The sequence below is a fragment of the Curtobacterium sp. MCJR17_043 genome (assembly GCF_003224315.2).
GTDB lineage: Bacteria > Actinomycetota > Actinomycetes > Actinomycetales > Microbacteriaceae > Curtobacterium.
Genome location: NZ_CP126259.1, coordinates 908985 through 965023 on the forward strand (window position 1 = coordinate 908985; position 56039 = coordinate 965023).

The 56039-nt window shown below is 72.3% G+C and carries 55 protein-coding genes and 7 pseudogenes (2 of these 62 cut by a window edge); 30 read left to right on the forward strand and 32 right to left on the reverse strand.

Annotated features, from left to right (window positions below):
- Positions 1-527: the start of a hypothetical protein gene (locus tag DEJ15_RS04805; protein WP_284175715.1), read on the reverse strand. The gene continues 1135 nt to the left of window position 1, outside the view; 527 of the gene's 1662 nt are visible here — the first part of the coding sequence; it begins with the start codon at positions 525-527; the stop codon falls past the left edge of the window.
- Between the two features lie 312 nt (positions 528-839).
- Here DEJ15_RS04805 and pyrE point away from each other — a divergent pair.
- The 3 genes and pseudogenes from pyrE (at position 840) to DEJ15_RS04820 (ending at position 4001) form a co-directional block, all read left to right on the forward strand.
- A pseudogene (gene pyrE / locus DEJ15_RS04810) lies at positions 840-1392 on the forward strand (orotate phosphoribosyltransferase).
- Between the two features lie 338 nt (positions 1393-1730).
- Entirely contained in the window at positions 1731-3290 is a 1560-nt protein-coding gene (locus DEJ15_RS04815; RefSeq protein ID WP_284175716.1) for a hypothetical protein, read from the forward strand.
- Positions 3291-3356: 66 nt separating this feature from the next.
- Complete coding sequence (locus DEJ15_RS04820) at positions 3357-4001, forward strand: HEAT repeat domain-containing protein (protein WP_110823424.1); 645 nt, start codon at positions 3357-3359, stop codon at positions 3999-4001.
- Between the two features lie 153 nt (positions 4002-4154).
- Here DEJ15_RS04820 and DEJ15_RS04825 read toward each other — a convergent pair whose 3' ends face one another.
- Positions 4155-4424: a FeoA family protein gene (locus tag DEJ15_RS04825; RefSeq protein ID WP_349814812.1), complete on the reverse strand. Its 270-nt coding sequence runs from the start codon at positions 4422-4424 to the stop codon at positions 4155-4157.
- A 76-nt stretch (positions 4425-4500) separates the two neighbouring features.
- Positions 4501-4998, reverse strand: a pseudogene (locus DEJ15_RS04830) (metal-dependent transcriptional regulator); the annotation flags it as partial.
- Here DEJ15_RS04830 and DEJ15_RS04835 point away from each other — a divergent pair.
- Complete coding sequence (locus tag DEJ15_RS04835) at positions 4886-5800, forward strand: CPBP family intramembrane glutamic endopeptidase (RefSeq protein ID WP_181420213.1); 915 nt, start codon at positions 4886-4888, stop codon at positions 5798-5800. The pseudogene DEJ15_RS04830 and the gene DEJ15_RS04835 overlap by 113 nt on opposite strands.
- A 5-nt stretch (positions 5801-5805) precedes the next feature.
- Here DEJ15_RS04835 and DEJ15_RS04840 read toward each other — a convergent pair whose 3' ends face one another.
- Positions 5806-6603 (reverse strand): HAD-IIA family hydrolase, encoded by a 798-nt coding sequence (locus DEJ15_RS04840; protein WP_110823427.1) that lies wholly within the window; start codon positions 6601-6603, stop codon positions 5806-5808.
- 98 nt (positions 6604-6701) lie between these two features.
- Between DEJ15_RS04840 and DEJ15_RS04845 the strand changes: the two genes are divergently transcribed.
- Both DEJ15_RS04845 and DEJ15_RS04850 read left to right on the forward strand, forming a co-directional pair.
- Positions 6702-7379 carry a TetR/AcrR family transcriptional regulator gene (locus DEJ15_RS04845; RefSeq protein WP_181419428.1) on the forward strand — a complete coding sequence of 226 codons (678 nt, stop codon included), beginning with the start codon at positions 6702-6704 and terminating at the stop codon, positions 7377-7379.
- Between the two features lie 70 nt (positions 7380-7449).
- Positions 7450-8098, forward strand: a pseudogene (locus tag DEJ15_RS04850) (TrmH family RNA methyltransferase).
- Positions 8099-8754: 656 nt separating this feature from the next.
- Here DEJ15_RS04850 and DEJ15_RS04855 read toward each other — a convergent pair.
- From DEJ15_RS04855 to DEJ15_RS04880, 6 genes are all read right to left on the reverse strand, one after another.
- Positions 8755-8973, reverse strand: a complete 219-nt coding sequence (locus DEJ15_RS04855) for a hypothetical protein (RefSeq protein WP_111060102.1) — start codon at positions 8971-8973, stop codon at positions 8755-8757.
- Between the two features lies 1 nt (position 8974).
- On the reverse strand, positions 8975-9454 hold the full coding sequence (locus DEJ15_RS04860) for a hypothetical protein (protein ID WP_284175718.1): 480 nt from the start codon (positions 9452-9454) through the stop codon (positions 8975-8977).
- Between the two features lie 384 nt (positions 9455-9838).
- The gene (locus DEJ15_RS04865; protein ID WP_284175719.1) at positions 9839-10942 is read right to left on the reverse strand and encodes a LacI family DNA-binding transcriptional regulator; all 1104 of its coding nucleotides are present in this window, start codon (positions 10940-10942) and stop codon (positions 9839-9841) included.
- Between the two features lie 946 nt (positions 10943-11888).
- The gene (locus DEJ15_RS04870) at positions 11889-14708 is read right to left on the reverse strand and encodes a YhgE/Pip family protein (protein ID WP_349814813.1); all 2820 of its coding nucleotides are present in this window, start codon (positions 14706-14708) and stop codon (positions 11889-11891) included.
- Complete coding sequence (locus DEJ15_RS04875) at positions 14705-14977, reverse strand: hypothetical protein (RefSeq protein WP_284175720.1); 273 nt, start codon at positions 14975-14977, stop codon at positions 14705-14707. Before DEJ15_RS04875 ends, DEJ15_RS04870 begins: the two co-directional genes overlap by 4 nt.
- A complete protein-coding gene (locus tag DEJ15_RS04880) occupies positions 14907-15353 on the reverse strand; it encodes a TetR/AcrR family transcriptional regulator (RefSeq protein WP_284175721.1) in 447 nt (148 codons plus the stop codon). The genes DEJ15_RS04875 and DEJ15_RS04880 overlap by 71 nt, the downstream gene beginning before the upstream one ends.
- 148 nt (positions 15354-15501) lie before the next feature.
- On the opposite strand from DEJ15_RS04880, the gene DEJ15_RS04885 reads away from it, so the two are divergent.
- From DEJ15_RS04885 to DEJ15_RS04895, 3 genes are all read left to right on the forward strand, one after another.
- On the forward strand, positions 15502-18753 hold the full coding sequence (locus tag DEJ15_RS04885) for a S8 family serine peptidase (RefSeq protein ID WP_284175722.1): 3252 nt from the start codon (positions 15502-15504) through the stop codon (positions 18751-18753).
- Complete coding sequence (locus DEJ15_RS04890; RefSeq protein WP_284175723.1) at positions 18692-19177, forward strand: hypothetical protein; 486 nt, start codon at positions 18692-18694, stop codon at positions 19175-19177. Before DEJ15_RS04885 ends, DEJ15_RS04890 begins: the two co-directional genes overlap by 62 nt.
- 138 nt (positions 19178-19315) lie before the next feature.
- Positions 19316-19483, forward strand: a complete 168-nt coding sequence (locus DEJ15_RS04895; protein WP_181419427.1) for a hypothetical protein — start codon at positions 19316-19318, stop codon at positions 19481-19483.
- A gap of 118 nt (positions 19484-19601) precedes the next feature.
- Here the strand turns inward: DEJ15_RS04895 and DEJ15_RS04900 are convergent, their stop codons facing one another.
- Positions 19602-19775: an Rv0909 family putative TA system antitoxin gene (locus DEJ15_RS04900; protein ID WP_110823435.1), complete on the reverse strand. Its 174-nt coding sequence runs from the start codon at positions 19773-19775 to the stop codon at positions 19602-19604.
- A gap of 116 nt (positions 19776-19891) precedes the next feature.
- Positions 19892-20050, reverse strand: coding sequence for a hypothetical protein (locus DEJ15_RS04905; protein WP_181419426.1), 159 nt, complete (start codon positions 20048-20050; stop codon positions 19892-19894).
- 184 nt (positions 20051-20234) lie between these two features.
- On the opposite strand from DEJ15_RS04905, the pseudogene DEJ15_RS04910 reads away from it, so the two are divergent.
- The 3 genes and pseudogenes from DEJ15_RS04910 (at position 20235) to DEJ15_RS04920 (ending at position 22637) form a co-directional block, all read left to right on the forward strand.
- Positions 20235-21528, forward strand: a pseudogene (locus DEJ15_RS04910) (adenylosuccinate synthase).
- Positions 21529-21530: 2 nt separating this feature from the next.
- Positions 21531-22196, forward strand: a complete 666-nt coding sequence (locus DEJ15_RS04915) for an arsenate reductase/protein-tyrosine-phosphatase family protein (RefSeq protein ID WP_284175724.1) — start codon at positions 21531-21533, stop codon at positions 22194-22196.
- A 96-nt stretch (positions 22197-22292) separates the two neighbouring features.
- Positions 22293-22637: a hypothetical protein gene (locus DEJ15_RS04920; RefSeq protein WP_110823438.1), complete on the forward strand. Its 345-nt coding sequence runs from the start codon at positions 22293-22295 to the stop codon at positions 22635-22637.
- Between the two features lie 72 nt (positions 22638-22709).
- Here the strand turns inward: DEJ15_RS04920 and DEJ15_RS04925 are convergent, their stop codons facing one another.
- Positions 22710-23687, reverse strand: a complete 978-nt coding sequence (locus DEJ15_RS04925; RefSeq protein ID WP_110823439.1) for a nuclease-related domain-containing protein — start codon at positions 23685-23687, stop codon at positions 22710-22712.
- A 302-nt stretch (positions 23688-23989) separates the two neighbouring features.
- Between DEJ15_RS04925 and DEJ15_RS04930 the strand changes: the two genes are divergently transcribed.
- The gene (locus tag DEJ15_RS04930; RefSeq protein ID WP_284175725.1) at positions 23990-24211 is read left to right on the forward strand and encodes a hypothetical protein; all 222 of its coding nucleotides are present in this window, start codon (positions 23990-23992) and stop codon (positions 24209-24211) included.
- A gap of 27 nt (positions 24212-24238) precedes the next feature.
- Here the strand turns inward: DEJ15_RS04930 and pip are convergent.
- The 4 genes and pseudogenes from pip to DEJ15_RS04950 all read right to left on the reverse strand — a co-directional run bounded on the left by pip (position 24239) and on the right by DEJ15_RS04950 (position 27063).
- Positions 24239-25211 (reverse strand): annotated as a pseudogene (gene pip / locus DEJ15_RS04935) (prolyl aminopeptidase).
- 84 nt (positions 25212-25295) lie between these two features.
- Positions 25296-25571: a hypothetical protein gene (locus DEJ15_RS04940; protein WP_110823442.1), complete on the reverse strand. Its 276-nt coding sequence runs from the start codon at positions 25569-25571 to the stop codon at positions 25296-25298.
- Positions 25572-25589: 18 nt separating this feature from the next.
- Positions 25590-26180, reverse strand: coding sequence for an immunity protein CdiI family protein (locus DEJ15_RS04945; protein WP_284175726.1), 591 nt, complete (start codon positions 26178-26180; stop codon positions 25590-25592).
- The gene (locus tag DEJ15_RS04950) at positions 26074-27063 is read right to left on the reverse strand and encodes an SDR family NAD(P)-dependent oxidoreductase (RefSeq protein ID WP_284175727.1); all 990 of its coding nucleotides are present in this window, start codon (positions 27061-27063) and stop codon (positions 26074-26076) included. Before DEJ15_RS04950 ends, DEJ15_RS04945 begins: the two co-directional genes overlap by 107 nt.
- A gap of 110 nt (positions 27064-27173) precedes the next feature.
- Here DEJ15_RS04950 and DEJ15_RS17790 point away from each other — a divergent pair, with 110 nt between their 5' ends.
- Both DEJ15_RS17790 and DEJ15_RS04955 read left to right on the forward strand, forming a co-directional pair.
- A complete protein-coding gene (locus tag DEJ15_RS17790; RefSeq protein ID WP_502866150.1) occupies positions 27174-27422 on the forward strand; it encodes a helix-turn-helix domain-containing protein in 249 nt (82 codons plus the stop codon).
- 52 nt (positions 27423-27474) lie between these two features.
- On the forward strand, positions 27475-28035 hold the full coding sequence (locus tag DEJ15_RS04955) for an MmyB family transcriptional regulator (RefSeq protein ID WP_284175728.1): 561 nt from the start codon (positions 27475-27477) through the stop codon (positions 28033-28035).
- A 185-nt stretch (positions 28036-28220) separates the two neighbouring features.
- On the opposite strand, the gene DEJ15_RS04960 is transcribed toward DEJ15_RS04955, so the two are convergent.
- From DEJ15_RS04960 to DEJ15_RS04985, 5 genes are all read right to left on the reverse strand, one after another.
- Entirely contained in the window at positions 28221-29315 is a 1095-nt protein-coding gene (locus DEJ15_RS04960) for a LamG-like jellyroll fold domain-containing protein (RefSeq protein WP_502866187.1), read from the reverse strand.
- A gap of 40 nt (positions 29316-29355) precedes the next feature.
- Positions 29356-30594, reverse strand: a complete 1239-nt coding sequence (locus tag DEJ15_RS04970; RefSeq protein ID WP_284175731.1) for a metallophosphoesterase family protein — start codon at positions 30592-30594, stop codon at positions 29356-29358.
- A gap of 910 nt (positions 30595-31504) precedes the next feature.
- A complete protein-coding gene (locus tag DEJ15_RS04975; protein WP_220032673.1) occupies positions 31505-32041 on the reverse strand; it encodes an AAA family ATPase in 537 nt (178 codons plus the stop codon).
- A gap of 149 nt (positions 32042-32190) precedes the next feature.
- Positions 32191-32631, reverse strand: coding sequence for a GNAT family N-acetyltransferase (locus DEJ15_RS04980; RefSeq protein ID WP_284175732.1), 441 nt, complete (start codon positions 32629-32631; stop codon positions 32191-32193).
- Between the two features lie 66 nt (positions 32632-32697).
- Positions 32698-32955: a hypothetical protein gene (locus tag DEJ15_RS04985; RefSeq protein ID WP_146232792.1), complete on the reverse strand. Its 258-nt coding sequence runs from the start codon at positions 32953-32955 to the stop codon at positions 32698-32700.
- Positions 32956-33041: 86 nt separating this feature from the next.
- Between DEJ15_RS04985 and DEJ15_RS04990 the strand changes: the two genes are divergently transcribed.
- From DEJ15_RS04990 to DEJ15_RS05000, 3 genes are all read left to right on the forward strand, one after another.
- Positions 33042-33626: a P-loop nucleotide/nucleoside kinase family protein gene (locus DEJ15_RS04990; protein ID WP_110823447.1), complete on the forward strand. Its 585-nt coding sequence runs from the start codon at positions 33042-33044 to the stop codon at positions 33624-33626.
- Positions 33626-34063: a GNAT family N-acetyltransferase gene (locus tag DEJ15_RS04995; RefSeq protein ID WP_110823448.1), complete on the forward strand. Its 438-nt coding sequence runs from the start codon at positions 33626-33628 to the stop codon at positions 34061-34063. Before DEJ15_RS04990 ends, DEJ15_RS04995 begins: the two co-directional genes overlap by 1 nt.
- A gap of 111 nt (positions 34064-34174) precedes the next feature.
- Positions 34175-34708, forward strand: a complete 534-nt coding sequence (locus tag DEJ15_RS05000; RefSeq protein ID WP_110823449.1) for a hypothetical protein — start codon at positions 34175-34177, stop codon at positions 34706-34708.
- Between the two features lie 356 nt (positions 34709-35064).
- Here the strand turns inward: DEJ15_RS05000 and DEJ15_RS05005 are convergent, their stop codons facing one another.
- Positions 35065-35478, reverse strand: coding sequence for a hypothetical protein (locus DEJ15_RS05005; RefSeq protein ID WP_110823451.1), 414 nt, complete (start codon positions 35476-35478; stop codon positions 35065-35067).
- A gap of 172 nt (positions 35479-35650) precedes the next feature.
- Between DEJ15_RS05005 and DEJ15_RS05010 the strand changes: the two are divergent.
- The 5 genes and pseudogenes from DEJ15_RS05010 (at position 35651) to DEJ15_RS05030 (ending at position 41392) form a co-directional block, all read left to right on the forward strand.
- Positions 35651-36140: pseudogene (locus DEJ15_RS05010) on the forward strand (SRPBCC family protein).
- Between the two features lie 257 nt (positions 36141-36397).
- Entirely contained in the window at positions 36398-37210 is an 813-nt protein-coding gene (locus tag DEJ15_RS05015) for a CPBP family intramembrane glutamic endopeptidase (protein ID WP_284176295.1), read from the forward strand.
- Positions 37211-37681: 471 nt separating this feature from the next.
- Entirely contained in the window at positions 37682-38518 is an 837-nt protein-coding gene (locus DEJ15_RS05020) for a sensor histidine kinase (protein ID WP_284175733.1), read from the forward strand.
- Between the two features lie 61 nt (positions 38519-38579).
- On the forward strand, positions 38580-39254 hold the full coding sequence (locus tag DEJ15_RS05025) for a response regulator (RefSeq protein ID WP_110823455.1): 675 nt from the start codon (positions 38580-38582) through the stop codon (positions 39252-39254).
- 107 nt (positions 39255-39361) lie between these two features.
- Entirely contained in the window at positions 39362-41392 is a 2031-nt protein-coding gene (locus DEJ15_RS05030) for a potassium transporter Kup (RefSeq protein WP_110823456.1), read from the forward strand.
- 18 nt (positions 41393-41410) lie between these two features.
- Here DEJ15_RS05030 and DEJ15_RS05035 read toward each other — a convergent pair whose 3' ends face one another.
- Complete coding sequence (locus tag DEJ15_RS05035) at positions 41411-41806, reverse strand: hypothetical protein (protein ID WP_284175734.1); 396 nt, start codon at positions 41804-41806, stop codon at positions 41411-41413.
- Positions 41807-42024: 218 nt separating this feature from the next.
- On the opposite strand from DEJ15_RS05035, the gene DEJ15_RS05040 reads away from it, so the two are divergent.
- The 4 genes from DEJ15_RS05040 to DEJ15_RS05055 all read left to right on the forward strand — a co-directional run bounded on the left by DEJ15_RS05040 (position 42025) and on the right by DEJ15_RS05055 (position 45641).
- A complete protein-coding gene (locus tag DEJ15_RS05040) occupies positions 42025-42855 on the forward strand; it encodes a hypothetical protein (RefSeq protein WP_284175735.1) in 831 nt (276 codons plus the stop codon).
- A gap of 225 nt (positions 42856-43080) precedes the next feature.
- On the forward strand, positions 43081-44793 hold the full coding sequence (locus DEJ15_RS05045) for a hypothetical protein (RefSeq protein WP_284175736.1): 1713 nt from the start codon (positions 43081-43083) through the stop codon (positions 44791-44793).
- A complete protein-coding gene (locus DEJ15_RS05050; protein WP_284175737.1) occupies positions 44771-45034 on the forward strand; it encodes an SdrD B-like domain-containing protein in 264 nt (87 codons plus the stop codon). Before DEJ15_RS05045 ends, DEJ15_RS05050 begins: the two co-directional genes overlap by 23 nt.
- On the forward strand, positions 45012-45641 hold the full coding sequence (locus DEJ15_RS05055; RefSeq protein ID WP_284175738.1) for an SdrD B-like domain-containing protein: 630 nt from the start codon (positions 45012-45014) through the stop codon (positions 45639-45641). Before DEJ15_RS05050 ends, DEJ15_RS05055 begins: the two co-directional genes overlap by 23 nt.
- Before the next feature lie 143 nt (positions 45642-45784).
- Here DEJ15_RS05055 and DEJ15_RS05060 read toward each other — a convergent pair whose 3' ends face one another.
- Positions 45785-46144 carry a hypothetical protein gene (locus tag DEJ15_RS05060; protein WP_110823458.1) on the reverse strand — a complete coding sequence of 120 codons (360 nt, stop codon included), beginning with the start codon at positions 46142-46144 and terminating at the stop codon, positions 45785-45787.
- A 224-nt stretch (positions 46145-46368) separates the two neighbouring features.
- Here DEJ15_RS05060 and DEJ15_RS17795 point away from each other — a divergent pair, with 224 nt between their 5' ends.
- A complete protein-coding gene (locus DEJ15_RS17795; RefSeq protein ID WP_349814814.1) occupies positions 46369-48366 on the forward strand; it encodes a response regulator in 1998 nt (665 codons plus the stop codon).
- 275 nt (positions 48367-48641) lie between these two features.
- Here DEJ15_RS17795 and DEJ15_RS05075 read toward each other — a convergent pair whose 3' ends face one another.
- From DEJ15_RS05075 to DEJ15_RS05095, 6 genes and pseudogenes are all read right to left on the reverse strand, one after another.
- Positions 48642-49847, reverse strand: a complete 1206-nt coding sequence (locus tag DEJ15_RS05075; protein WP_284175739.1) for a PP2C family protein-serine/threonine phosphatase — start codon at positions 49845-49847, stop codon at positions 48642-48644.
- Positions 49848-50365: 518 nt separating this feature from the next.
- Complete coding sequence (locus DEJ15_RS05080) at positions 50366-50737, reverse strand: hypothetical protein (protein ID WP_284175740.1); 372 nt, start codon at positions 50735-50737, stop codon at positions 50366-50368.
- Positions 50628-51368 (reverse strand): DUF5110 domain-containing protein, encoded by a 741-nt coding sequence (locus tag DEJ15_RS17800; protein WP_349814942.1) that lies wholly within the window; start codon positions 51366-51368, stop codon positions 50628-50630. Before DEJ15_RS17800 ends, DEJ15_RS05080 begins: the two co-directional genes overlap by 110 nt.
- Positions 51369-51426: 58 nt before the next feature.
- Positions 51427-52932: pseudogene (locus DEJ15_RS05085) on the reverse strand (TIM-barrel domain-containing protein); the annotation flags it as partial.
- Between the two features lie 125 nt (positions 52933-53057).
- The gene (locus DEJ15_RS05090) at positions 53058-53657 is read right to left on the reverse strand and encodes a CBM35 domain-containing protein (protein ID WP_284175743.1); all 600 of its coding nucleotides are present in this window, start codon (positions 53655-53657) and stop codon (positions 53058-53060) included.
- A 112-nt stretch (positions 53658-53769) separates the two neighbouring features.
- Positions 53770-53979, reverse strand: a complete 210-nt coding sequence (locus tag DEJ15_RS05095) for a hypothetical protein (protein WP_284175744.1) — start codon at positions 53977-53979, stop codon at positions 53770-53772.
- 318 nt (positions 53980-54297) lie between these two features.
- Here DEJ15_RS05095 and DEJ15_RS05100 point away from each other — a divergent pair, with 318 nt between their 5' ends.
- Together DEJ15_RS05100 and DEJ15_RS05105 are read left to right on the forward strand one after the other, a co-directional pair.
- Entirely contained in the window at positions 54298-54897 is a 600-nt protein-coding gene (locus DEJ15_RS05100) for a hypothetical protein (RefSeq protein WP_284175746.1), read from the forward strand.
- Positions 54846-55322, forward strand: coding sequence for a hypothetical protein (locus tag DEJ15_RS05105; RefSeq protein WP_284175747.1), 477 nt, complete (start codon positions 54846-54848; stop codon positions 55320-55322). Before DEJ15_RS05100 ends, DEJ15_RS05105 begins: the two co-directional genes overlap by 52 nt.
- 103 nt (positions 55323-55425) lie before the next feature.
- On the opposite strand, the gene DEJ15_RS05110 is transcribed toward DEJ15_RS05105, so the two are convergent.
- Positions 55426-56039 carry the 3' portion of a CPBP family intramembrane glutamic endopeptidase gene (locus tag DEJ15_RS05110; RefSeq protein WP_110823463.1) on the reverse strand. The gene runs 109 nt beyond the window's last position, so the window shows 614 of its 723 coding nt (coding positions 110-723); the start codon falls outside the window, past its right edge — the gene reads right to left on this strand; the stop codon is at positions 55426-55428.

The window sequence follows — 56039 nt, forward strand, 5'->3', positions numbered from 1 at the left end:
ACGGCCCCGTAGTAGTAGGTCGTCGTGAGCAGCAGGGAGGCGAGTTCGAGGGACGTCGCGGTCGCCGAGGACTCGGTCAGGACGAGCATCGTCACGAGCACGACGGCGAGGACCGACACCGCGATCCGGGCCGGGCGGGCGGCAGCGGGCATGAGCTCGTTCGCGGCCGCACGGACGAGCGCGTACACGGCGAGCAGCACCAGGACGCCGTTCAGCGCCAGGGCCTGCTGCGGTGTCGCGGTCACGGCGGAGACGGCCAGGTAGACCGGCAGCTCCGGGAAGAAGAACAGCGCCGGGGACATCGCCCACTCGAACGGCTGCCCGAGCGCGATCGACCGCGCCACGAGCGGCAGCAGCACGGAGTCGCCGTCGTACCAGAGCAGGGCGACCCGCTCCGTCGCGAGGACGTGGCGGAGCGCGACGACCGCCAGGGCCAGGGCGAGCAGGGCCCCCCACGGCCTCGTGCCCGACCGCCCGCGCGACTGCGGAGCGGGGGCGGTGAGTGCCGGCCTCGAGCGGCCGTGCACCGTCCCGCGGTCGGACGAGGGGCATGACCGGAGCGTACCTGCGACCGCGTTCCGGAAGCCGGGCGGAGGGCTCCAGGGAGCGCGGACCGCCGGTCACCGCTGATCTCGGGTGCCGTCCCGGAAGCCGGGCGGAGCGCTCCAGGGAGCGCGGACCGCCGGTCACCGCTGATCTCGGGTGCCGTCCCGGGAGCCGGGCGGAGGGCTCCAGGGAGCGCGGACCGCCGGTCACCGCTGATCTCGGGTGCCGTCCCGGGAGCCGGGCGGAGGGCTCCAGGGAGCGCGGACCGCCGGTCACCGCTAATCTTGGGCACCGTGACCCACGCGCGCGAGCAGTTGATCGAGCACATCAAGGCCGATGCGGTCTTCCACGGCGACTTCACCCTGACCAGCGGGAAGCAGGCGTCGTACTACATCGACCTCCGCAAGGTGAGCCTCGACCACCGCGTCGCTCCCCTCATCGGTCAGGTGATGGCCGACCTCATCGCTGACGTCCCTGACGTCGATGCCGTCGGCGGCCTGACGATGGGTGCCGACCCGATCGCCAGCGCGGTCCTGCACCAGGCCGCTGCCCGCGGGGGGTTCCTACGACGCCTTCGTCGTGCGCAAGGAACCGAAGGACCACGGTCGAGGCCGCCAGGTCGAGGGGCCGGACGTCCGTGGCAAGCGTGTGGTCGTCCTCGAGGACACCTCCACCACCGGCGGATCGCCGCTCAAGGCGGCCGAGGCCCTCGAGCGCGAGGGCGCCGTGATCGCCGCCGTCGCCGTCGTCGTCGACCGGGACACCGGCGCGAAGGAGCGGATCGAGGCGGCGGGCTACCCGTACCTCGCTGCGATCGGGCTGGCCGACCTGGGGCTGTCCGCGTGACCGAGGAGCGTCCGGACGACGCGCGCGAGCCCGACGGCCCCGTCACCCCCCGATTCCGGGGACGACGGCCGGGAGGCCCGCCGTGCGCCCGCCCCGGACGCTCCGTTCTCGGGCCTCCGCAGCGCCGCGGACATCTTCGGCGCCCCGCTGACGGAGGAGGAGTGGCCCTCCCGGCGTGAGCGCCGTGAGGCCGAGCGTGCCGCCCGCCAGGCCGGTCGGCCGGAACCCGAGCCGTTCACCGCCCCGGCGTCCGTGCCGGTCGCCCCCCGCGTCGGCACCTGCCCCCCGCGTCGGCACCGGCGCCCGAGCTGGACCCCGGCGCGACCCAGGCGATCTCGATGCCCGAGGAGCTCGCGCTGCCCGGTGGCGTCGCCGGTCGGGTCCCGCCGCCCGCGGCCGTGCCGCCGGTGTCGAACGCCCCCGACCCGCGCGCGATCGTCCTGCCCACGGCCCGCTCCGACCGGGAAGCCCGCGCGGCCGAGGCCCGGGCGATCGAGGACGAGCGTCGCCGCACCGACCCGGACGGCCTCGGACGGTCGGACGTGGACTGGCTCGGACGGGTGCGGCCCGGCGCCGTGCCGTCGGCCGACCCGTCGTCGCCGGGCGTGACGCCCGTGCCGCCGGCCCTCGCCGGTGGTCCGGACGCGCAGCCGCTCGGCGTCGAGGACGTCCTGCCCGCGACCGACGAACCGCCGACCTTCACCGAGCTCCTCCGGCTGCACGACGACGTGGACGGGGCCCCGCAGGCCGACCGCCCCTTCGACTGGTCGGTCCTCGGCGAGGAGACCGGCGAGGTGCAGACCACGCTGACCCAGGACGCCTTCGACACCAACCTCGTCGCCGCCGGGTCGTGGGCCACCGGGACGACCGTTCCCGACGCTGCCTCCCACGCCGAGCCCGATCCGATCGACCCCGATCCGGTCGACGACGACCGGGCCGGCGAGCGGACGACGCCGTCGGGCGGGTCGAGCTGGTCGCTCAGCGACGAGGCCGCCCGGACCGGCGAGGTGTTCCCCGGTGACGTGACGGACGACGACAGCACGATGGCGATGCCCCTCGACCGCCACGGCGTCGACGACCACGGCGCGGGGTCCCGCGACGGTGGCCACGACGACGGCGACCTCGACGACGACCTGGACGACCCCGCCGGGACGGCTCCCACGGCCGCCTTCGCCCCGCGCTCGGCGGCTCCTGCCGTGCCGCCGTCGGTCCTCCCGTCCGTCGTGCCGCCGTCCTCCGCCACCCCGTGGTGGGAGGCGGAGGAGGACGAGTCGCCGCGGGTCGTGCCGGCGGACCACGTCCCCCCCCGCTGGTCGAACCGGGCCCGCGCACCGCACGCCGCGCACCGGAACCGCGCACACCCTCGGACGACCGCGCGGCCGGAGCCGACGGGACGACCGGCTCGGACCGCGTGCACGACCGGGACCCCGCCCCCCGAGCGGGACGGCGCCCCGTGGCGCCTCGCGCCCGAGGACATCGACCAGTCCGAGTGGCAGGGTCGCGAGACGAGTGACACCGGCGTCATCAAGGACCTGTTCGGCACCGAGGCGATCCAGCAGCTCCGTGACGCGGACGCCGCCCGTACCGAGGACACGAGCACCCGGATGATGCCCGCCGTCGCGGCGACGCCCCCGTCCGGCCAGGCGGAGTCCCGGACGACGGACGCCGACCGTGCCAACTTCATCAACGAGGGGTTCGCCCGTCTGCAGAGCGAGGGACGGCGCGGCAAGCAGCTCCTGGTCTACGGCTCCGTCGCGATCATCGTCGTGCTCCTGCTCCTCGTCCTGGTCATCACCGCCTGGATCCGTGGGAACAGCCTCGAGGAGCAGCCGGCGTCGCCGTCGAGCAGCCCCGCCGGCGCGCTGGCGGTGCACCCGCCGACGAGCGCACTCGACTGACACGCCGACCGGCGGACCGACCGCGCCGAGCCGACACCCAGGCGTGGGGAGTGGAGTGGGACGGCCATGCCGACGCTCGCTTCGACCCTGACCGATCCCCGACCCGCCGTCCGTCTCCGGGCGGTGATGGCCGCCGGGACGACCCCGACCGTGGACGAACTCGACGTCCTCGTCGCGCAGTGCGCGGTCGAGCCGGACCTGCAGGTGCGGGAGATGCTCACGTGGGCGTTGGTGCGCCTCCCGGCCGCGGTGGTCGTCCCGCGGCTGCTCCCGGAACTCGAGCGCCCCGAGGCGCAGGCCCGGAGCCAAGCGCTGCACACGCTCTCGAAGATCCGCGACGGCTCCGTGTACCCGCAGGTCGCGGAGCGGCTGTCCGACCTCGACCCGGGTGTCGCCAGGACCGCGTGGCGTGCTGCCGTCCTGCTCGCGCCCGAGTCCGAGCGGCCGGAGCTCGCGAAGACGCTCGCCGTGCAACTCGGCCACGGTGACGAGGAGACCCGGCTGGCGCTGAGCCGGGCGATCGCCGGGCTCGGGTCCGAGGTCGCCGGGCCGGTCCTCGCCGTCGCGGCGGAGCACCGGAACGCCGCGGTGCGGGAGCACGCGGCCGAGACGGTCCGGCTGCTCGAGGACCCGGACGCGGGGTCGGCGCTGGCGCTCGCGCGGGCGCGCCGTGAGGTCGCCCTCGGCCGGACGCGTTCCGCGAAGGGCTGACCGCCGGCGGCGGCAGTGCTGGCGGGGCAGCGCTGGGGGGTTCCATGACCCGCCGTGGCCCTGCCCCCCGCGGTTCCGGCATTCGCGCATCTCGGGCGCGGAGATGCGCGGATTCCGGAACCTCGGGGTGGGGGGGTCGGGCGCGGCGTGCCGTCAGTGCGGCGCGTCGGGCGTCAGCCAGATGGCGGTCGCCGCGGCGGCCGGGAGGTCCACCAGCGCCTCCGCCCCGCCGGCGTCACGGCGCGCGACCGCCACCACCCCCGCGTAGTCGCGCACCTGTTCCACGCGGAGGTGCGTGCCGAGCCCGACCCCGAGTTCGTCGAAGTACCGCAGCAGCGCCGGGTCGTCGTCCGACACCCGGCCGACGGTCCCGCAGACGCCGGGGTCGACGGTCCCGAGCAGCGCGCCGGGCGTGTCCGGCACGACCCCCCTCGGCGCTCGGGATCGGGTCGCCGTGCGGGTCGTGCGTCGGGTGGCCGAGGTCGGCGTCCACCCGGTCGAGGAACGTCTCCGACACGGCGTGCTCGAGCGCCTCCGCCTCGGTGTGCACCTCGTCCCAGGAGTACCCGAGCCGTTCGACCAGGAACGTCTCGATGAGGCGGTGCCGACGGACCATCGCCACCGCGGCCTGCCGACCGAGCGGGGTGAGCACGACGCCGCGGTACGGGGTGTGCTCGATGAGGCCGTCGCGGTCGAGCTTCCGGAGGTTGCCCGACACGGTCGACGCCGAGACGTGCAGGGCCGCCGCGATGTCCCGGGTGGCGAGGCCGTCGTCGCCGCGCTCGCCGGCCTTCCAGACGAGCTTGACGTAGTCCTCGGCCATCGTGCTGAGCGAGGGCAGGCGCATGCGCCAATGGTACGGCTGCTCCTGGTACAACCGGGAGGTGACCTCCGTCCAGCCTCCCGCCGTCCGACGTCGCCGTCGCGGGTGGTGGCCGGTCCCGCCGTCGCTGCTGGTCGGGCTCGCCCCGCTGGTCGTGTTCGCCGTGGTGAGCATCGTGCGCTCGCGCCCGAGCGACGACTACCCGGCGCTCGGCCGCACGGTCGACAGCGTGGTGCGCGACCTCGTCGTCCCCGAGGCGGTCGTCGCGGGCATCCTGGCGCTGGTCGTCACCGCGCTCGGGTGGTGGCGGATCGCGACGGTCGACCCGGCGCGGGGCGGACCGCGGTGGACGATGGTGGCGCCGCTCCTCGTCCTGGCGGTGTGCCTCGGTCGGCTCCCGCTCCTCGACTGGGGTGGGAAGAGCCTGCGGTACTTCCTGCTCCTCGCGCTCGGGGTCCTGCTGGTCGGTGTCGTCGAGGAGCTGATGACCCGCGGCGTGCTGCTCGTCGGACTCCGCCGACGCCTGCCCGAGATCGGGGTGTGGGCGCTCTCGTGCGTGCTGTTCGGGCTGCTCCACTTCCTGAACGTCCTGTCCGGCGCCCCGGTGGCCACGACCGTCCTGCAGGTGGTGTTCGCCACCTCGTTCGGGTCGGTGCTGTACCTGGCCCGGCGCCTGAGCGGCAACCTGCTGGCCCCGGTGCTGCTGCACGCCTTCTGGGACTTCGGCGCGATCGGCGTCAGCGCCTCCGCGCCGGGGTCGGTCGACGTCCTGCTCGTCGGACTGCTCGGCCTCGCCACGATCGCGGTGCTGCTGCTCGGCGTCGTCGCCGGCGGGCTCGTCGCGTGGCGGGACGACCGGGGCCGGCGCCTGCGCCGCCGGTGGCGGACCGTACCGCCCCTGGGAGCCGCCGCGGTGCGCGGTCCGGACACGGGCCTCCCGGCCGGAGCGGACGCCCCGGTCGAACTGGCCGGCTGACCGGTCTAGATCTCCACCTCGTACGGCTCGGTGTGCAGGAGCTCGTGCACGCCGGAGATGACCTCGCTCGGGCGGAACGGGTACTTGTCGATCTCGGCCTGGTCGCTGATGCCCGTCATGACGAGCACGGTGTGGAGGCCCGCCTCGATGCCGGCCTGCACGTCGGTGTCCATCCGGTCGCCGATCATGCCGGTGTTCTCGGAGTGCGCGCCGATCCGGTTCATCGCCGAGCGGAACATCATCGGGTTCGGCTTGCCCACCACGTAGGGCTGCTTGCCGGTGGCCTTCTCGATCATCGCGGCGATCGCGCCCGTGGCCGGCAGGACGCCCTCGGCGCTCGGGCCCGTGGCGTCCGGGTTCGTCACGATGAAGCGCGCCCCGTCGCGGATCAGGCGGACGGCCTTCGTGATCGCCTCGAACGAGTAGTTCCGGGTCTCGCCGACGACGACGTAGTCCGGTGCCGTCTCGGTCATGATGAACCCGGCCTCGTGCAGGGCGGTCGTCATGCCGGCCTCGCCGATGACGAACGCCGAGCCCTCCGGCATCTGCGACGCGCAGAAGTCCGCGGTCGCCAGGGCTGAGGTCCAGATCCGCTCCTCGGGGACGTGCAGCCCGGACTGGCGGAGTCGCGCGCTGAGGTCACGCGGCGTGAAGATCGAGTTGTTCGTCAGGACGAGGAACTCGGTGCCCTGGTCCTGCCACTGCCGGATCAACTCCGGGGCGCCGGGGAGCGCCTGGTTCTCATGGACGAGCACGCCGTCCATGTCCGTCAGCCAGCACTCGACCTCGTCGCGGGATGCCATGCGGCCAGCGTAGTGGGCGGACCCGGTCGGAATCCCGAAGTGCCCTAGGCTTTCAGGGCGCGTTCCCGTACGCGTACCGGAAGCGTCAGGAGGAAGCCGTGCTCGTCGACCAGGACCCCCGTCCCAGCCCGGACGGCCCCGCAGCAGCACCTCGCCGCCGAGGCCGACCGAACGTGGTCTCACGCGACCAGGTCATCGACGCCGCCACCGTCATCGCGAACGAGGACGGCCTGGACCGCCTGTCCTTCCGAGCGCTCGGTGCGGCCCTCGGCGTCGCCCCGATGACCGTGCACCGGACGATCGGCGGCCTCAACGACCTGCACGCCGAACTCGTCCGTCGGACGGTCGACGAGTTCACTGCCACGTTCGTCTGGCCCGAGGACTGGCGCGCCGTGGTCCGGGTCTTCGCCACCACCTTCCGCGACCTGCTCGTCCGACACCCGCTCGTCCTCGAGTCGCACAGCAGCCGGGCGCCGCTCGCCTCGTCGGAGTCGGACGCCGTCGTCGCGACCGTCGTCGGAGCCCTCCGCTCCGCAGGGCTCTCCGAGACCGAGGCGATGTACGCGTTCTTCGTCGTCTACGACTTCGTCGTGGGCCACACCGCCGTGCAGGTCGGGCGCGGCGACTCCGAGGCCGGGCGGCCCGAGCGGCACCGGCTGGTCGGGGAGGTCCTCGGCGAGCACTCGTACGAGGCGCGCTTCGCGCTCGGGCTCGACGTGCTGCTCGGCGGCATCGAGGCGCGGGTCGCGGACGCCGGGGTGCAGGCCGCGGGCTGAGCGTCGGACGGGAGGCGCGGTGCGCGCGCCGTACGCTGGTCACGTGACCCAGGGCCTCCCGTCCGGCGACCTGCCGGAGCCGTCTCCGGCGCTCCCACCCACCCACGAGGCGACGACGCACGGGGTCGGGCCGCACCCACGGCCGTGGCCCGAGGGGCCGCAGTACGACCCGGAGCTGCTCGAACACGGGGACACCCGCAACGTCGTCGACCGCTTCCGGTACTGGTCGATGGCGGCGATCGTCGCCGACCTCGACACCCGCCGGCACGCCTTCGACGTGGCGATCGAGAACTGGCAGCACGACCTGAACATCGGCTCCATCGTGCGCAGCGCCAACGCCTTCCTGGCCGGGACCGTGCACATCATCGGTCGACGCCGCTGGAACCGCCGCGGGGCGATGGTCACCGACCGGTACCAGCACGTGCGGCACCACGAGGACGTCGCCGCGTTCCTCCGGGTCATGCGGGACGAGGGACGGCCGGTCATCGCGATCGACAACACCCCGGGGGGCGGACCGCATCGAGACCGCCGACGTGCCCGAGCGCTGCGTGTTCCTGTTCGGGCAGGAAGGGCCGGGGCTCACGGACGAGGCGGTCGCGGGCGCCGACGGGCACCTCGAGATCACGCAGTTCGGGTCGACGCGGAGCATCAACGCCTCGGCGGCTGCGGCGATCGTCATGCACAGCTGGGTCGTCCGGCACGCGGTGCTGCCGGGCTGAGGCGGGCGGGCGGGCCCGTCCCGTCGAGGCGGGCGCGCCCCGTCGAGGTTCCAGAATTCGCGCATCTCGACGTGCGAGAGCGGCGCATTGCGGAACCTGGGCGGGAGGCGCGCGGCATGTCGTGCGACCTCGGCGCGGGCCCGGCGGGCACGGGCCCGCGGGCGCGAGCCCGCGTGGTCCGCGGTCTCGAGGTCGCGCGACTCGCCGTGGCCGTTCCGTCGAGGTCGCACGAACCGCGCTTTGCGACGTGCGGGAGCGGCGGAGTGCGCGACCTGGACGGGAGGCGCGCGGCGTGTCGTGCGACCTCGGCGCGGGCCCGGTGCATGCGGGCCGGCGGGAGCGAGCCGACGCGGTCGGAGCGGTCTCGAGGTCGTGCGACTCACCGTGGCCGTCCCGTCGAGGTCGCACGAACTGCGCATCGCGACGTGCGAGAGCGGCGCATTGCGGAACCTGGGCGGGAGGCGCGCGGCATGTCGTGCGACCCCGCGCGGCCCCGGTGGGCGCGAGTCGGACGAGCCCGAGCCCGAGCCCGAGCCCGAGCCCGAGCCCGAGCCCGAGCCGGGCGGCCCGGGCACGCACTTCACGCGCGACCCGGACCGACCGCGGGCGGGATGACGACACCGAGCGGGAGCCCGGCGCCGTCACCCCCCGGGGGGTCAGGCCCGGCGGCGGCGCACCGCGGCGAAGGCGGCGAGGGCGCCACCGAGGAGCATCGCGACCAGCGCGCCGACGCCCACGCCGAGGCCGACGGGCGAGCCGGTGAACGCGAGTTCGCCGGTGCCGTTCGAGCCCGGACCGGTGCCCGGTGCGCCGGCGGCCGTGGTGCTCGTACCGGTCGGGGTCGTGCCGGGGAGCACGGTGCCGTTTGGCGTCACGTCAACGGTCGGGGTCGCGGGTGCACTCGGCGCAGGGGTGTTCGTCACCACGGCCGGGGTGGCCGGGGCGTTCGGCGTCGGGGTGTCCGTCGGCGTCGGCGTCGCGGGCGTGGTCGGGACCGCGGGCGTGCTCGGGGTGCCCGTCGGAGGGGCCGTCGGGGTCGCGGGGGGTCGTCGGTGCCGGCGTGCTCGGCGTCGGCGTCGGCGTCCCGGTCGGGGTGGGGACCGGAGGTGCGACCGTGAGGCACGCGTCGGTCGACTCGCCGGCGAACGTCTTGTCGAAGGCGTGGTCGCCGTCGCCGGACGTCACCGAGACGGACCAGGTGTGCTTGCGGGTCGTGTCGAGCGGGAACGTCGTGTCGAACGCGCTCGGCCCGAAGGTCGTGGTGCCGTGGTCGGTGTCGTCGAGGACGACGTCGACCGTCGAGTTCGCCGGGTAGTTCGCGAGCGCGACGTGCAGCTGCGTGCAGGATGCCGACACCTCGGGGGGTGTGTGCCGAGGCGACTCCGGTCACCGCGACGGCTGCGATGCCGCCGACGATGATCGAGGCCGCGGCGCCGCCGATGGTGCGGGTAAGGATGCGTGCCATGTTCTGTTCTCCAGGGATTCGGGTACTCCGAGGAGGGCCACCCGGGCAGGCGAGGCAGCATCGATCAGGACACCGTGGGCAGGGACCCACGGCGAGGGCACGGGCAGGGTGACCTGTGCGTCCGACACGAGAGGGTGCTCGTGCCGCCGGAGAGGATGCAGACGTCGGGATGAACTCGGGTGTTCCGTCCACGTGACCCCTCGGGTAGGGGTCGATCGAAGCCTAGTTCCGCTCAGGTACCAGCGCTGTCAGGATGTCCCGAAAGCGGGGATGGATCACCGACGCCCGCCTCGGGTGCACACTGTCGTCGCGGGTGCGTTCAGCGTGGGGCGGTCGTGCGGCGGGCGACGAGCCGTGGCTCGACCAGGACCTCGGTGGGGGGTCAGCCCCGGGTCCGCGATGCGTTCGAGCAGCCGCACCCCGGCGCCGCGGCCGATGTCGATGCTGCGGTCGTCGATGCTCGTCAGGCCGACGTACCGGGATGCCGCGATCGGGGTGTCGTCGTACCCGATCACCGAGATGTCCTCGGGCACGCGGAGACCTCGGTCGGCGATGGCGGACATCGCGCCCAGGGCGGTCACGTCGTTCGCGGCGAACACCGCGGTCACCTCGGGGTTCTCGTCGAGGAGGCGGTGTGTCCCGGTGAAGCCGGTCTCCTCGGTGACGTCGGCGGCCAGGACCACGGCCACCCCGGTCACGCCGGATGGCCCGGTCGCGTCGGACGGCCCGGGCACGCCGTCCGACGCCGACCCGCCAGCCCGTGCACCCGCCGCGTCGATGGCGGCTCGCCACCCCTCGAGCCGGGCGTCACTCGCCGCCGAGTGCCCACCGACGAAGCCGAGCCGCACGTGCCCGAGGTCGATGAGGTGCTCGGCCGCCATGCGCCCGCCGGCGAGGTCGTCGTTCGCAACGGTGTCCGCGCGGGCGAGCGCTGCCCGACCGCCCGCGACGACGACGGGCGTGCTCGCCGGGATCGCGAGGTCGGTGTCGGGCTCCCCGGCGATGACGAGTCCCTCGACCCGCATGGACAGGAAGCCCTCGACAGGGGAGACGTCGAGCCCGGTGTTCAGGAAGCGGTCGGCGACGACGAGTCGATGGCCCTGGTCCTGCAGCGCCTCGCGGAGGCCGGTCAGCAGGTCGACGAACCACTGGTTGCGGAAGTCATCGAGCACGACCCCGATCGTCCGGGAGCGGGTGCCGGCGAGCGACACCGCGGCGGTCGACGGCCGGTAGTCCAGCTCCTGGATCGCCGCGAGGACGGCCGCCCGACGCTGCTCGCTCACCCGCGGGGAGCGCTGCAACACGAGGGACACGAGCGACTTCGACACCCCCGCACGCGCGGCGACGTCGTAGATCGTCGCGGGCTTGGTGTTCCCCATCGTCATCCTCGACCTCCGGCTGCGCACCCGCCGGATGCGTCCTCCCGATCGTAGCGCTGTCGCGCTCCACGCCCTGCCGGGCGGCGCAGGGGCCGGAAGGCCCGGGTCGGTCCGGCCGTGCCTCCCGCCCGCCGTGGCGACCGCACCCGGGCCGGACCCAACAGCAACCAGTCCGCACCGCGGGAGTCCGTGGTGCGGACCGGTTCTCGTCGTGCGTGTCCGGTCCGCGCCGCCCTGCCAGCCGGGAGGCTCGGGGCGGGCTGGACCCGCGCCTCCTAGCCGCCGTCGCGGCCGGTCCCGTGGTCAGACACAATAGGAACCGGTCCACACCGCCGGGTTCCGTGGTTCGAACCGGTCTTTGTTGTGCGGGTCCGGCCCGCGCCTGGCCAGGCCGCGCACGAAACGGAAGCCCCGGGCGGGCAGCCCCCCGCGCCTCCTAACCGCCGTCGGGACCGGCCCCCCCAACTGACGCAACAGGAACCGGTTCGCACCGCGGAAGTCCGTGGTGCCAACCGGATCTGGTCGTGCGGGTCCGGTCCGTGCCCTCCTGCCGGGCGGGAGGCCCGGGGCGGGCTGCCCGCGCCGCCCCGCGCCTCCTGGCCGCGGTCGCGGCCGGTCCCGTGGTCAGACACAACAGGAACCGGTCCGCCCTGCGGGAGTCCGTGGTGCGGACCGGTTCTCGTCGTGCGGGTCCGGTTCGCGCCCTCCTGCGGGGCGGGAGGCCCGGGGCGGGCTGGCCGCGCCGCCCTGCCGGGCGGGAGGCCCGGGGCGGACTGGCCGCGCGCCTCCCGGCCGCCGTCGGGACCGCCCTCAACCGACGCAAGAGGAACCGGTCCGCGCCACGGGAGTCCGTGGTGCGGACCGGTTCTTGTTGTGCGGGTCCGGTCCGCGCTGGCGCGCCCGCCGCCCCCCCGCGCCCGCCGCCGCGGCGCGTGCGCCCCGCCGCCTACCCGATCAAGCTCGGCCGCAGGTCGCGCAGCGTCCGCGTCCGCGTCTGCCGCGCCGTGACGAGGTACGACACCAGCAGCGCGCCGAGCAACCAGCAGAGCAGCACGCCGGCGTCGCTCCACGCCGTGCCGAGCGAGCCACCGTACATCGTCTGCCGGATGGCGTCGACGGAGTAGGTCATCGGCAGGGCGAAGTGCAGCGCGGCGAGCGGCCCGGGCAGGGTCTGCCACGGGAACGTGCCGCCCGCGGTGACGAGCTGGATGAGCATGAGCACCAGGCCGAGGAACTGCCCGACCGACCCGAGCAGCACGTTGAGCGTCATGATGATCGCCGCGAAGGTCGCCGACGCCAGGACCATGACGCCGACCGTCCCGCCGGCGTGCACGACGTCGAGGTCGAGGGCGTACCGGACGATCAGGAAGAGCGCGGCCATCTGCACGACGCCGAGGAGCGCCGGGGTGAGCCAGCCGCCGAACACGACGCGCAGGGGTCGGCGGACGGCGGTGATGGCGCGCTTCGAGATCGGCTTGAGGATGAGGAACAGCGCGTACATGCCGATCCACGCGGCGAGCGAGATGAAGAACGGCGCGAGGCCGGCTCCGTAGTTCGAGGCCGCGGCGATGTTGTCGTCGCCGACCTTGACCGGGTCCGAGATGACGGAGGCCTGCGCGTTCCGCGACGACGCGGTCGATGCGGGGATCTTCGTCCGCCCCTTGTCCAGCTGCGACGCCAGTTCCGACGAGCCGGACTCGAGCGCGTGCACGCCGCTGGCGAGCGACTGCGCACCGTCGTCCGCCGAGGCCGCACCGGTGGCGAGCTGCGACGCTCCAGAGGACAGCTGCGGGGCGGCGTCGGCCAGCCGGTGCGTGCCCGCGGCCACCTGTGCCGCGCCGGTCGACAGCGTCGAGGCGCCGTCCGCGGCGGTGGCGATGCCGGACGACAGCTGCGGGGCGGCGTCGGCCAGTGCTGCCGCGCCGTCTGACACCTGGCGGGCACCGGCGCTGAGCGTGTCGATCTGCTGCGTCGTCGCACCGAGCTGCTGTTTCGCGTCCGCTCCGGCGCTGTTCGCCCGGTCGACGGCCGAGGTGACGGTGGCGGTCAGGGCCTGCTGCTGCTCCGGCGTCAGGGTGACGCCCTCGGGCAGGTTCGCGGTGATGTCCTGCAGGACGGCGTCCGCGTCGACGGGCTGGATCGCCTGCACGGTCGTGTTCGCCTCGTCGACGCGGGCGGCGAGTTCGGCGTTGCCGGCCGCGACCTGCGCGGCACCGTCGGCGAGCTGCCGCGTCTGGTCCGGCAGCGCGGCGGTCTGCTGCTGCGCCGACCGGAGGCCCGTGGCCAGGGACGCCGCCCCGGTCGCGACCTGCTGCGCGCCCGAGTCGAGCTGCGCCGTCTGTGACGGCAGTGCAGCCGTGCTGGCCGCCAGGGTCCCGGCGCCGGAGGCCAGTTCCGCGGTGCCGTCCTCGAGCCTGTCCGCCCCGTTCGCGGCCTTCGTCGCGCCGGATGCGAGCTCGCCGGCACCGTCGACCGCGTCCCCGAGGCTGTCCCGCACGTCCGCGAGCCCGACGAGCAGGGTGGTCGCCGCTTCCTTCCCGACGCGTTCGGCGACGGCCGTCCGCATGGTCTTGCCGGCCTGCTCCGCGATGGTGGAGGCGAGGTAGGAGTTCGTGTCGGCCGTGGTCATGACGAGTTCGGCGCGCTCCGGGTGGTCGGACTGCGCGGAGGCCAGGGACGCGGAGAAGTCGTGCGGGATCGTGACGACGAAGTCGTACGTGCCGTCGCGCACGCCGGAGCGGGCGTCGGCCGCGGTGGTCTCGGTCCAGTCGAAGTCGTGGCTGTCGACGGCCTCCTTCGCGACGTCCTTCCCGTAGTCGACGCGCTCGCCGTCGAGGGTGGCCCCGGCGTCCTGGTCGACGATCGCGGCCGGGATCTGGTCGAGCTTGGCGTAGGGGTCGCGGTTGGCCCAGAGGTAGGCGCCGCCGTACAGCAGCGGGACGCACATGAGGGCGATGAACGCCAGGCGGGCGAGCGGGGTGGCGGTCAGGCGCGCGAGTTCGGCGCGGACGAGCGAGGGGATGGTCACGAGCGGGTCTCCAGGGGAGCGGGTGCGTCGGTGGTGTCGGTGGGTTCGGTCGGGAGGCCCGTCGAGGCGTCCTCGGTCCGGGTCGCGTCCTCGGGACCCTCGGTGGTGGTGTCCGCCGCGTCGCCGCGGTCGGTGATGGTGTCGAGCAGGGCGGTTGCCGTCTCCGCCGCGGCCTTGGACGTGACGAGCACGACGGTCACCCCGCGGCGCGCGACGTCCCGGACGACGGCGAACCAGTCGGCGACCGCACCGCCGTGCCGCTCGGGCGAGGTGATGACGAGTCCGGTGACGTCGGGCCGCAGGAGCGCGAGCTCGGCGAGCAGTCGGACGCGGGCGTCGGTCGGGACCCGCTGCACGGGGGGTGTCGGACCAGTGCGTCATCCCGAGCTCCTCGAGCACCGTGGCGACGTCCGCGCGGGAGGGCCGTCGGCCGGCGAACGCGAGCTCCTCGTGCACGATCTGCTTGAGGGTCATCACCGGGAACGGCTCGGCGACGCCGGGGGTGTCGACGAGGGCGAACGCGCGACGGACGGCCGCGGGGTCGTCGTGTCCGTCGAGGAGCACTTGCCCGGTGTCGGGCTTCATCCGCCCTCCGGCGACGAGCGAGGCGAGCACGGGTGCCTGTTCGGTCTCGACCGCGACGACGCCCGGGTGGCCGGGGCCGGCGACGGCGCTGACCACGGGGAGCTCGGCTCCGGGTCCGGTGCCGATGCCGACGGCGGCGAGTTCGAGCGTCATGCGTGGTCCTCCGGGACGGGCGTGTGGGTGGGGAGTGCGAGCAGTGCCGTGCGCCAGTCGATGCCCGCCATGCCGAGGGCGGAGACCACGACCATGCGGCGGCCGGCGTCGTCGGACGTGCCGGACCGTGCGGCCTCATCGAGGACGGCCAGGCAGGCACCCTCGACGAGTCGACCGAGCGTCTCGGCGTCGACGTCGTCACGCAGCGTGCCGTCCGCGATGCCGAGGGCGCACGCGTCCCGGACCTGCGCACGCAGTGGGGCGAACACGGTGGCGACGGTCTCGACCAGGGGGGCCGCGGACGGCGATGACCGCCATCGACCGGACGTGCGAGACCTCGGTCCAGAGGGCCACGGCGATCGCGGCCAGACGGGAGGCCGGGGGCAGCCCGGCGAAGGCGGCTCGGCTCGGCATCGCGGCGAGGATGCGCTCGGCTCCGCCCGTCACGACCTCGCGCACGAGGTCGTCCCGGGAGGGGAAGTGTCCGTAGACCGCACGCCGGGACAGTCCGGCGTGCGCGGCGATCGCCTCGAGTGACGCGTCCGGATCGGCCTGCAGGAGCGTCCGCGCGGCCTGGACGAGGGCGGCGCGGTTCTCGGTCGCGTCCCGTCGTGGCGCGCGTGTGGGCCGATCGGTGGTGGTCATGCACTCAGCGTAATAACGTGCACACGCCTGTGCAACTTCGAGTGACCACAGGGTCTGTCCCCTGAACTGCCGACTCCCCGTCCTGAGAAGGACCACATAGCTTCATCGGAACTTCACCCGAACGTCGGACTCATCAGGAGTGTGCTGCGTGCCCCGAGCGACACCGCCCAACAACCCCTCTCGTCGGTACCGCGCTCCGCGGCTGCTGACCTCGATCGTCGCGGTGGCGGCACTGGCCTGCGGCGGACTCGCCGTGGGTGGTGCGGCCTCGGCGGCACCGGCCTCCGTCCCCGCTGCGGCCGACCTCAAGCTCTCCGCGCCGTTGCGGAACGCGAAGCCCACGAAGACCGTCAGCGCGTTCGTCCGCACCACCGGTGCCGGCGCACTCGAGGTCGACGCCGCGGCGAAGGGCGGCGACCTCACCCGGTCGAAGCGGCCCTCCTCCGCAGCGCAGAGCCGTGTGGAGACCATCGAGTCGACCGTCGCGAAGGTGCGGGCAGCAGTGAAGGCCGCGGACCCGGAGGCCACCGAGCTGTACGCGACCGAGTACACGGTCCCGGGCATCGCCGTCGTCGCGGACGTCGCCGCCCTGGCCGAGATCGCGGAGCGCTCCGACGTCGAGAGCATCGTGGCGCTGACGCCGAAGAAGGTCGTCGAGCCGACGGTCAACGAGGACGCCGGTGCAGCCCCGTCCGGCGTCGACCCCGACGCCGTCCGTCCCGGTGCGGAGGGCGTCAGCCCGAAGAACGCCGCGAGCGACCTGTACACCCGGGCCTACGACGCCTGGACCGCGACCGGTCACACCGGCGAGGGCGTCAACATCGCCGTGCTCGACACCGGCCTCGACTACACGCAGGCCGACTTCGGCGGACCCGGCACGACCGCGGCCTACCAGGACGCCCTCGCCAGCACGGGTGCGCCGGCCTCCAGCTGGTACGACCCGTCGAAGTTCCTCGGCGGCTACGACTTCGCGGGTCCCACGTACAACGCGGACCCGAGCACCGCGGCCTACCAGCCCGTCCCGCAGCCGGACGCGAACCCGATCGACGGCAAGGGCGGCGACCACGGCACGCACGTCGCCGGTACTGCAGCCGGGTACGGCCTCGACGCCGACAAGACCACCTTCCGCGGCGACTACTCCTCGCTGACGCAGCAGCAGGTGCAGGACATGTGGGTGGGTCCGGGCAGCGCGCCCGAGGCCGGCCTCTACGCCCTCAAGGTCTTCGGTGACGGCGGCGGCTCGACCGACTTGACCGGTGCCGCGCTCGACTGGGTGGGCCAGGCGCTCACCGAGGGCAAGGACATCAACGTCATCAACCTGTCGCTCGGGTCGGACTACGGCGCGACCGACGACCCGGACAACGCGAAGATCGACGCCCTGACCGACCGCGGCGTGCTGCCGGTGATCGCGTCCGGCAACGCCGACGACTTCACCGACGTGGGCGGCGCACCGGGCACCGCCGAAGGGGCCCTCACGGTCGCAGCGGCCGCCGCCGGGCAGAGCCTGTACGACGGCGTCCAGGTGACCGAACCGGCCGACCTCGCGAAGACGTACCGGTCGCAGTACTCCTCGAGCTACCAGGGCACGCTCCCCGTCGAGGGTGACGTGTTCGTCCCGACGGTCGACGTCGACGGGTGCTCGCCCTTCACGGGTGACGAGGCCGCTGCGCTGAAGGGCAAGGTGGCGTGGCTGAAGTGGACCGACGGCGCGCTCGAGTGCGGCTCGAAGGTCCGGTTCGACAACGTCCAGGCCGCCGGTGGTGTCGGCGTGCTCCTCGCCGGCACGATCGACATCTTCGACTCGGGCATCGCGGGCAACGCGACCATCCCGGGTGCCGAGCTGACCGCGGACAGTGCTGCGAGCCTCCAGGCCGCTGCGAAGGCGGGCACCCTGCACGTGCGCTTCGCCCAGGAGCTCAAGGGCTTCGACATCGCCCGCGGGCAGGAGACCACCAACACCCTCGCGCCGTTCACCAGCCGTGGCGTCCACGGTTCGGTCGACGACATCGTCAAGCCGGACATCGCCGGCCCGGGCGTCAACGTCATCTCCGCCGCGAACGGCACCGGTGACGGTCGCATGTCGATGAGCGGGACCTCGATGGCCACGCCGCACGTCGCCGGTGTCGCCGCCCTGACGTTCGAGGCCCACCCGGGCTGGAGCGCGCCGGAGGTGAAGGCGGCGCTGATGAACACCGCGACCTCCGACGTCCAGCAGAGCGCGACCGACGACCAGCTGGCCACGCTGCTCCGACAGGGCACCGGCCGCGTCGACGCCCTGCAGGCGGTCCAGGACACCACCACGGTCCGCAGCCAGGAGAACGACGACCTCGTCACGGCGTCCTTCGGGGTCGTCGAGGTGAGCGGCCCGACGACCGCGAAGCGCAGCCTGCTGGTGCGCAACACGGCCGACGTCGCACACACCTACTCGGTGGCCTACGAGTCCCGGATCGCGAAGTCCGGCGTCGCCTTCTCGCTCAGCGCGACGACGGTCACCGTCCCGGCGAACGGCACCGCCACGGTCACCCTGACCATGACGGTCGCCGACCCGACGCTGCTGCGCAAGACGATCGACCCGACGCAGGAGCAGACCCAGCAGGGCTACCCGCGTGAGTTCGTCTCGGCGGCCACCGGCCTGGTGACCTTCACGCCGGCCGCGGCCGACGTGACGCCGCTCCGCCTCGGTGTGTACGCCGCGCCGAAGCCGGTCAGCGCCGTGCACGGTGACGACGTCACCTTCACGGGTACGTCGAAGTCGAGCACCATCGCGCTCAGCGGGACCGGCCTCGCCCAGGGCACCGGTGCATCGCGGTACTCGGCCCTCGCGGCACCGTTCGTCCTCGGTGCCACCGACCCGAAGGAGGCCTTCCCGGCCGGTTCGGCGCAGCAGTCCCTCGCGGCCGCTGACGTCCGGGCCTTCGGCGCCAGCTCGACGGCCGTCGGCCTGGCGGACAAGTCGCAGGGCGTCGTGTCCTTCGGTGTCCAGACACAGGGTCCGGACGCCAACCCGGGTGCCGTCACCAACGTCGAGGTCCTCATCGACACGAACCGGGACGGCGAGCCGGACTTCCTGACCTACGACGCGAAGTCCTCGGTGGTCGACGCGACGTTCGTCACGACGGTGGACCTCAACGACCCGAAGCAGAAGACGGTCGACACCTGGCCGCTCAACGTCGACGAGACGCAGGACACGAACACGTTCGACTCCGCCGTCAAGGTGCTCCCCCGTGTCGCTCTCGGCGCTCGGGTACACCGCGACGTCGACGAAGGCCGCGTTCGACTACCAGGTCGTCACCGAGTCGGCGTACGCGCCGGGTGCGGCGACCACCGGGTCCTCGGTCGTGGACGAGACGAAGACGGTCACCTTCGACGCCTTCGCACCGGCGCTGTCCTTCACCCGTGACGGTGTCTCGACGCCGCTGTTCGCCGACGACTACGCCATCCGGGTCAACCGCCCGGCGTCGACCACGAACGCGAAGGTCCTCCTGCTGCACCTGCACAACGCGGTCGGGGACCAGGCCGAGGTGCTGACTGCGAACGCCGTGCAGCCGACGCTCGCACTGCGGTCGGGCAGCAAGGCCAGCGTCGGTGGATCGTGGAAGGTCGGACGGACCATCACCGCGAAGCCGGGTGAGTGGAACGCCAGCGGCGTCACCTTCACGTACCAGTGGTCGCGGGGCGGCACGGCCATCCCGGGTGCGACCAAGGCGACCTACACGACGACGACGAAGGACGTCGGGCAGCGCCTGACGGTCACCGTCACGGCGAAGAAGTCCGGGTACACGAGCGGGACGACGACCGCACTGTCCGGGCGCATCTACAAGTAGCGCGCGGTAGCACGAGGACGGAGCGGGTGGCCCACGGGCTGCCCGCTCCGTTCGTCGTCCGTCCGCATCCCCGCGCGAGCAGTGCGCGTACGGGACAGGTAGTTAGACGAACTAGGTAGTTGGTGGGAGTGTTGGTGCATGCGAACGAACACCCTGGTGCAGCTCCGACAGAACCCCATGGAGTGGCGTCGACGTGGGCTCACCCCGCCGGACGTCATCCGGGCGATGGTCGAGGAGCGGCTGGCCGAGCCGGGCCACACCCAGCCGATCGGCGACCCGTCCTACGCGGACTTCTTCCGGGGCTGACGCCCCGACTGCTGCGGGGCGCCTGACGCACCGCGGAACAGACGGGAGGCCCGGTACCAGCTGGTACCGGGCCTCCCGTCGTGCTCGGCGCGGGTGCGCCGTCGGTGACGTGACCGGCTCAGTTGCCGATCTTGCCGTCTGCGGCGTTCTCCGCCTTGTCGATCTGGTCGCCGTGGCTCCCGCCGGTGGCCTTGTCGGCTGCGCCGGCGGCCTTGTCGAGGCCGGCGTCGGTCGCCTTCTCGCCCTTGTCGCTGTTCGCGAAGTCCTTGGCCTTGTCGCTGAGGTCGCTCATGGTGTTCCTTCCGTTCGTCGGATCACTGACCGGTCCACCGTGCTCCGGTGGCCATCCGTCCGCGTTCAGGCGTCGTCACCGATCAGGCGTCATCGCCGGTCAGGCGTCATCGCCCGTCAGGCGTCGGGGCGCTCCTCGGCGGCCTCGCGCCCGCGGTCGGTCTCGGGCATGACGTCCTGCGGCGCACCCTCGACGGAACCGATGCCGCCGTCGGTGAGGTCCTCGGCCTGCTGGCTGTCGAGCAGGCGGCTCATGTCGTCGATCGGGTCGCTCATGGTGGTTCCTCTCGTCGGTGTGGATCCTGCATCGGATCGTGTCCGTCCAAGCGTGCTCCGTGCCCGGGGCGTCCTCCACAGGGACCGTCCGGCCGGTGACGCGGAGGTGACCAGCCGATAGACTCGGGTGGACCACCGGCCCGGACGGCCGTGTGCGGTCCTCCGCCAACGTGAGGAGAACCAGATGCCCGCAGCAGTCATCATCGGCGCCCAGTGGGGCGACGAGGGCAAGGGGAAGGCCACCGACCTCCTCGGTTCCCGCATCGACTACGTCGTCAAGTTCAACGGCGGCAACAACGCCGGGCACACGGTCGTCGTCGGCGGCGAGAAGTACGCGCTGCACCTGCTGCCCTCCGGCATCCTCACCCCGGGCGTCACCCCGATCATCGGCAACGGCGTCGTCGTCGACATCGAGGTCCTGTTCCAGGAGCTCGACGCGCTGAAGGCCCGCGGGGTCGACGTGTCGAAGCTCCGCGTCTCCGCGAACGCCCACGTCATCACGCACTACCACCGCACCATCGACAAGGTGACCGAGCGCTTCCTCGGCAAGCGCCAGATCGGCACCACCGGTCGCGGCATCGGCCCGACGTACGCGGACAAGATCAACCGCGTCGGCATCCGCATCCAGGACATCTTCGACGAGAACATCCTGCGGCAGAAGGTGGAAGCCGCCCTCGACCAGAAGAACCACCTGCTCGTCAAGGTCTTCAACCGGCGCGCGATCGACGCGGAAGAGGTCGTCGAGTCGCTGCTGTCCTACGCGGACCGCCTCCGGCCGATGGTCGCCGACACCGCGCTCGAGATCCACCGGGCGCTCGAGCGCGGCGAGACCGTCCTGTTCGAGGCCGGTCAGGCCACCATGCTCGACGTCGACCACGGCACGTACCCGTTCGTGACGTCGTCCTCCGCCACCGCCGGCGGTGCCGCGACCGGTTCCGGCATCGGCCCGGGCAAGCTCGAGCGCATCATCGGGATCGTCAAGGCGTACACGACCCGTGTCGGCGCCGGCCCGTTCCCGACCGAGCTGTTCGACGAGTCGGGGGGAGTTCCTCCGCGCGAACGGCTTCGAGTTCGGCACGACGACCGGGCGCCCGCGGCGCTGCGGCTGGTACGACGCCCCGATCGCCCGCTACACGGCCCGCATCAACGGCGTGACGGACTTCGTGCTCACGAAGCTCGACGTCCTGACCGGTCTCGAGACCATCCCGGTGTGCGTCGCCTACGAGGTCGACGGTGTGCGCGTGGACGAGGTCCCGGTGTCCCAGTCCGACTTCCACCACGCGAAGCCCGTCTACGAGGAGTTCCCCGGCTGGTCCGAGGACATCACGGGCGCGCGCTCGTTCGAGGACCTGCCGAAGAACGCCCAGGACTACGTGCTCGCGGTCGAGGCGATGTCCGGTGCCCGGATCTCGGCGATCGGCGTCGGACCCGGTCGTGACGCGATCGTCGTCCGGCACGACCTGCTCGGCCAGGGCTGAGCGTGCGGATCCTCTTCGTCTGCAGCGGCAACATCTGCCGCTCACCGCTCGGCGCCCAGGTGCTGCAGGCGCGTCTCGGGCCGGCCGCGTCGGTGCACGTCGTCGAGTCGGCCGGCACCATCGCGGACGACGGCGCCGTCATGGACGGTGCGGCTGCGGCCCAGTCGGTGCGCCTCGGTGGCGTCACCGAGGCGCACCGGTCCCGCTACCTGACCGAGCAGATCGCCGCGTCCGCCGACCTCGTGCTCACCGCCGAGCGCTCGCACCGGTCCGCGGTCGTGCAGCTCGCACCCCGTGCGGCGAAGCGGGCGTTCACGATCAAGCAGTTCGCTCGGGTGCTCGACGGCCTCGAGCCGGGGGGACCTCGCCGACGTGCACTCGCCGGAGGCCCTGGTCGAACGGGTCGCGCGCCTCCGCGGTGCCGTCCCGCCGCCGTCCGACCCGGCGGACGACGACGTCGACGACCCCTACCGTCGCTCGGAGGCCACGCACGTGCGGGTCGCCGACGAGATCGACGCCGCTCTGGCCACGATCGCCGACGCCCTCCGCGCCGTCTCCTGAGGCCGGATCGTCCGGAACGCGAGTACCCCGTTGCACCCCGTTGTACCCCGATCGGCGGATGGCGAAGCCCGTCGTTCCGGGGATCACGGATGAACATCCGGGGCTGAACCCGTGAATCGGCGGGCTCCGCTGTCGATCGGCACGCTCGGTGTCGTAGCGTTCAGGTACCGCAGCACGTACCCCGAACACGACAGGAGAGCGCGATGAACACGACCATCAACCGGACCGCCGCCGGGACCGACGTCACCCTCGACACCGACACCGTCGACATCGTCGCCGTCCTCGAGGCACAGGCCGCCACCAGCGCCCGTGCCGCGCGGGCCAAGCTCACCTGGACGCTCGAGGGCGACGACGAGTGGATCGCCAACTACGGCGGCTACTTCGGCGGCTACTTCGGCGGCTCCGTCGACAAGCGCGATGGCCGCTACGTCGCCTCGGACACCTTCGGCCTGGTCGTCGGCGACTTCGCATCGCTCGAGGACGCGCAGACCGCCCTCGCCGGTCACCTGCACGTCATGCTCCCGTCGGTCATCCGCCCGGTCGCGTAGCAGCCTCCCGCCGTACGACGACGCCCCGCTGGTACAGACCAGCGGGCGTCGTCGCGTCCGGAGGGGGGCGCGTCAGTCCGGCAGGCGGTAGTTCCCGACCGTGATCGCGTGGGCACCCTGCCCGGCGAGGACCCGCACGACCGCGTCGGCACGGGTGCGGTTCGGCACCGAGTCCTTCGCCGCCCAAGCCGCGAGCGCGGCCTGCAGCTCGTGGTCGTTCGTCACGACGCTCGTGGTGACGGTGCCGCTCCGGTCCTCCGCCTGCACGAAGGCAGTGGCCGACGGCGACGAGTAGAACACGCACGTGTCGAACCAGGTGCGGGAGACGCCGGTCCGCTCGTCGACGAAGCGGGCGAGGCGACGGGCCTGCTGTCGGACCTGTTGCGCGGGTGACGCGCCCTTCGCCTGCACCCGGACGCGCCACCAGTTCTCGGCCTCCTCCTCGGCGTTGAGCACCTTCCGGCTCTGCACCTGGACGGCGAACGGCGGGACGAGGGACGACTCGTCGACCAGGTTCCGGAACGCCGGGTGCACCTCGCTCGGTCGTCGCCCGTCGAACACGATGCCGCTCCACCGCTTGCTCTCGATCACCAGACCGCGCCCGGAGTCGGACACCAGCACGTGGTCGACCTGCGCGACGAACTTCCGCCACGACCCCTGCTCGGTCTCCCCGACGGGCACGAACACGACGTTCGTCATGAGCACGCCGTTGACGCCGGCGGCCCGGCAGGCGCGGAGGATCGCCTGTTCGGACGCCTCCTCCCACTTCATGCCGCGGCGCAGGAGCGCCCGGCTCTCCTCGGCCTCCGATGCGGCGTCACGTCGGCGGGCCTCCGCGGCCTCCACCTGTGCGGCGCGGTCCGCCTCGATGCGGGCGGTCTCGTCGCGGTGCTCCGCCTCGCGCTGCGCGAGTTCGTCCCGCCGCGCACGGTCGGCGGCGTCGAGCTCGGAGCGGGTGGAGGCTTGGTGTCGCCGCAGGAGGATCACCAGGACGACCACCACGACGGCGAGCCCCCCGGCGACCGACCACGGCACGAGGTCGCTGGTCATGGACCAACCACACCACGCCGGCAGGCCGGGAGGCGCGTCCTGCGTCGGCGCGTCCTCGGCACCTCCGCCGTCGCTACGGTGGGGGGCATGACGGAGCGGGGTTCGGCGTGGGGGGTTCTGGCTGTGGGTGGTCGGCGGCATCGTCGTCTGCATCGCGGCCGTGGTCCTGCTCGGAGCGTGGTTCCGCATCGCCCCCCGCAGCGACCGCCGGTTGGGCGGTGTTCGCCGTGAACAGCTTCCCGCAGCGACAGCGCCTCGATCCGCGTTCGCCGAGACTGTGGAGTGTCTCTGCCATCGGACTGTTGCTCGCCGTCGGGCTGGCGTTGTTGCTCGGCGCCGTCGGACTCGGCAGCGACGACGAGCGGACGGACAGTCCCGTACCGGGTGCGGTGCTCGGCGGCGTCCTGGTCGCGGCGGGCGCGCTCGGTTTCCTCCTGTTCTGGCTCCGCCAGCGCCGCACGGCCGTCGACGCCGAGGTCGAGCGGTACCGCGCGGCGGAGCGGACGCCCGACGCCTCGGCCTGAGCGTCAGCCCGCCGACCCGTTCCCCGCCTACCGGGTCGCGTCGGCGAAGCGGTCAGTGCTCTCGATCAACGCGTCGAGGATCCCCGGCTCGTCGAACGCGTGGCCGGCGTCGTCGATCATCCGGAACTCCGCCGACGGCAGCGCCCGGTGCAGGTCCCATGCGGTGACGGCCGGCGTGCACATGTCGTAGCGCCCCTGCACGATCACGGTCGGGATGCCCTCGAGCCGGCCGGCGTCACGGATGAGCTGCGCGTCCTCGAACCAGCCGTCGTGCGTGAAGTAGTGGTTCTCGATCCGGGCGAACGCCAGCGCGGTCGTCGGGTCCGCGTACCGGGCGACGAGGTCGGGCCGGGGCAGGAGGGTGATCGACGCCGCCTCCCAGCTCGCCCACGCCACCGCGGCCGGACCGTGCACGGCGGGGTCCGGGTCGGCCAGCAGTCGCTCGTACGCGCGGACGAGTCCGCCGGGCTGCCGCTCCTCGACCGGGACGGGAGCGAGGTACTGCTCCCACAGGTCGGGGAGGACGTTCGCGGCCCCGCCCTCGTAGAACCAGTCGATCTCGCTCGTCCGCAGCGTGAAGATGCCCCGGATGACGAGTTCGGTGACCCGCTCCGGGTGCGTCTCCGCGTAGGCGAGCGCGAGGGCAGACCCCCCACGAGCCGCCGAACACCTGCCACGCGTCGATCGCCAGGTGCTCGCGCAGCCGTTCGATGTCCTCGACGAGGGTCCACGTCGTGTTCGCGGACAGGTCCGTCGCCGGGTCGCCGGCGTGCGGCAGGCTCCGGCCGCAGTTGCGCTGGTCGAACAGCACGATCCGGTAGCGCGCGGGGTCGAAGAGCCGACGGTGCTCGGGCGAGCAGCCGGCACCGGGCCCGCCGTGCAGGAACACGACCGGCTTGCCGTCGGGTGACCCGCACTCCTCCCAGTACACCTGCTGGCCGTCACCGACGTCGAGCAGGCCGGATCGGTTCGGTTCGAGCGGCGGGTAGAGCTGGCGCACGGGGGGTCCTTCCGGCGGAGGGGTGACGGTCGCTGCCACCGTACCGCCGGGCTGTGGTGCGGGCCTCCGCGAGGAGGCGTGCCGTCACCGGAGGCGATCGTTCGACGAGGCGGACGAGCCGGGTCCGCGTCGACGACGGACGACGGCGACGAGGACGCCGACCACGAGCGCGGCCAGGCTGATCGCGGACACCCACAGGCCGGCCTGCAGGCCGCCGAGTATGACGTCCGGCGTGGCGCCGGGCTCGACGCCGGCGTCCTCCTGCATCCGGTAGTCGACACCGCTCGCGACGAGGAACGCGATCATCATGAGCGCGCCGACGCCGGCACCGATCGCTGCCGTCACGATGACCTTCCGCATCTGCTCGATCCTCCTGGGTCAGTCGAACTCGTCGTGCCAGTAGGGCGCCGGGACGCCTCCGGTGAAGACGACCTGTGCGCGCGTCCGGACGTCCGACTGCATGCGTCCTGCCGTTCGGAGTCCGAGGGCACGCGTCTCGGCGTCACCGAACGGCATCGCGACGCGTTCGGTGACGGCGCGCCACGAGACGATCGCCTTCGCCGTTCCCTCGCGGAGGCCAGCGGCCCGCGCTGACATGACCTCGCCGCTCCCGTCGTGGAGGAGAAGGACGTCGGTCCCGGGCTGGTTGCCCGTGAGCACGATGGCCGTCCCCGCTTCGGTCACCATGTCGATGCCGGCACCGGCTCCGCACCAGACGTGCGCGTCGTCACCGAGTTCGAGTTGGACGCGACTCGCCAGAGCGAAGGCGTCGGTGCGATGGGCGTCACGGACCTCTGCAAACGGCCAGGCGAAGTCCGGTTCACCGAGGGAGTCGAAGACGTCGTTCCACGCTCGGAGGTCGTCACGCAGCGAGCGGCTCAGGCCGAGATCCTCGGCGTCGGCGACACCGACGAGCTCGTGCGACCCCTGGTACCAGAGCGGGGAGTCGTCGACCATGTACTCGGCCATGACGAGGACGATGACCTTCACCACGGGCCCAGGGTACGCCGCCGCCTCGACGCGGCCGTCCGGCCGGTCCTGCTCCCGCCGGCGGGAGCAGGACTGGCCAGGTCACTACCAGGGCAAGGTGCCGTCGCGGTCGGTGACGGTCCCGGTGGGGGGTGTCCGCGCCGAGGGTCGCGATCCGGACCGCTGCGTCGGCACCGTCCGCGACGCTGTGGCCGAGGTGACCGGTGAACTCGGTGGCGGTCTGCCCCGGGTCCACCGCGTTGAAGCGCACGTCACGGGTCGTCTTGGCGTACTGCATGGTCAGCATGGTGACTGCCGTCTTGGAGGAGCCGTAGGCCGCGAGCGGGTACTGCGATTCGACACGTTCCGGGTCGTGGATCATCGTGAACGACCCGAGGCCGCTCGTCACGTTGATGACCGACGGCTCCGTGGACCTACGGAGGACCGGGAGGAACGCGTTCGTCACGCGGACGACGCCGAAGACGTTCGTCTCGTAGACGGCACGCAGCTGGTCGACGGTCATGTCCTCGGGCGCGTTGACGTCCCCGAGGATGCCGGCGTTGTTGATCAGGACGTCGAGGTGACCCGCCTGATCCCGGACCGTCGCAGCCGCCGCCACGACGGATGCGTCGTCCGTGACGTCGAGCTGCACGAACGACGCGCCGAGCTCGTCGGCGGCCGGGCGGCCACGATCGGCACTGCGCGCGCCGATCCACACGGTGTGTCCAGCGGCGATCAACCGGCGTGCGGTCTCGTAGCCGATGCCTTTGTTGCCGCCGGTGATGAGGGTGGTCGTCATGGTTCTCCTGTCGGTGTCTGCTCGCCTCGGTGCGAGGGGCAGGAACGGGCGGAGGAGCGTGATGCCGGTCGAGGTCGCGGTCATCGTTCGGTCCTCTCGTGTTGGTGCGGGGACCAGCGTGCGACTCCGCGAGGACCCGAGCCAGGGACAGACGTTCCCAGGCTGTCCGCGCCCGAGGCGCAGAGGATGGACGGGTGTCCGGAGACCAGGGAAGAGCGCTCGGGGATCTCCTCCGAGCGTGGCGGGGACGGCTGAGCCCCGCGGCCGTCGGGATGGAGTCCTCCGGTCGACGCCGGACGGCCGGCCTCCGCCGAGAAGAACTCGCGCAGCTCGCCGGCGTCAGCGTCGATTACGTCACGCGACTCGAACAGGGTCGCTCCCGCACCCCCCTCAGCCCAGGTCGTCCAGTCCCTCGCCCGCGCGCTCCAGCTCGACCGCGGTGAGACCGACCTCTTCCACCGCGCGGCAGGACTGGCACCGCCCCGGAGGGATGCCATGTCCCGGCACATCCCACCCGGTGTGCACCGCCTGCTCGTCCGCATGGCCGATCTGCCGATGGCGGTGTTCGCGGCGGACTGGACGCTGGTGCACTCCACGCCGCTCTGGCGGGCGTTGTTCGGAGCCCCGTCGGTGCTGCGTGACCCCGAGCAGAACCTGGTCGTGCAGACCTTCCTGGACGGGAGCGTCGCCGAGATCGCGACAGCGCACGGCGGCCCGGACGCCTTCGAGCGTGCTCTCGTCGCGGACCTCCGGCGCACGGCCGGGACCCTCGGGGAGGACGCCGACTTCCAGGCGTTCATCCGTCGACTCCGGGACGGGAGCGAACGCTTCGCTGCGTACTGGGACGAAGGCCGTGCGGCGGCGCACCGGTCGCTCGTGAAGACGGTCCACAACCGGATCGTCGGTGACGTCACCCTCGACTGCGACGTCGTCACCGTTCCCGACTCCGACATCAAGCTGGTCGTCTACTCCACGGCGGAGGAGGGCCCCGACGCCGACAAGCTCGACTTCCTGCGCGTCGGAGCCGTCCGAGCAGCGGACGTCGTCGACCGATGACCGACGTGTGACCGGGGCTCATCATCGGATCGTGAACAGACGACGGACGGGTCGTGTCCTGAGCAGCCCGCCCCGTGGTCACCTCCGACGCGACGGACGGGAGGCTCCCCACCGGTCGTGTCCGGCCCCGCCGCTCGCGCGTGGGGCCGTGCCGGCCGGGGGGAGAGCCTCCCGTCGGTTCGTCGCTACTGCTCCGTCGGCGCGACGCGGGGCAGCGCACCCAGCCGTCGGCGGACGAGGACCGCGGTCCCCGCGGCGAGCAGCAGGAGCGCCGTCACGCCGAGCAGGCCGAGGCCGTGGGCGCCCGTGAAGGCGAGGTCGCCCTCCGGAGCGGCTTCGCCGCCGGCGCCCGGACCGTCATCCCCGGGCAGGAGGGCGCCCGGTGCGGGCGTCACCGCTCCGTCGTCACCCGGGCCGTCATCGCCCGGGCCGTCGCCGTCGTCGTCACCGCCGTCGCCGGGAGCCGGCGACGCGGGGTCGGTCGGGGTCGGGCTCGGCGTCGGGGTCGGGTCGACGTCGTCCGGTAGGGCGACCGCGAACGCGACCGCTGCTCCGCTGCGGGTGCCGATCGACTGGACGGCCTCGGCCGAACCGGTCGCCGCGGCACGGACGAGTGCGGCGGTGCGGGCGGTGTCGTCCCCGGCGACGTCGACCGACCAGGTCCCGTCCTCGGCGACCTCGGTGCTGCCGTCGACCGCGCCGGAGAGCGTGACCGTGGCACCCGGGTGGCCGGAGCCCGTGATCGTCGTCGGGACGACCTCGGTGCCCGGCTCGTCGACGGTGAGCGCGTCGAGGTCGGCGCGGGCGGTCAGCCACGACTCAGCGGTGATCGGGTGGTCGACCACGCGGGTCTCGCCGATGCAGCCGTTCCAGCCGTTCGTGGCGGCATCGTCGACCCAGTCGCTGCCGAACAGCCACGGCATGCCGTCCTGCACGGTCTGACCGCCGGTGTCGGTGGCGTTGCGGAGCACCGGGGCGCCGTCGATGTACATCGTGGTGGTGCGGGCGTCGACGTCGTTCACGAGGGCGACGTGCAGCCAGCGGCCGGGGATGATCTCGCCCGACCAGGCCGTGCGGTCACCCTTCGACGGGTCGGCGGTCACCTCGGTCCACTGGAACTCCTTGAGGTTCGAGATGCCGAGTGCTGCGGGCGAGGCCGTCCAGTCCCAGCGGGTCTGCGGGACGCCGATCTGTGAGCGGTTGCCGCTGCGGACGATCGCCTTCGACCAGGAGTTCGCGCCGTCGGTCCACGAGGGGTCGACCTCCAGGAACGTCTCGATCGTGTAGCCCTCCGGGAAGGTGGCCCGGTCGACGGCCGTGTCACCGGGGGGAGGTGAGCGCGCTGAAGCGCTTCGCGGCCTTGTCGGCGTTCGCGAAGCAGAGACCGGCGCCGTCCGAGGAGAGCGGGTGCGACTCGTCGGTGACGGTCACGTCGCCGTCCTGCGCGGTCGGGGAGCCGGACTCGGCGTGGGTCATGCGGGTGAGGTCGGCGTCCCCGACGACGTCGTCCACCGTGGCGCCGGGGGCGAGGGTGCCGGTCTCCTGCTCGCCGGGACGCCACCAGGCCAGGGTGCCGTCGACGATCGTGTGGTCGGCGCGGCCGCCCGGGAGCTCGGTCGTGACGGAAGGCGCTCCCTCGAAGCCGTCGAGGAGCATCTGCCGTGCGCGTTCGATGAGCGGCGGCTCGTCCGCGGTCCCTGCGCGGAAGTCCGGCGCGAAGCCCGCGAACCGGGTCCGGAAGTCCACCGGCACGCTGTAGCGCTGGTTGGCGGCGTCGAGCAGCGGCTGGTCGTAGGACGTCAGCGTCTCGGACGGCTTCCACGTCACCCACGGCGACGCGGTCTGCATCGCGAGCGTGCCGTTCGTCAGGTCGAACTCCATCAGGCCGAGGTAGCCGTTGCCGCCCTCGTAGTCCATCTGGTGGTCGATGAGGACCTGGGTGACGGCGTGCCCGGCGTCGTTCGTGCGCTCTTTCCACGTGGAGCCGTGGAAGTGCCCGTTCAGCGTGAGGAACACCTGGTCGTTCGGGGCGATGAGCTGCTTCCACAGGCGCTCGCCGTAGGCCGTGTCGACCGCGGTCAGGCCGTCGGTCGCGATGTTGATGACCTCGTGCGAGGTGAGGATCGTCGGCAGCGTCGGGTGGGCCGCGATGACCTGGTTCGCCCACGCGAGCGTCTCGTCGGAGGCCCGCCACGGCAGCGCGAGCGAGAGGAAGCGCTGCCCCTCGGCCTCGAACACGTGGAACTGGCTGAGCCCGGTGCGGTCCGTGCCCGACTCGATGGTCGGCTGACCAGTGGCGCGGGTGGCCGGGAAGGTCCGCAGGTACGGCTCGGCGGCGAGGTCGTACGACGTGTCGTACACGGTGTCCGCGGAGTTCCGGACGTCGTGGTTGCCGGTCGTGATGCTGTACGGCATGTCCGCGTCGTCGAGCACGGACATCGCCCGGTCGGCGGCCTGCCACTCGCCCGCCTGGCCGACCTGGTCGACGACGTCGCCGACGTGGGTGGTGAACGGGATGTGCAACTCGTCGGCGTTGTCGGCGAGCCACTGCGTCTGCACGTGGAACGGGTCGTCGCCGTAGCGGGGGGAGGAACTGCGACGCCGAGTAGCGGGAGTAGAACTGCGTGTCCGGCAGCACCGCGAGGGTGAAGCGGGACGCGAGGTCGGCGGCCGGAGCCGGAGCGGCGGCGGCCGGTGCGGGGGGAGACGATCAGGGCGGGGGAGGCCGACGGTGGCGGCCACCGCCAGGGCGGTGACACCCAGGGCGGTGGTCCTCCGTCGGGAGGCCCGGGGGGAGTGGTCGGTGTGCGGTCACGCGACGATGCTGGTGGCGTCGTCTGTCGCGCTGGTTTCCTGAGTGTGACCACAGTGTGAGCGGGAGGCGACGCGCGGCGCTGTCGCCGCGCGGATGACTTGTCTCCTCAGCACGCAACTCGTCACCGATCCGCGTTCCTCGGTCCTGCCTCAGTCAGCGAACGTCTTCCAACAGCAGCGTGACATGCACGCTTGCTTGTCGTCGGGGTGGACACGGCGTTCGGCAGGGACGTGTTCGAGCGGGACGCGTGCAGCGGTCTGGACCCCGGGCCGGCGTCTGCCGACGGGAAGTGCCGCACCCTTGCTCGGGTACGTGGACGGTGTTGCGTTCAGCGCCCCTTCACCGGGCATTTTCGCGGGACAGTCATACGGGAGTCCCCAGGTCAAGCAGGGCACGGGAAAGTTGTCGTGGTTGTCGCCGCTGGCCTTGTACCGGTGAACGACCGGCTATCGAGACGGGCAATGGCCTTCGCGTACCCTTCGAGTCGAGCGCGCACCTGCGCGCTTGACGAGAGGACACCGTGGTTGCTGCGTTCACTGGCATTGGATTCGAACCGATCCCGACGGCGATCGTCGCCGTACTGGCTGCTGTGATCGTCGTCAGCGCCATCATCAGGAGGCGCCGCCGCTGAGCGGTGCCTCACTGGCCGATCCTTCAGTGAGACGTAGCAGTTTCGAGGCCGAAGCTGGCGGCAATGAACTCGGCGGTCGTCTCTGCGGTGAGCTCGCTGGTGTCGAGCCACCAGCCGCGGTCGCCGAAGTCGCGACGCATCGACTGGTCGAGTTGGTCGTACCCGTCGAAGGTGAACCGCTCGTTCGCTTCCCTGCCCGCGTTGCGTTCCCTGCATGTTCCTGTGGTCGGAGCGAGAACAACGAGCGATGAAGGATCCAAGGAGAGATGCTCGAGGAGCCGGTTGAGGTGTGCACCGTCCGGGATGACGCAGTCGATGACGGTGACGAAGCCAGCGTCGGTGAAGTTCTGGGCAAGTGCAGCGAGGTTGCGGTAGCTGAGCTCGACCTGGCGGGCGGCTTCGACAGCGGGCTGACCAAGTGGCCATACGGCTCCGGCGATGATCATTGCGTTTAGGTCGTCGGCTGCGATCCGCGCGGCGCGTGGCAGTTTCGCTGCGAGGAGGCGACTCACGGTGGATTTGCCGGCGCCAGGCATTCCGGTCAGGATCACTGTCTCCACGGAGCAATCTGACCACATCTGTAGTCACCGGCTCTCGGGCGGTCTTCCAGCCGTCAGCGTGATTCCCTCGACCCAGAAGTCGCGGTTGTCCGGTAGCCGATCGGCTACCGAGACAGGGACGAGCAGGATCTGCACCGATAGCCGATCGGCTACCGAGACAGGTCGGTGAGGGTGCGCGACCATGCGACTTCAGTGCCAAGCTGACCGGTTCCGACGAACAGGCGTACCTGTTGCGTCTCGGGTAGCACGGCCGCCAGGCGTTCTCGGTCGGCGTTGGTGAAGCCGAGCTTCTGCCAGAACGGCCCCGACCGTCGCGAGAACAGCCACGCGCACGATGCCCCAGCCTGTGCCGCTTGTTCGAGTGCGAACATGGCGAGGCGCGAGCCGGCACCGGCCGCACGACGGTCGGGCGCGACGGCGACGCTCCGGATCAGCGCGTGGGTGCCGTCCCGGCTCAGCTCGAAGCCGGTGCTGCCGATCACTGTCCCGGCTTCGTCCTGTTCGATCCAGAGGTGAACGGTCGGCTCGTCAAGACCGGCAAGGGTGAGGTCGGCGTCCCGTAGGAAAGCACGAAGGGGGGTCGACGTCATGCTCGGTCACGGTGTGGAACGTCACGCGCTCATCGTTCCAGCACTCGGCGTCCGGTGGCCGATCGGCTATCGACACGAGTCGTCGCCCTTCGTGCTTCGCGCTCTGAAAAGCCCTTCCACGACCCAGCAGCCGACGCCGACCGCGATCAAGACGATGACGATCCACACCGGTGTCGGTTGATCAGTCGCCGCGGTGCCCGCGAACAGACTGGTGCCGAGCAGCACGAAGAACAGGCCCGCTCCACCGACGAGTGCAGCTCGCACCTTGAAGCGGCCTGCACCTTCTGGTCGAGGGAGGCCGAGGGAGTCGAATTCGTGCCGCATGCCGCGGAGCATACGGCTCTCCCGTTACGGACCCGTGGCTGCCGGAACCGATAGACAAGGAGCTACGGCCAACGAAGGAGTTGTCGATGCTGGTTCAGGTTTGTGGTCTTCCCGGTGCAGGGAAGTCGACGCTGTCTGCTGCGATCGCGGAATTGACGCCCTCGCTGACGCTTCGCGTTGATGCGATCGAAGGCGCAATGTGGAAGTACCAGATCCCGCGCGAGCAGTCCGGAATCGCCGCTTACTCGATCATGCATGCCATCGCGGTACCAAATCTGCGGCGCGGACAGGTGGTCATCGCCGACGCGGTGAGTGGCGTTGAACCTGCTCGGGCTGGATGGACGTCGACAGCGGAAGCCGCTGGCGTACCGCTGCGCGCGATCGAGGTCGAGTGTCCGGACGTCGATGAACACCGTCGCCGCGTGGAACAGCGTGCGAACGACCTGCCAGGGTTCACGTTGCCGACGTGGGACGAGGTGCAGCGCACCGCCGACGGGTACGAGCCCCGCACGGACGATCGGCTCGTCATCGACAGCACCCGCCCTCTCGAAGAGACCGTCCGCCAGGCCCTTCACTACCTCGGACTCCACGCCCGCTATGGGATCGGAGATCGAGACGACAACCCGTTCGGGCTCACAGTCCCGGCTGAAGGCTTCGCTAATCTCGTCTGATGGGGATCACCGTTCGACCAGCCACCGAAGCCGATCACGATTGGCTCTTCCAACTGCACGAGGACGCGCACAAAGAACTGGTCGAAGCCGCCTACGGCCCTTGGGACCCAGAGCAACAGGGGCGCTTCTTCGCTCCGTTGGTCGGTGACCACGACGTGCACGTCATTGAGCAGGATGCGAAACCAGTCGGAGGCCTGTATCTCGGTGCCCGCGGAAACGACCTTTGGCTTGAACTCATCGAGGTGCGCCCTGAGTGTCAGAACGAGGGCATCGGATCGGCCGGTCTCAGATGGGTTCTGGAAGAGGCTGCGAAGGCGCACCGCGGGACGTTGCTGCAGGTGCACAAGATGAACACATCGGCCCGCCGCTTGTACGAGCGGCTCGGCTTCGTCCGCTTTGAGGACACAGAGACTCACCACCTGCTTCGACACGCGTGATGCCGACGTCCCGCTGAGGGAACCGCGAATGGGACGCGGGCACGCTCGATCGGGTTGACTGAGCACATGCTTGAAGTGAGGACGCGAGCGGCGCGCTCGACGGCCAGTTGGATGGTCGCGAAGCCCCTCGAAGAGACGCATGGTCTGTTCGTGCGAGTCGCCACGTCGACGCAGCGCGCAAGGATCATGTCGTCCGCGGATGCCCGCGTCGAACTTGGCGTACGCGGGAACCTGTACTCCTGGGGTGAGGTCATCACCATTGACCTCACACCGACGACCGGCGGGACAAGCGTTACTGCTCGATCGCGTCCAACCGTGCCGACGACGCTGTTCGACTGGGGCGAAGGTGCCCGCGACATCCGCGCGTTGCACGACGCGGTCGGCCATGCGAGCGACACCGGCGACGGTGAGACCGGAATCGCCGCGGCGGCGGCCAACGTCGGGCAGCTCTCTCCGTGGCCGAAACCCATTGCCTGGTTCTCAGCTGTCACTGGTGCTCTCATGCTCCTGCTCGCGCTGGTCAACCTTGTGATCAATACCGCCAGCATCGGGTCATGGTTGCCGCTGCTGATCCTCGGGCCGTTCACGCTCGTGTATGCCATACGTAGCCTGCGAGCCGATGACCGCTGGTCTCGTATTCAATGAAGCCGCGAGGCGTCCGGCAGAGGACCGGCTACCGGGAAGGAGGAGTGCCCATACCCAGGGCTGTCGTCACGTTCCGCAAGCAAAGGCCTCTGCACTGCAGCAGTGGCGAAGAGGATTAGCCCGGAGACGGGTCGACGGCTGTTCGCGGTCCTCGGCTTCGTCGGGCTTGTTGTTTTCTTGGCCGCCGTCGTACTGATCGCTCTCGATCCTTCTCGGCCAGCTCCGTACTTCACCGCCGTCAGCGGGCTCTGCGTGATGATCTCCGCCGTCATCGTATTCGGCGCGAATCGCAGGCCTTCAAAGCGCTGACAAGCAGAGCAGACGGTTCTCAGTCGCTCGTCCCGCTGAAGGATCGGCTACCGGGCGTCTGCTGCCCCGTGGTGATCGGACTCGTCGTCCCGGATGTCTGCTCTTGGTCGTCGGAGAACGAGACCTGCGCATCCCGCGGCCAGGGAAGCGCAGACGGCTGCCGCCGGCAGGACGAGTTGCCAACCGCCCACCGTCAAGAGCAGACCGCCGACAGCGGCAGCGACGAACGCCAGTACACCCACAATGACCGATGCGCGGCGGACCGGATGCGCCACGAGTTCGTCTTCCGCGCGGTTCCTCACGATCACTCCGACCCGCGCGACGGTAGCGGCCACCACGACTCCCAACGGGATCGCGACCTGTGAGGCGACAGCCACCGATTCCCAGTCCACGGAGCTGTACCTGATCGTCCCGAGACTGAACATCCCGACGGCGAAGACCGCGCCGGCGAGGACGACCACAGCAGGGAACGCAACTCGGCGCGGACAACTCATCGCCGACTCGTCCCGAGATGCCACCATGCCGCCAGGGTGGATCGCGGCGCGCGGAGATGCCGCCACTGGACGGGAGGCGCGGTGCGAGCCCGCCCCGGGCCTCCCGTCCGGCGGTCCCGCCGCGTGCCAGCATGGTCGCATGCCCGTCGTCGAGTCCCGCTGTGTCGTCCCGGTCGACGTGGACGTCGCCTTCGCCGTCTCGCAGACGCAGGGCGAGGTCCGGAAGCGATGGGACCCGTTCATCCGGCGGCAGCACCTCATCGGCGCGACCGTTCCTGGCAAGGGGGTGCGGACGTACACGGTGCAGCGGTTCGGCCTGGCGATGGAGAGCGAGTACGTCTCGTACAACCCGCCCTCGAACGTCGGCATGAAGATGACGAAGGGCTCGTGGTTCTTCGAGCGCATGGGGGGGCGGATGGCGGTTCAGCGCCGCGGAGGGGCAGCCGGGGCACACCCTGGCGGTCTGGCGCTACAACTTCACCTGCAAGCCGAAGTGGCTGGCCCCGCTCGCGGAGCGCATCGGCGTGCTCGTGCTGCAGCGGGACATCGACCGGCGGATCGCGGGCTTCGCGCGGGGCTGCGAGGACCCGGTGGTGCTGGCCGCCGCGGCTCCGGACCGGGGTCGCTGACGGGTGCAGCGGGGCTGCATCCTTTCGATGCAAGTCCCGCACGTGCCTCCCTCCGCCGGTCGTCCCGGCGCGGCGCAGTTCCTAGCGTCGATGTCATGACGAACACCATCGAAGCCCGGTCGCAGACCGGCACCGCTCCGCAGGACCGGCACGGGATCCGCGGCGTCATCGCGCGGCACCCGCTCGGGTCGTTCTTCACCCTCGCACTCGGGCTGAGCTGGCTCGCGTGGGTCCCTTACATCCTGTCGCCGCACGGCATGGGCGTCTGGGACATCCACTTCGCCGAGGTACTCGGCAGCGCGCAGTTCACCGGGGTGCTGCCCGGCGCACTGCTCGGCCCGCTCGGCGGCGCGTTCATCGTGACCGCGGTCGCCGACGGTCGCCCGGGCCTCCGCCGCTGGGTCGGGCGTCTTTTCCGCTGGCGGGTCGCCTGGTACTGGTACGCCCTGGCGCTCGTCGTCGTGCCGGCCCTGATCATCGTGTCGGCGCTGCCGTTCGCGGGCGGGGACGTGCACGCACCGACCGCCCTCGTGTTCGCCGCCGTCGTGCCGGGCCTCGTCATCCAGCTGTTCTCCACCGGTCTGAGCGAGGAGCCGGGCTGGCGCGACTTCGCCCTGCCCCGCCTGCAGCACCGCTTCGGTGGCCTGGGTGCCGCGGCGATCCTCGGCCCGGTGTGGGCGCTGTGGCACATGCCGCTGTACCTCAGCGACTGGGGCGGATGGCCGAACGCGCACTGGAGCGAGCCCGTCGTGTTCGCCCTGTTCACGATCACGTTCAACGTCCTGATGGTGCAGGTCTTCAACAAGACCGGCGAGAGCCTGCCGCTCGCACTGCTGCTGCACGTCGGCGTGAACAACACGATCTCGACGTTCTTCCCCACGATGTACCCGAGCATGACCGCCGGCACGCTGATGATCGGCCTGACGATCATGTCGACCATCACCGCCGTGGTGCTGCTCATCGCCACCCGCGGGCACCTCGGGTACGACCCGGCCCGTCGGGCGCTGCCGATCGACGCCCCGATCCCGGCGGCGGAGCCCCTCGTAGGATCGCAGCATGGCACCCGCTGAGCCGCTCGCGCAGCGCCCCCAGGCCGAGGCCGGGGGGCGCTGCGCCCGCCCGGCGTCCCGCCACCGCCCGCGAGCGCCGCACCGACGTGCTCGTCGCGCTCGGCACCGCCGTGGTCGCCCTCGGTCTGCTGCTCGCCCTGCCGCCGCTCGACGCCGCCGACCCGGACACGATCGGCGAGACCGTCAGCTACCCGGCCGTCGGCAGTGCGCCGTGGACGGTCCTGACCCTCGGGCTCCTCGCCCAGGCGGCCGCCCTGCTCGCCGCCCGCCGGGCACCGCGAACCACGCTCGTCGTCGTGGCGGCGATCCCGGTGCTCGTCGCCGTCCTCGCCCCGCAGGCGTTCGAGCTCTTCGGGCTCACGCCGTTCGCCGTCGCGGTGGCCGTCGTCCTCGCCGCACTCCGCGTCCCGCTCGCACGGCTGTGGCCCGCACTCACCGCAGCGGCCGTGCTGGTCGTGATCGGGGGGAGCGGTGCTGTGGGCCGTGACCTCGGGCGGGTTCCGGGCGAGCTTCGGTCAGGGCCTCACCGGCTCGATCGGCCAGGGCGTCCTGCAGGCGGTCGGCGCCGTCGGCCTGCCGCTGCTCGTCACCCTGGTCGTGCTGTCCCGCCGCGAGGTCCGCGTCGCCCGCACCGCCGAGGCCACCGCGGTCGACCGGGAGCAGGACGCCCTGATCGACGCCGCCGTCTCCCGCGAGCGTGCCGCCATGGCCCGGGAGCTCCACGACATCGCCGCCCACCACCTCTCCGGGATCGCCCTCATGTCCGCCGTCATCGACCGCCAGATCGACACCGACCCCGAGCGCGCCCACGAGGGCGTCCGCCAGGTCCGGGAGCAGAGCACCGCCGTCCTCGAGGACCTCCGCCGCCTGGTCGGCCTGCTCCGCGACGACAGCCCCGCCGAACGGGCCGTCGAGACCGTCGCCGGGGTCGTCGACCTGGTCGAACGGGCACGGTTCCGCAGCGACGTCCGGCTGGACGTCCTGGCCGTCGACCGCGCAGGAGGTGGCCGTCCGCTCGGCGACGGGGTCGGCCCGCTCGCGCAGCTCGCCGCGTACCGCACCGTCCAGGAGGCCCTCGCCAACGCCGCCCTGCACGCTCCGGGTGCGCCGTGCACCGTCACGATCGACGACCGCGCCGACGACCACCTCGTGGTGCGCGTCGAGAACGGGCCGGCCGCCGTGCCGGCGCAGGGCAGCACCCCCCGCGGGTGGCAACGGACTCCGCGGCATGCGCGAGCGGGCGGAACTGGTGGGGGGCGGGCCTCCAGGTCGGTCCGACGGACGACGGCGGGTGGCTGGTCGCACTGACGCTCGGCCGGGAGGCCCGGCCCGAGTCCGACACGACGGCCGCCGACCCGGAGGTGGCGCGGTGATCCGCGTGCTCGTCGCCGACGACCAGCCACTCGTCCGGGCCGGCGTCTCGGCGCTCCTCGACGCCGAGCCGGACATCGAGGTCGTCGGGGTCGCCGCCGACGGCGGCGAAGCACTCGCGCTCGCCCGCAGCACGCGGCCCGACGTCGCGGTCCTCGACATCCGGATGCCGGTCCGGAACGGCATCGAGGTCGCCCGCGAACTCTGCCGACCGGATGCCGACCCCGCGGTGCCCGTCCTCATGCTCACGACCTTCGACATGGACGACCTGGTGTTCGGTGCCCTCGAGGCCGGTGCGTCCGGGTTCCTGCTCAAGGACGCCGAACCGGACACGATCATCGGCGCCGTCCGTCAGGTGGCCGCGGGCAACGGCACCCTCGACCAGGCCCTGACCCGGCGAGTGCTCCGTGAGTTCACCTCGCGCCGGAGCCTGCAGCCGGTGACGGGCGACCGGGTCGACGGGGTGCTGACCGCCCGGGAGCGGGACGTGCTGCTGCTCCTGGCGCAGGGGATGTCGAACGAGGAGATCGCGGCGGAGCTCGTCGTCGAGGTCTCCACCGTCAAGTCCCACCTGGCGCGCATGCTGCCCAAGCTCGGGGTCCGGTCACGCCTGCAGGCCGTGGTCTGGGCGTACCAGAACCGCATCGTCACGGTGCCGGACCAGGACGCCTGAGCAGCCGTTCGACGCTGCGTCAGGTGCGCCTGGTGCTCTGCTGTCACTCCGCGGGTGCATGATGGGCGCGGCCGTCGCCCGCACGGCCGCGAACTGGAGCCCCCGCCGTGACCGAGACCCGCGCGTCGTCGCAGTCGTCCGACCAGCCGTCGGCTGCGCGTGACGCCCAGCCCGGAGACGCCGGTCCCGGCGACGACGCCACGCACCCCGCGACGGCCAGGCAGCAGCCCGCCGGCCGGGAGGCCCGTGGGCACCATGGCAAGGCAGCCCTGGCCCTCGCCGCGCTCGGTGTGGTCTTCGGGGACATCGGCACGAGCGTCCTCTACTCGATGCGCACGGTGTTCTCGGTCGACGGCGGGATCGTCCGGCCGGTCCCGGAGGACGTCTACGGCGTCATCTCGCTGCTCGTCTGGTCGATCACGATCGTCGTGTCGATCAAGTACGTACTCGTGCTCATGCGGGTCGACAACCACGGCGAGGGCGGGGTGATGGCGCTCGCCGCACTCGCCCGACGTCTGCACGCGCACCGCCCGCGCGGGACCACCGTGTTCCTGGTCATCGGGATCGTCGGGGTCGCCCTGTTCTACGGCGACTCCGTGATCACACCGGCCGTCTCCGTGCTGTCGGCAGTGGAGGGCCTGGGCACCGCGGCTCCGTCGGTCGAGCACCTCGTCGTGCCGATCGCGGCCGTCATCCTCGTCGGGCTGTTCGTCGTCCAGCGGTTCGGCACCGCCAAGGTCGGTGCCTCGTTCGGACCCGTGATGCTGCTCTGGTTCGTCGTCATCGCCGTCGCCGGCATCCCGCACATCGTCGAGCACCCCGGCGTCCTGCAGGGGCTGTCCCCGACCTGGGCGATCGCGTTCCTGTTCGCGCACCCGTTCATCACCTTCATCGCGATGGGCGCGGTCGTCCTCGCGATCACCGGGGCCGAGGCGCTGTACGCCGACATGGGCCACTTCGGACGCATGCCGATCCTCCGCGCCTGGTTCTTCGTGGTGTTCCCCGCGCTCGTCTGCAACTACCTCGGCCAGGCAGCGCTGGTGCTCGAGGACCCGACGGCCACGGAGGACCCGTTCTTCCTGCTGTTCCCGAGCTGGGCGCAGATCCCCGTCGTGATCCTCGCCACCGCGGCCACCGTCATCGCGAGCCAGGCAGTCATCTCCGGCGCGTTCTCGCTCACCCGGCAGGCCGTGCAGCTCGGGCTCCTCCCGCCGCTGACCATCCGCCAGACGTCCAAGCGCGAGGGCGGCCAGGTCTACCTGCCGGCCGTCAACCTGCTGCTCTTCATCGGCGTGATGGCGATCATGCTCGCCTTCCGGTCCTCGGCGGCGCTCGCCACCGCGTACGGGGTGTCCGTCACCGGGGCGCTCGTGGTCGACACACTCCTGCTGCTCGTCGTCGTGAAGCCGCTGTGGCGCTGGGCGACGTGGAAGCTCGTGCTCGTCGCCGTGGTGTTCGGCGGCCTCGAACTCACCTTCCTGGCCGGCAACCTGTCCAAGGTCGTGCACGGCGGGTGGGTGCCGCTGCTCATCGCGCTCGCCGTCGTCACCCTGATGACCACTTGGCACCGCGGGCGCCAGCTCGTGCAGCAGGAGCGGCGGAAGCGCGAGGGGTCCCTCTCGGAGTTCATCGAGACGGTCAACGCCGACCACATCCCGCGGGTCCCGGGCGTCGCCGTGTTCCCGCACCCGAACAAGGAGACGACGCCGCTCGCGCTCCGGGCGAACGTCGAGCACAACGGGGTCGTGCACCAGCGGGTCGTCATCGTGTCCGTGCTCACCGCGAACGTGCCGCACGTGGCGCTGTCCGATGCGTTCAGGCGCGACGAGCTCGGCCACGACGAGGACGGCATCGACCACATCACGATCACCTTCGGGTTCTCCGACGACCAGGACCTGCCCGCGGCGATGCGTGCCGCCTGTGCCGCCGGCGTGCTCGACCTGGCGCAGGAGGACATGTCGGCGGCGTCGTACTTCATCTCCCGCGGTGCGCTCCGGACCGGCTCGGGCAAGGGTGGGATGGTGTCGTGGCGGCGGAAGCTGTTCGTCGCGATGGCCCACAACGCCGCCGACCCGGCTGCACGGTTCGGGCTGCCGCTCCGGCGCACGGTGACGATGGGGAGCGACGTCGAGGTCTGACGCGCCTGCTCGCGCCGGTCAGTCGTCCAGACGCTGGGCGGCGCCGGGCACGACGAGTCGCCACGCGCCCCCGGCCTGCTCCTTCGTCAGGTACAGCCGGTAGGAACCCGGCTCGGCGAGCGGATCGCCGTCGAGGTACTCCACCGGCTCCCCGCTGCTCGTGCACTGGTCCGAGGTCGCGATGACGTCGATGCGGTCGCCGGGCGCGTGGCCCTTGCGGACGCTGGTGATGTCCGCCTCACGGACGCGGTAGCGCCCGAGCGCCTCGACAGTGCGGTCGGTCGGCCGCAGGTCGGCGTCCACGACGAGGCTCGCCTCCTGCTCCTGCTCGGCCGGGGAGAGCGGCGCCCACTCGACGCACTGCCCGACCGAGATCGCCGCGCAGCCACCCAGTCCACCGCCGAGCGCGAGCACGACCCCGATCGAGACCCCGGTCTTCCCCCCGTGTCATGGCGTCAGTGTCGCCCCGGTCGGGCTCGTCGTCGCGGATCGTGACCGGATCGTGCCTGATCGTATGCGGGTGGAATACGGAATGTCGAGAAAGAGGCGCTGGGACGCCGCTCGTGTTTGATGTGTGACGTACGGATACCGCCCCAGGTACCTGACGGTGCCCGTCCTGAACTGGAGTCCCCTTGCGACCACGCATCCCCTTCCGCATCGCGGTCACGCTGGTGACCGCCGCGAGCCTCGTGCTGACCGTGGCGACACCGACCTGGGCGGTCGCGGGGCGACCGTCCGCGTCAGCGCCAGCCGCGTCCACCGCGCCGACCCCGTCCCCGACGACCGGGCCGTCTCCGGCCGCATCCACTGCGCCGTCCCCGGCCACGTCGACCGGTCCGGCCACGTCGACCGACGCCGAGGTCGGGCTCGCGATCGAGGTCGCGAAGGACGGCAACGGTCCGTTCACGCCCGATGACCAGCCGGGCGGCGACAGCGGCGCCGCGAACGGCATCGTCCGCACCCTCGACGCGATCACGTACCGCGTCACGATGAACTCCACCGGCGGGGCCAGTTCACACGAGCGCTTCACCCTCACCGCGCCGGCCGGTACCCGCTGGGCCGCCGTGCCCTCGCGGTGCACCGGGAGCGGGTCACGGATCGACGGCCAGGAGCTGGTCTGCGACCTCGACTCCGTCCCCGAAGGCCGAGCGGTTGCGGTACCGGCGGTGCTCGACGTCTCCGCGGAGCTCCGGCACGGTGACGCGATCACGGTCCGTGCGACCGGCACCGCGGACGACGCCGACAACGGGACCGTCACGGCGACCTCGCCCACCACGACCGTGTCCGCCGCAGCACGGTACAACCTGGCGAAGGACATCCAGGCGTCGTCGCTCCGGACGGACGTCACCGGTCCGGGCGGACAGCGGGGGGATCCAGCTCGTGTACCCGATCGCGGTCGACTGGCAGCCGGTGGTCCCGGGTCAGGGGCTGCTCGGCTTCGAGGGGGGCCGGCGGCCCGATGACCTTCACCGACGACGTCTCCCAGATCCTCGGCGACCTGCCGTCCGGCGCTCGGCTCTGGAACGGCGACGAGCCCACATGCGGCCCGAACTCGCGCGCGGCGTCCGGGTTCGGCGGACTCCCGGCCGGGAAGGGCGGTGGTGCCCGGGCCGTCGCGGACTCGGGCACGATCAGCTGCACGCAGAGCGGCCCGGGGGGAGGACGTCGACGTCACGATCACGGGGACGGTGACCGACCCCACACGGATGCCGACGGAGAACCAGTACGGCGGCCCGATCGCCGGTGGCAAGGTCGGCCTCGTCGTCGCCGGGTACATCAGCTTCTGGTTGCCCGAGCCGACGGGCGGGACGAACGTGCTGTCCCGCAACACCTTCACCCCGCTGCAGACCACGTCGGCCAGCGGAGCCCCGAACTTCCCGGGCGGGACCGAGCCGACGGCGGACAACGTGTCCGAGCGCAACCTCGTGGAGTTCGACCCGGGCAGCGGCGGGAAGCGGCTGTACCGGGTGGTCGGCGACGCCCACGAGGTCCGCCCTGGGTCCGCGCGCCAGGGCGACCCCTGGGCGACCGCGGGGGTCCGGCTCCGGAGCGAGGTCACCATGAGCAACGGCGGGCTCTCGCCGTACCAGGACGCGGTCCTCTGCGACACGTTCGACCGTGCCACCCAACGCCTCACCCGGGTGGGGAGTCCGTCACGGGCCGCGGAGGCGACCGGGTTGTCGGACGCGCACGTGCAGTACGCCGCGTACGACATGACGTCGGCCGCAGAGGGGCAGCGACGCACGTGCGACGACGAGGACGGACCGTGGTACGACGCTCCGGAGGACGTGCCGGGCGGCATCGCCGCGGTCGGTGCCGTCCGCGCCGTCGGTGACCTGGCCGGTGGGCGCCACGCGGCGCTGTACTCGTGGGTCACCGTCCTCGACGCCCCGGACGGGACCCGAGCCCTCGACTTCGGGCACCTCTCCTCGGGCACGCAGCACCCCGGGTGGATCCACGACAGCGCCGATCCGTCGCTCGGCGTCGGCGGCCTGACGGACAGCGTCGTCATCACCGAGAACCTCGCCCGGATCGCGAAGAAGACCGTCGACCCCGGACACGACGCTGCCGACACCCCGGACCGGACCACCTCCGCCGTCGCCGGGGACACGCTCGAGTACGCCCTCTACCCGACGCTGACCAACGGGAACACGAAGGGGCGTCCGGCGACGGTCACCGTCCGCGACACCCTGCCGGTGGACACCACCTACGTCCCCGCCAGCGCGTCGACCACCCCGGCGGTCGACGCCGTGCAGGACGCGCAGGGGCGGCGGCACCAGCGGCTCACCTGGACGATGCACGACGTCCGACCGAACTCGTCCATCCCGCCGATCACCTACCGGGCCACGATCTCGACCGCGGCGCCCGCCGGTCCGATCGACAACGTGGCCGAGGTCGCGTCCCCCCACCGATGCGTCGCCCGCCGAGTACCGCCGTGCGCAGCGCGCGGTGCAGGTCACCACCACGGGCGGGGTCGGCGTGGAGGAGCACGCCGTCGAACCGGTCGTGGTCGCCGGCGACCGGCTGGAGTGGGACCTCGTCTACACGAACACCGACCCGTTCCACGGCTCCGACCTCATCGACGTCCTGCCGGACCGGGCCGCTGGGCAGGACGGGTCCTTCCACGGCCGGACAGCGCTCGCCGAGCCCGTGGCGATCGACACCGGGGCCGGGGAGCAGGTGCGCTACACGGCGGCAGCACCCGGCGACGTCTCGCTCGTGGGCACGGACCCGTCGAACCAGCCCGGTGGCTCCACCACGTGGTGCTCGGAACAGGAGTTCGGCGCAGACGGGTGTCCCGCGTCACTCCGGGACGTGACGGCGATCCGGATCACCCGCACGGCCCAGGTCGCCGTCGGCGCCTCGGTCACGCACCGGTTGGCGCTCGCGACCGAGGGTGAGCAGGACGGCGACACGTACGCGAACCGGTTCGGCCTGAGCGTGGCGGGCATCCGCCTCCCCGTGCAGTCCAACCGCGCCACGATCCGGGTGGTCGCCGGCGCGATCGGCGACCGGGTCTGGTCCGACCGGGACGGTGACGGTCTCCAGGGCGCGGACGAGCCCGGCGTCGAGGCCGTCGACGTGCGACTCACAGGGACGGACGACTCCGGGGGAGGCCGTGCAGCGGCGGACGACGAGTGACGGGGACGGCGGGTACCGGTTCGACGGCCTCAGACCCGGCGCCTACGTCGTCACCTTCGACGCCCCGGACGACCGCAGCTTCACGCGGCAGCACGTCGGCGACGACGATGCCGTCGACTCGGACGCAGGTGAGGACGGCTCCACCGAGACCATCACGCTCCGCCGGGTGACCACCCCGGAGGGTGCTCTCGACGGGGTGGACCGCACCACCTCCGTCGACGCGGGTGTGCTTCCGGCGGAAGACACGGGTGGCCCCGGCGACGGCGGGCCGGGCGACGGCGGCCCCGGTGACGGCGGGCCCGGTGACGGCGGGCCGGGCGACGGTGGCCCCGGTGACGGCGGGCCGGGCACACCGGGCGGCACCGGCACCGGCACCGGCACCGGCACCGGCACGCCGGGCAGCTCGGCTGGTGGGAGCGGCCGACCGGCGGAGCAATCGTCGGCATCGGTCCCGGACCGCGCACAGACCGCGGGCACTGCGCGTCGGGGCGACCTCGCCTTCACGGGTGTGGCGGGCCTCCCGATCGCACTCGGCGCCGCGCTGCTGCTGCTCGCCCTGGGCAGCGCGATCGTCCTCGGACGCCGGGGCCGCGCCCGCCGCCGGTGAGGGGACGGGAGGTGCGGGGCCGACCCGCTCCGCGCCTCCCGTCCGGCATCCGGTCACCGGCGTGCGCCGGGGCCGCGCCTGCCGCCGGTGCGGGGACGGGAGGTGCGGGGCCGACCCGCCCCGCGCCTCCCGTCCGGCTCCGGTCACCCGCGAGCGCGCTCGATCTCGGCGCGGTACCCGTCGAGCTGCGCGACCAGTCCCGCGCCGTCGTCCGTCCCGCGGAGGTCCCCGATGAGACGGTCCACGCGGGTGAACACGGCGCGCTGCTCGGCGTCGGAGAGCGCACGGAACCGGTCGGCGTCCGGCAGCTGCCCCTGCCACCCGTCGTCGTCGGTCGTGGGGGCCGCGGTCTGCACGACCGTCGAGATGCCGCCCGTCCTCGTGGTCCCGTCGGTCGCACCCGATGCCTCCGGTCCCGTGACGGTCGCGGCGGCAGCGCCGGTGGCTGCGATCGCGACGACGAGGGCCAGGGTCGTCAGTGTGGCTGCGGTCTTCTTCTGCATCACGTGCTCCCGTCCGGTGGGCCGCGGTGTGCGGCACGTCCAGCCTGGGACGAGGCGGGCGTCGGCCGCATCGGCGGACCGGCTGGGCCTCCCGTCCGTCCGACTGATCGTCGCGACCGGCGACTCCGACCTTCGGAGGAGGCGCGACGTCGACTCCGGCGGCTAGCCTCTCGCCATGCGTCCTCTGCCGATCCCGCCGTGGGTGCGGTCCGCGCTCGCGGGGGGTGGTGTTCCTCGGAGCCGCCCTGATCGCGATGGAGGGGCTGCACCGAGCCGGGTGGTACCCGACCCGGCTCGACGACTACCGCCTGACCGCGTTGCTCGTCGCCGTGTGCTTCGTGGTGGGGCAGCGACTGCCGTACCCGCTGCTCGTGGTGGTCGGGGTCGTCGTCGCATGGCCCTCGTGGACCTTCGACGTCCTGCAGGTCCGGCTCATCCCGCTCGTCATCGCGGTCTACCTGGCCTGCGCTGCCGGCCGCCGGGTGCTCGCGGTGCTGTCCGTCGCAGCCGTCCCGACCGTGCTCGCGATGTTCCTGCCGCTCGTCTCCGTCCCCGTGCACGACTGGCTCACCGCGCTCCGCGGCTGGCAGGTCTGGTCGAGCAACGCCGACTGGTCGACGATCGTCTTGATGGGGATCCTGCTCGTCGCCTGCGCGTTCCTCGGCCGCGCGACCGCACGACGACGGCGCTCCGAACTCGTCCTGCAGCGCCGCAACGAGGAGCTCGTGCGCCTGCGGGAGGCCGACCAGGCCCGCATCGCCTCGGAGGAACGGACCGCCGTCGCCCGCGAGGTGCACGACGTCGTCGCGCACCACATGGCCGCCATCGTCGTCCGGTCCCAGGCCCTCGTGCGTGTCGGGGTCGCCGACCAGACCGAGTTCGCCGAGTACGCCTCGTGGGTCGCGGGCACCGGGCAGCAGGCGCTGTCCGAGATGCGGAAGGTGGTGCGGGTCCTCCGCGCCGGCGGGGACGGGGGCACGACCGACGCTCCGGTGTCGCTGCGGGCCGCGGTCGAGGACGCCGTCGCACGGGTCCGGGCGACCGGCGTCGAGGTCGAGGTCGACCTCCGCGTCGGGGCGCGGCTCGGCGTCATGCAGGACTTCGCCGTGCTCCGGGTCTGCCAGGAGGCACTGACGAACACGCTCGTGCACTCCGACGGCTCCTCCGTGCGGGTGACGCTCGCCGTCTCGGAGGACCGCATCCACCTCGAGGTCCTCGACGACGGCGGGACCGAGGGCGGCCCGCGGGTGCCGGCGCTCGCCGCTGGCGGGGCGGGGATCCGCGGCATGCGCGAACGCGCCGCGTCGATCGGCGGGGTGCTCGTCGCCGGTCCGGTCGACGGCGGCGGCTGGCGGGTCGTCCTGGAGGCCCCGCGCGAGGTCCCCGGATCGGCCGCAGCTCCGACCGGGGGGCGCGCACACGACCGAGCCGTCGCAGGCACCGGCGCCGGTCCGGACGCAGGCAGCGACCGCCGGGGCCGGGGACGGGCCCCGGGCCGCTGCCGCTCCCGTCGACCGCCGGGTGGTGGCGCCGTGATCCGCGTGGTGATCGTCGACGACCAGGCGGTCGTGCGGACCGGACTCGGCATGATGGTCGACGCCGAGGCGGACCTGACCGTGGTCGGTCAGGCACCGAACGGCGCCGAGGCGGTCACCGTCTGCGCCGAGCTCCGCCCCGACGTCGTGCTCATGGACGTCCGGATGCCGGTGCTCGACGGCATCGCGGCCACCCGCACGATCGTGTCCGAGGGCACCGCAGGCGCGGTCGTCATCCTCACCACGTTCGACGACGAGGAGTACCTGCTCGACGCCGTCCGTGCCGGGGCGCTCGGGTTCCTGCTCAAGGACGCCGGCCCCGACCTCATCGCCGCCGGGGTCCGGGCCGCCCACACCGGGGACACCCTCATCGCACCCTCGATGACCCGCGCGCTGCTCGAGAACCGTCTGGTCGCCGCGCCCGTCGCAGGAGGCCCGGCAGCACCGACCCCGCCGGCCGAACACGCCTCGGCCCTCGCCGCGCTGAGCGCCCGGGAACGGGAGGTCCTCGGCGCCCTGGTCCGCGGTGCGAGCAACGCGCAGATCGCGAAGGACCTCTGGATCAGCGAGGCCACCGTGAAGACCCACATCAGCAGCGTCCTCGCCAAGGTCGGTGCGACGAGCCGCGTGCAGGCCGTCGTGTTCGCCTACGAGAGCGGCTTCGTCCGGCCCGACTGGTCCGCGTAGTCGCGCGCGCCGGGGCGCCCGTCCGGCACGGTCCGCCCGCCCGCCCGCTCCGGCACGGTTCGCGCTGGGCGACAGTGCTCGCGCTCGCGGCTACGAGCGGTGTCGCTGAGCGCGAGCGGTCGGCCGCCACAGTCGGGCGCGTGGCGGTCCGGCCGGGAGGCACGTGGCGGGGCCGCGCCGGCCCTCCCGTCCGGCACGGCTCGCGCTGGGCGACAGTGCTCGGGCCCACGACCGCGATCGGTGTCGCGCAGCGCGGAGCGAGCGCCCCGCCGCGGTCAGGCCGAGCGCGTCAGCGGCGCCGCCGCCACCTCGGTCGGCGAGGACACGACGGCCTCACGCCGGATCGCGATGACGGTCACGTCGTCGTCGTGCGGCACCAGGCCCGCGCGCTCGGTGAGGGCCGCGACGATCGCCGCCGGCTCCCGGTCCTTTCCGGCCAGCTCGGCGACCGAGTCGACGGCGTCGTCACGTCCGCCGAACAGGTCGAGGACGCCGTCGCTGAAGGAGATGAGCAGGTCGCCCGGCTCGAGGATGCCGGTGGTGGTCGCCCACTCGTCGCGGAGGCCCATCCCGAGCGGCAGGTCGACCGAGCGCAGGCGCTCCACGCCGCCGTCGACGCGGAGGATGAAGCTCAGGCCGTGTCCGGCGTCAGCCCACTGCAGGCTGCCGTCGTCGTCGATACGGGCGTGGAACAGCGTGGTGAAGGTGACGTCGGTGCCGGAACCCTCGGCGGCGAGGCCGTCGGAGGCGCGACGGAGTGCCTCGGAGGTGTCGTCGACCGTGCGGGCGCTGCGGATGGTGGCGCGGACGGCGGCGGCGATCAGGCCGGCCCCGACGCCCTTGCCCATGACGTCACCCAGGCTGACGGCGATGCCGTCCCGGGTGCGGTACCAGTCGTAGAAGTCGCCGCCGACGCTCTTCGCAGGTAGGCAGGCCCCGGCGACGGTGACCGCCTGGCCCATGTGGTCGCTCGAGGTCGGCAGGAGGGACCGCTGGACGGCGGCGGCGCGGCTGATCTCGGCGCGGACCCTGCCCTCGCGGGCCTGGGCGGTGAGGACGGACCGGCGGGCGCGGGAGGACAGCTCGTGCACGATGACGGCGACGGTGCCGAACACGATGACGGTGATCGCGAGCCGGACCAGTTCGCTGGGACGCGGCACGTCGCCGGGCAGGAGCACGAACGGGGCGAGGATGACGAACGTCACGCCCAGGACCGAGTACACGATGGTGCGCCGACCCTCGAGGGACGCCCACCACACCACGGGCAGGACCACGAGGGACGTGAAGACCGACGCCCCGGCACCCGTTCCGGTCCGGAACAGGGCGATGGACACGAAGTCGACGGCGAGCAGGATCGGGACGAGCGGCGCCACCTTCGGCAGGTACACGGCGACCGCGCCGAGCAGTGTCGCGATCGCGGTCGCGACCAGGCTCGCGAGGAAGAGCTCCACGTGGGTGACCGAGAGCGACGGCAGCGTCACGGTGCACAGCGCACCGAGGGCCAGCAGGCCGCTGATCGGGGCCTGCCGGACGAGGGGGGTTGTCGATGACGCTGGTGGGGCGAGACATGCTCAGGGCAGGCTACTGGTTCGGGCTGGGCCGCGCCGGTGTGGCGTCCCGAAGAGGGGCCAGGACGACGACGACGGCGGGGCACCCGTTCCCGGGTACCCCGCCGTCGTCCGACCTCGGGCTCAGCGTCGCGCGCTCAGCCCGTCCGGCTCACTCCGCGCGGCGGCGTCGCATCCGCTGCGTGAGGAGCAGCCCGCCCGCGGCGAGGAGCACCACGGCGAGGATGCCGATCGGCACGACGTCCGCACCGGTCCAGGCGAGGGCACCGTCGCGGTCCGCACCGGAGCCTCCCGGCTGGTCGCCGACGGGCTGCGCACCGGAACCACCAGCACCGGAGCCGTCAGCACCGGAACCACCGGCACCAGGGCCACCGGCACCGGGGCCACCAGCACCGGGGCCACCGGTCCCCGGGCCGCCGGCACCAGGACCGTCACCCGGAGCGGGCGTCGGCGACGGGGACGCCGTCGGGGGGAGCGGCCACCACGGTGAAGGCGGTCCGGGCGAGGACCACCCCGCCCACCGAGGCGGTCACCGTGACGCGGCCGGCCGCGGCCGTCGCCGGCACGGCCAGCTCGGCCGTGAAGGACCCGTCGGCGGTGGTGCGCACGGTGACGTCGTCGCCCAGCTCGGGCGTCGTCGCCAGCGTGACCGTCGCGTCCGCCGGGAACCCGGTGCCGGTGACGGTCTGCGTGTCACCGGCGGTGACGCGCTGGTCCTCGACCTGGAGGCTCGGCACCGCGGCCGCGAGCGTCGAGTACCGCACGACGGTCCGGTCCGTCACCGAGCGCTCGGCGACCGGCACCGTGAGGGTGCGGCTGTCGGCGTCGTACGTCCACTCGGACGCGGCGACGGGGGCTCCGTCGATCGTGACCGACTGCGGACGCTCGGCGTTCGTGAACGTCGCCGTCCAGGAGCGGTCCTGCACCTGACCGTCGAACGAGCCGTCGACGGGGGGAGATGTCGAGCGTGCCGCCGGTCGCCTGCTGCGTGAACCGCATGGCGGTCGAAGCCGAGTTCCCGGCCGCACGGGCCGAGGTGTCGGCTGCGGCGGTGGGCTGGCCCTCGCCGGAGTCCTCGTGCAGGGCGAACGAGCCGTCCGCGCCGGTCGCGACCGTCACCGTGACCGCGTCGAGCGGTGCGGCGTCGTTCGCGACGTGGTGCGAGCGGGTGGGCACGATGCCGCCGCTGCGGACGAACACCGGCATGGTGGTCAGGTCCGTCGTGACGTCGGCGGTGGTGCCGCCCTCGTAGGTCTTGCCGGTGAACCAGTCGGTCCAGGTGTCGCCGGCCGGGAACCACACCGAGGTGGTCGCGGTCGAGCCACCCGAGGTGACGGGTGCGACGAGGACGTCCTTGCCGTACAGGTACTCCTTGCCGGCTTGCGCGTAGGACTCCTGCGCCTCCGGGTACTGCAGGTAGAGCGGCTGCAGCATCGGGGTGCCGGTGCGCGAGGCGTCGGCGGCGAGGGTGTACGTCAGGGGGGAGCAGGTCCTCGCGGAGGTTGAGGAACTGCTTCGCCGACGCGTTCGCCTCGGCCGGGTACTGCCACGGCAGCCGGTCGCTGTGGTTGCTGTGCAGGCGGTCGATCGGCTGGAAGGCACCGAACTGCACCCAGCGGGCGTAGAGGTCCGGCGGGAGCTGCGTCGTGCCGGGCTCGGCGCCCTCGATGCCGTACTGGCCACCGTTGTGTCCGCCGATGTCGTGGCTGATCGCCGACAGGCCGGTCGCTGCCGACTCACCGGGCGTGTAGCCGACCTGCGCCGCGAGCTCCTGCCACGTGGACGTGGTGTCCCCGGTGAAGTGGAGCGTCGTGCGCTTGTCCGCCCACGGTCCGGTCGGGACGGCCTGCGGGTTGCCGTAGCCGCCCGCGGTCAGCGACCCGTACGCGCGGGAGAACGCGAGACCGCGGCCCTTGAGCTGCTCGTCGGTGTACTCCGCGTACTGCTGGTTGATGAACGCGTCCGGCGTGACGCCGTTCGCCGAGTACTTCGAGTTCTCGCTGCAGCACCAGTCGAGCCACCACATGTCGACGCCCTCGGGCTGCAGGGTGTCGTGGAGCTCGAAGTAGGCCTTGAGCTGGTCGGGGTCGGACCAGTCGAACAGGTAGCGGTCGCCGTCGCCCTTGGTGAGCTTGCCCTTCGCGGTGGCCTGCGCCTTCGCGAACTCCGGGTCGTTGCCCGAGATCGACGGGTGGATGTTGAGCGTGTTGTGGATGCCCTGCTCGTGCCAGTCGGCGAGCAGCGAGGTCATGTCCGGGATGCGGGCTGGGTCGACCGACCAGCCGTTCCACTTGCTGTCGCCCTGGTTCGTGGTGCTGCCCAGCTTGTAGTCCGTGTCGATCGCCATGACGTCGACGGGCACACCCTCGTCCTTGAAGCGCTTCGCGATGGCGAGGTAGTCCTCCTGCGAGCGGTCGTAGTACTCGGAGTACCAGACGCCGTAGGCCCAGCGCGGCAGGAGCTTCGACGGCCCGGTCAGGGTCGCGAGGTCCTTCAGCGCCGTCGTGTACTCGGTGCCGTACCCGAACACGTAGCCGTCCTGGTAGCCCTCGCCGCCGTGGTCACCGCGGGGCGTGGTCTGCTCGGTGGCGGTGTCGTACAGCGCCGAGGCGGTGTCGTCGAGGAGCGACCAGCCGTCCTGGTAGAGCAGGCCGGGGTTGGTCTTCACGGAGCCGTTCGCCGTGTCGAGGTCGCGTCGGTACCCGCCGAGCGGGGCGTGCGCGGCGAGCAGCGGCGAGGACTGGTCGACGACCGCGATGGTGTCGATGTTCACGTTGCAGTTGTTGTCCACGGTCGGGCAGCCGAGCGTGACGTCGTTCGCGCCCGCGGCCAGGTGCACCGGGATCGTGACGGTGTTCCAGTAGTCCCAACCGCTCGTGGGTGCGAGGGCACCGGTGGTGGCCTCCTGGCCGGCCGGGGCGACGGTGAGCTCCGGGGGAGTTCGCCGTGCCGTTCGCGTACCGGACCTGCAGGGCGTAGTCGCCCGCCGTCGGGACACCCGTCACGTGCGTGGTCAGCGCCGAGTCCGCGCCGCCCCAGAGTCCGGACGCGAAGCCGTCGCCGGAGAACCCGTTGTGGTCGGCGGCGGTCTGTGCGTTGCCCGCCTTACCGGCGTCCTCGGCTTCACAGACCGCACCGAAGGCGCAGTCCTGACCGGCGGTGGCGGGGGGTCGGCGTCGGGTAGGCCGCGCCGGAGGGCACGACCGCCAGGCTGTCGACGTTCACGCGGCCGGAGTCGGACGCGCTGCGCTCGATCCGGATGGTGTGCTTGCCGGCGGTCAGGTCGAGGGCCGCCGTGGTCTGCTTCCACTCGTCCCAGCTCTCGCCGGCCGGCAGGCGCAGCGTGACCGGCGTCCCACCGTCGACGACGATGCTCAGCGTGCGGGTCTCGAGCTGGCCGTCGCCACCGCGGTTGTTCGCGTAGCGCATGGCCAGGTCGTAGGAGCCGGCCTGCTGCACCGTCGTGGCGAACGTCATCGAGTTGCCGACGTTCTCGAACCCGGCGGCGAAGCCCGACCCGGTGTAGCCGGCGTGGTCCTTGGCGGAGGCCAGGCCCTGCAGCTGCAGTGCCTCGCCCTCGCAGAGCGTCCCGATCGTGCAGACCGGGGTCTCGGCGGTCACCCACGGCGAGCCGGTGACCGCCTGACCCGTGGACGTCGTCAGGTCGACCTGGAGGTTGTCCTGGGTGAAGTCCCCGGACCCCTCGCGGTACTTGACGGTCATCTTCCCGGTGCTCAGCGTCAGCCACCCGTCCGCACGCGTCTGCGTGAACGGCGTCGCCGCGAAGTCGTCGCGACCGATGACGTTGAAGGTGCCCTGGTCGATGAACTGCGCGTCACCGGCGTACTCGGTGCGGATCAGGGTGGGGGGAGAGGACCTGGAAGCGGGCGTCTCCCGACACCACGGTGCGGGCGTCCGGCGCGGCGGCTGCCGGCAGGGCGGAGATGCCGAGTCCGCCGAGCGCGAGTGCGCCGACCAGGGCTCCGGCGAGGGACGACCCGAGGACGCGTCGGCGCCTCCGGGTCGAGGTGAGAGTGGGACGCAAAGGTGTGCTCCTCGTGGACGGCGTCGTCCGGTCGTTCGTCGGCGTGGCCGACAGCGATCTGCTGAGGTCGTCGCGCGAGCACCCCCGGTCGCCCGCGTTACAACGTGGGAAAGAGTAGGGCTCACAGGCGGTTCAGGGAAGTCCGACAGGAGATCGGAGGGTTCGCGGTCGCGCTCAGCGGACCGGACGGGAGGCCCGGGTCGCCGATCAGGACGCGGTCGCGCTGGCAGTCGCGACAGCCAGCGGGGGGACCGGAACGACGCGACTCGGTTCGGGCCAGGATGGGCAGATTGGGCCGACGCGTTCGAAGGAGCACCATTGCGAGTCCTGATCTTCCTGCTGATGATCTTCGTCGCGACGGCGCTGTCCCTGGGCGCTGGGCTGCTCGTCGGCTTCCAGCTCCGGGACGCGTCCGACGGGCTCCTGATCGCGGCGGCCGCCACCTCGCCGTTCCTCGTCATGGGGCCGGTCGTCATCGGGGTGTTCGCCGGCTCCTGGGACCACCGGTCGTCGAGGGAGAGCCGTCGGTTCCTGGGCTGGTGGTTCTCGGCCGTGGTCGCGATCGACGTCGTCGCCGTGGTCATCGTGGTGCTCGCGGCGCTGTCGGCTCAGGCTCCGCTGTGGGTTCCGGTCGTCCTCGCGGTCGGCACGGCGGTGTTGCTCGCGAGCGCGCGGCCCCTCGGTGCACTGTTCCGACGGACGGAAGCCCCGATCCCCGAGACGCCGGGGACGTCGATCACGGACGCAGGGGTCGTCCGCCGCAAGGTCCGTCCGATCGCCGTCACGTTCGTCGTCGCGGCGCTGGTCACGTCGATCGGGGCTGCGCTGCTCATCGTGCTCGACGGCGACCACGGCTCGGGGGGGTCATGGAGACCGTGTTGCTCGCCGGACAGCTCACCTTCACGGCGACGGCGATGACGGCCGCCGTCGTGTCGCTCCCGTACAGCCGTGCGCTCCGGGACGCGGCTGGTCGTGACATCGGTCGGGTGCAGCGCTTCGGGAAGGTCGTCCTCGGGGGCAAGGCCCTCCCGCTCGACGATGCCGAGCAGCGCGGTGCTGTCGAGTACGCCCGCCTGGCTCCGATCGCCCTGCAGTTCCAGCTCGTCTTCCTCGGTCTCCTGTACGTCGGGATCGCGTTCCAGTTCGTGTCGTCAGCGATCCGCGGTGAGTTCGGTGTGCTCCCGGCCGTCACCCTCACCGCGATGGTCGTCGTCCTGCTCGTCACGGTGCCGCTGACGGTGCGCCGGATCCGTCGCGCCCGGACCTACGCCGACGAGCACCGCACCGACGCCGTTGCGCCGTCCGCGGTCGGGACCTCCACAGGGCCCACGTCGTCACGCTGAGCGAGCTGGCGCGCGCGTCGTCGCCAGGAGTCGGCGTCAGCGCCACGAGCGGGTGAGTCGCGCCGCCGCGGCCGGTCGACCAGCGCCGACGGCAGCGTGAGGGTCAGCGCGGCCAGGTCGCGACGACCGCCACCGCGTTGAAGAGGACGTGCGCCAGGACCGCGCCGCCGAGCCGGTTCGTCATCGCGACGAGCGTGCCGGTGAGGGACCCGAGCGCGAAGGTCGTCAGGAACACCCGGAAGCCGTCGAGCTGCGTCGTCCCGGCACCGAGCAGGACGTGCAGCACGGCGAACAGGAACGCGGTCAGCAGCACGGCCATGAAGCGCGTGCGCGGTGTGAGCTCCTCGGCCATCCGGCGCTGGAACAGTCCGCGGAAGAAGACCTCCTCGAGGAACGGGCTGACCAGCACGAGGCCGATCGCCGACACCACGAGCAGCGTGATGTCCGGCGTCCCGAGGGTGGGGACCGGTTCCAGGCCGGTCCTGCCGCCGAACGCGAGCCCGAGGAACGCGTCGAACACCCGGACCAGGATGACGATGCCGATCGCGAAGATCGCGTCGCCGATCTCGAGGCGCAGGATCCGGGCACGACCAGGGTTCGATGACCGTCGCAGCACCCAGACGATCCCCGCCACCAGGGGCAGCCAGACGGCGAGGTCGGCCGCGATCACCTGCAGGACCGGCGACGGGATGCTCCCGCTGCGGCTCACGCCACCGA

Excerpts from the sequence above, each read along its gene's own strand:
- DEJ15_RS04815 (WP_284175716.1), top strand. The coding sequence starts at position 1,731 with ATGCCCGAGGAGCTCGCGCTGCCCGGTGGCGTCGCCGGTCGGGTCCCG.
- DEJ15_RS04820 (WP_110823424.1), top strand. The coding sequence starts at position 3,357 with ATGCCGACGCTCGCTTCGACCCTGACCGATCCCCGACCCGCCGTCCGT.
- DEJ15_RS04840 (WP_110823427.1), bottom strand. The coding sequence starts at position 6,603 with ATGGCATCCCGCGACGAGGTCGAGTGCTGGCTGACGGACATGGACGGC.
- DEJ15_RS04865 (WP_284175719.1), bottom strand. The coding sequence starts at position 10,942 with ATGGGGAACACCAAGCCCGCGACGATCTACGACGTCGCCGCGCGTGCG.
- DEJ15_RS04870 (WP_349814813.1), bottom strand. The coding sequence starts at position 14,708 with ATGACGCTCGAACTCGCCGCCGTCGGCATCGGCACCGGACCCGGAGCC.
- DEJ15_RS04880 (WP_284175721.1), bottom strand. The coding sequence starts at position 15,353 with ATGACCACCACCGATCGGCCCACACGCGCGCCACGACGGGACGCGACC.
- DEJ15_RS04895 (WP_181419427.1), top strand. The coding sequence starts at position 19,316 with ATGCGAACGAACACCCTGGTGCAGCTCCGACAGAACCCCATGGAGTGG.
- DEJ15_RS04900 (WP_110823435.1), bottom strand. The coding sequence starts at position 19,775 with ATGAGCGACCTCAGCGACAAGGCCAAGGACTTCGCGAACAGCGACAAG.
- DEJ15_RS04905 (WP_181419426.1), bottom strand. The coding sequence starts at position 20,050 with ATGAGCGACCCGATCGACGACATGAGCCGCCTGCTCGACAGCCAGCAG.
- DEJ15_RS04920 (WP_110823438.1), top strand. The coding sequence starts at position 22,293 with ATGAACACGACCATCAACCGGACCGCCGCCGGGACCGACGTCACCCTC.
- DEJ15_RS04925 (WP_110823439.1), bottom strand. The coding sequence starts at position 23,687 with ATGACCAGCGACCTCGTGCCGTGGTCGGTCGCCGGGGGGCTCGCCGTC.
- DEJ15_RS04940 (WP_110823442.1), bottom strand. The coding sequence starts at position 25,571 with ATGCGGAAGGTCATCGTGACGGCAGCGATCGGTGCCGGCGTCGGCGCG.
- DEJ15_RS04945 (WP_284175726.1), bottom strand. The coding sequence starts at position 26,180 with ATGGCCGAGTACATGGTCGACGACTCCCCGCTCTGGTACCAGGGGTCG.
- DEJ15_RS04950 (WP_284175727.1), bottom strand. The coding sequence starts at position 27,063 with ATGACCGCGACCTCGACCGGCATCACGCTCCTCCGCCCGTTCCTGCCC.
- DEJ15_RS04955 (WP_284175728.1), top strand. The coding sequence starts at position 27,475 with ATGTCCCGGCACATCCCACCCGGTGTGCACCGCCTGCTCGTCCGCATG.
- DEJ15_RS04980 (WP_284175732.1), bottom strand. The coding sequence starts at position 32,631 with ATGACGTCGACCCCCCTTCGTGCTTTCCTACGGGACGCCGACCTCACC.
- DEJ15_RS04985 (WP_146232792.1), bottom strand. The coding sequence starts at position 32,955 with ATGCGGCACGAATTCGACTCCCTCGGCCTCCCTCGACCAGAAGGTGCA.
- DEJ15_RS04990 (WP_110823447.1), top strand. The coding sequence starts at position 33,042 with ATGCTGGTTCAGGTTTGTGGTCTTCCCGGTGCAGGGAAGTCGACGCTG.
- DEJ15_RS04995 (WP_110823448.1), top strand. The coding sequence starts at position 33,626 with ATGGGGATCACCGTTCGACCAGCCACCGAAGCCGATCACGATTGGCTC.
- DEJ15_RS05000 (WP_110823449.1), top strand. The coding sequence starts at position 34,175 with ATGGTCGCGAAGCCCCTCGAAGAGACGCATGGTCTGTTCGTGCGAGTC.
- DEJ15_RS05015 (WP_284176295.1), top strand. The coding sequence starts at position 36,398 with ATGGGCGTCTGGGACATCCACTTCGCCGAGGTACTCGGCAGCGCGCAG.
- DEJ15_RS05060 (WP_110823458.1), bottom strand. The coding sequence starts at position 46,144 with ATGCAGAAGAAGACCGCAGCCACACTGACGACCCTGGCCCTCGTCGTC.
- DEJ15_RS17800 (WP_349814942.1), bottom strand. The coding sequence starts at position 51,368 with ATGCTGCAGCCGCTCTACCTGCAGTACCCGGAGGCGCAGGAGTCCTAC.
- DEJ15_RS05090 (WP_284175743.1), bottom strand. The coding sequence starts at position 53,657 with ATGACCGTCAAGTACCGCGAGGGGTCCGGGGACTTCACCCAGGACAAC.
- DEJ15_RS05105 (WP_284175747.1), top strand. The coding sequence starts at position 54,846 with ATGGAGACCGTGTTGCTCGCCGGACAGCTCACCTTCACGGCGACGGCG.